60 protein-coding genes (1 of these 60 only partly in view) are annotated in these 54,423 nt (G+C 72.1%); 25 read left to right on the top strand and 35 right to left on the bottom strand.

Annotation, left to right across the window (positions count from 1 at the left end; all coding sequences use genetic code 11):
- The 8 genes in view from hisF to hisD are tightly spaced (at most 30 nt apart) and all read right to left on the bottom strand, a layout consistent with a single transcriptional unit that may run on beyond the window.
- Positions 1–178, bottom strand: partial view of an imidazole glycerol phosphate synthase subunit HisF gene (gene hisF / locus ACWC9T_RS04435; RefSeq protein ID WP_449819547.1) — the beginning only. Its footprint begins 593 nt before the window's first position; the window shows 178 of its 771 coding nt (coding positions 1–178); the start codon lies at positions 176–178; the stop codon falls past the left edge of the window.
- Positions 175–621, bottom strand: a complete 447-nt coding sequence (locus ACWC9T_RS04430; protein ID WP_449819546.1) for a RidA family protein — start codon at positions 619–621, stop codon at positions 175–177. Before ACWC9T_RS04430 ends, hisF begins: the two co-directional genes overlap by 4 nt.
- Positions 618–1,343: a bifunctional 1-(5-phosphoribosyl)-5-((5-phosphoribosylamino)methylideneamino)imidazole-4-carboxamide isomerase/phosphoribosylanthranilate isomerase PriA gene (gene priA, locus ACWC9T_RS04425; protein WP_449819545.1), complete on the bottom strand. Its 726-nt coding sequence runs from the start codon at positions 1,341–1,343 to the stop codon at positions 618–620. The genes ACWC9T_RS04430 and priA overlap by 4 nt, the downstream gene beginning before the upstream one ends.
- A gap of 20 nt (positions 1,344–1,363) precedes the next feature.
- Positions 1,364–1,999, bottom strand: coding sequence for an imidazole glycerol phosphate synthase subunit HisH (gene hisH / locus ACWC9T_RS04420; protein WP_449819544.1), 636 nt, complete (start codon positions 1,997–1,999; stop codon positions 1,364–1,366).
- A 30-nt stretch (positions 2,000–2,029) separates the two neighbouring features.
- On the bottom strand, positions 2,030–2,182 hold the full coding sequence (locus ACWC9T_RS04415) for a hypothetical protein (protein WP_449819543.1): 153 nt from the start codon (positions 2,180–2,182) through the stop codon (positions 2,030–2,032).
- Complete coding sequence (hisB, locus tag ACWC9T_RS04410; protein WP_449819542.1) at positions 2,179–2,772, bottom strand: imidazoleglycerol-phosphate dehydratase HisB; 594 nt, start codon at positions 2,770–2,772, stop codon at positions 2,179–2,181. The genes ACWC9T_RS04415 and hisB overlap by 4 nt, the downstream gene beginning before the upstream one ends.
- 6 nt (positions 2,773–2,778) lie before the next feature.
- Entirely contained in the window at positions 2,779–3,879 is a 1,101-nt protein-coding gene (locus tag ACWC9T_RS04405) for a histidinol-phosphate transaminase (protein ID WP_449819541.1), read from the bottom strand.
- Positions 3,876–5,210, bottom strand: a complete 1,335-nt coding sequence (gene hisD / locus ACWC9T_RS04400) for a histidinol dehydrogenase (RefSeq protein WP_449819540.1) — start codon at positions 5,208–5,210, stop codon at positions 3,876–3,878. The genes ACWC9T_RS04405 and hisD overlap by 4 nt, the downstream gene beginning before the upstream one ends.
- Positions 5,211–5,300: 90 nt before the next feature.
- Between hisD and ACWC9T_RS04395 the strand changes: the two genes are divergently transcribed.
- The 4 genes from ACWC9T_RS04395 to ybaK are packed head-to-tail and all read left to right on the top strand — an operon-like array spanning position 5,301 to position 8,594.
- Entirely contained in the window at positions 5,301–6,878 is a 1,578-nt protein-coding gene (locus tag ACWC9T_RS04395; protein WP_449819539.1) for an oxidoreductase, read from the top strand.
- Positions 6,879–6,923: 45 nt separating this feature from the next.
- Positions 6,924–7,316 (top strand): zinc ribbon domain-containing protein, encoded by a 393-nt coding sequence (locus tag ACWC9T_RS04390; protein ID WP_449819538.1) that lies wholly within the window; start codon positions 6,924–6,926, stop codon positions 7,314–7,316.
- 40 nt (positions 7,317–7,356) lie between these two features.
- Complete coding sequence (locus tag ACWC9T_RS04385; protein ID WP_449819537.1) at positions 7,357–8,085, top strand: LON peptidase substrate-binding domain-containing protein; 729 nt, start codon at positions 7,357–7,359, stop codon at positions 8,083–8,085.
- 14 nt (positions 8,086–8,099) lie between these two features.
- A complete protein-coding gene (gene ybaK, locus ACWC9T_RS04380) occupies positions 8,100–8,594 on the top strand; it encodes a Cys-tRNA(Pro) deacylase (RefSeq protein WP_449819536.1) in 495 nt (164 codons plus the stop codon).
- 94 nt (positions 8,595–8,688) lie between these two features.
- Here the strand turns inward: ybaK and ACWC9T_RS04375 are convergent, their stop codons facing one another.
- The 6 genes from ACWC9T_RS04375 to ACWC9T_RS04350 all read right to left on the bottom strand — a co-directional run bounded on the left by ACWC9T_RS04375 (position 8,689) and on the right by ACWC9T_RS04350 (position 14,922).
- The gene (locus ACWC9T_RS04375) at positions 8,689–9,399 is read right to left on the bottom strand and encodes a DUF2567 domain-containing protein (RefSeq protein ID WP_449819535.1); all 711 of its coding nucleotides are present in this window, start codon (positions 9,397–9,399) and stop codon (positions 8,689–8,691) included.
- 54 nt (positions 9,400–9,453) lie between these two features.
- Complete coding sequence (locus ACWC9T_RS04370) at positions 9,454–10,248, bottom strand: ABC transporter permease (RefSeq protein WP_449819534.1); 795 nt, start codon at positions 10,246–10,248, stop codon at positions 9,454–9,456.
- Between the two features lie 11 nt (positions 10,249–10,259).
- Positions 10,260–11,258, bottom strand: coding sequence for an ABC transporter ATP-binding protein (locus ACWC9T_RS04365; protein WP_449819533.1), 999 nt, complete (start codon positions 11,256–11,258; stop codon positions 10,260–10,262).
- Between the two features lie 85 nt (positions 11,259–11,343).
- On the bottom strand, positions 11,344–12,615 hold the full coding sequence (locus tag ACWC9T_RS04360; protein ID WP_449819532.1) for an NYN domain-containing protein: 1,272 nt from the start codon (positions 12,613–12,615) through the stop codon (positions 11,344–11,346).
- Between the two features lie 276 nt (positions 12,616–12,891).
- On the bottom strand, positions 12,892–13,920 hold the full coding sequence (locus ACWC9T_RS04355) for an aspartate-semialdehyde dehydrogenase (protein ID WP_449819531.1): 1,029 nt from the start codon (positions 13,918–13,920) through the stop codon (positions 12,892–12,894).
- 114 nt (positions 13,921–14,034) lie between these two features.
- On the bottom strand, positions 14,035–14,922 hold the full coding sequence (locus ACWC9T_RS04350; RefSeq protein ID WP_449819530.1) for a dihydrodipicolinate synthase family protein: 888 nt from the start codon (positions 14,920–14,922) through the stop codon (positions 14,035–14,037).
- Positions 14,923–14,994: 72 nt separating this feature from the next.
- Between ACWC9T_RS04350 and ACWC9T_RS04345 the strand changes: the two genes are divergently transcribed.
- A complete protein-coding gene (locus ACWC9T_RS04345) occupies positions 14,995–15,882 on the top strand; it encodes a LysR family transcriptional regulator (RefSeq protein ID WP_449819529.1) in 888 nt (295 codons plus the stop codon).
- Between the two features lie 61 nt (positions 15,883–15,943).
- On the opposite strand, the gene dnaE is transcribed toward ACWC9T_RS04345, so the two are convergent.
- The 4 genes from dnaE to ACWC9T_RS04325 form a co-directional block, all read right to left on the bottom strand.
- Positions 15,944–19,477 carry a DNA polymerase III subunit alpha gene (dnaE, locus tag ACWC9T_RS04340; protein ID WP_449819528.1) on the bottom strand — a complete coding sequence of 1,178 codons (3,534 nt, stop codon included), beginning with the start codon at positions 19,475–19,477 and terminating at the stop codon, positions 15,944–15,946.
- A gap of 136 nt (positions 19,478–19,613) precedes the next feature.
- On the bottom strand, positions 19,614–20,687 hold the full coding sequence (locus ACWC9T_RS04335) for a hypothetical protein (protein WP_449819527.1): 1,074 nt from the start codon (positions 20,685–20,687) through the stop codon (positions 19,614–19,616).
- Positions 20,688–20,841: 154 nt separating this feature from the next.
- Entirely contained in the window at positions 20,842–21,075 is a 234-nt protein-coding gene (locus ACWC9T_RS04330) for a hypothetical protein (protein ID WP_396253557.1), read from the bottom strand.
- Between the two features lie 17 nt (positions 21,076–21,092).
- Entirely contained in the window at positions 21,093–21,455 is a 363-nt protein-coding gene (locus ACWC9T_RS04325) for an ATP-binding protein (protein ID WP_449819526.1), read from the bottom strand.
- A 190-nt stretch (positions 21,456–21,645) separates the two neighbouring features.
- Between ACWC9T_RS04325 and ACWC9T_RS04320 the strand changes: the two genes are divergently transcribed.
- The gene (locus ACWC9T_RS04320; protein ID WP_449819525.1) at positions 21,646–22,494 is read left to right on the top strand and encodes a helix-turn-helix domain-containing protein; all 849 of its coding nucleotides are present in this window, start codon (positions 21,646–21,648) and stop codon (positions 22,492–22,494) included.
- Positions 22,495–22,504: 10 nt separating this feature from the next.
- The gene (locus ACWC9T_RS04315) at positions 22,505–22,696 is read left to right on the top strand and encodes a DUF397 domain-containing protein (protein WP_449819524.1); all 192 of its coding nucleotides are present in this window, start codon (positions 22,505–22,507) and stop codon (positions 22,694–22,696) included.
- Positions 22,697–22,880: 184 nt separating this feature from the next.
- Here the strand turns inward: ACWC9T_RS04315 and ACWC9T_RS04310 are convergent, their stop codons facing one another.
- From ACWC9T_RS04310 to ACWC9T_RS04290, 5 genes are all read right to left on the bottom strand, one after another.
- Positions 22,881–23,108: a hypothetical protein gene (locus tag ACWC9T_RS04310; RefSeq protein ID WP_449819523.1), complete on the bottom strand. Its 228-nt coding sequence runs from the start codon at positions 23,106–23,108 to the stop codon at positions 22,881–22,883.
- A gap of 34 nt (positions 23,109–23,142) precedes the next feature.
- Complete coding sequence (locus ACWC9T_RS04305) at positions 23,143–23,589, bottom strand: glycine-rich domain-containing protein (protein ID WP_449819522.1); 447 nt, start codon at positions 23,587–23,589, stop codon at positions 23,143–23,145.
- Between the two features lie 443 nt (positions 23,590–24,032).
- Positions 24,033–24,539, bottom strand: a complete 507-nt coding sequence (locus ACWC9T_RS04300; protein WP_449819521.1) for a hypothetical protein — start codon at positions 24,537–24,539, stop codon at positions 24,033–24,035.
- Between the two features lie 111 nt (positions 24,540–24,650).
- Complete coding sequence (locus tag ACWC9T_RS04295) at positions 24,651–25,217, bottom strand: lytic polysaccharide monooxygenase auxiliary activity family 9 protein (protein ID WP_449819520.1); 567 nt, start codon at positions 25,215–25,217, stop codon at positions 24,651–24,653.
- Positions 25,218–25,458: 241 nt separating this feature from the next.
- Entirely contained in the window at positions 25,459–25,842 is a 384-nt protein-coding gene (locus tag ACWC9T_RS04290) for a VOC family protein (RefSeq protein WP_449819519.1), read from the bottom strand.
- 90 nt (positions 25,843–25,932) lie between these two features.
- Between ACWC9T_RS04290 and ACWC9T_RS04285 the strand changes: the two genes are divergently transcribed.
- Positions 25,933–26,256, top strand: a complete 324-nt coding sequence (locus ACWC9T_RS04285; RefSeq protein WP_449819518.1) for a DUF6191 domain-containing protein — start codon at positions 25,933–25,935, stop codon at positions 26,254–26,256.
- A 249-nt stretch (positions 26,257–26,505) separates the two neighbouring features.
- On the opposite strand, the gene ACWC9T_RS04280 is transcribed toward ACWC9T_RS04285, so the two are convergent.
- A complete protein-coding gene (locus ACWC9T_RS04280; protein ID WP_449819517.1) occupies positions 26,506–26,997 on the bottom strand; it encodes a hypothetical protein in 492 nt (163 codons plus the stop codon).
- Positions 26,998–27,078: 81 nt separating this feature from the next.
- On the opposite strand from ACWC9T_RS04280, the gene ACWC9T_RS04275 reads away from it, so the two are divergent.
- On the top strand, positions 27,079–27,456 hold the full coding sequence (locus ACWC9T_RS04275) for a hypothetical protein (protein ID WP_449819516.1): 378 nt from the start codon (positions 27,079–27,081) through the stop codon (positions 27,454–27,456).
- 10 nt (positions 27,457–27,466) lie between these two features.
- Here ACWC9T_RS04275 and ACWC9T_RS04270 read toward each other — a convergent pair whose 3' ends face one another.
- Together ACWC9T_RS04270 and ACWC9T_RS04265 are read right to left on the bottom strand one after the other, a co-directional pair.
- Positions 27,467–27,904: a nucleoside deaminase gene (locus tag ACWC9T_RS04270; RefSeq protein ID WP_449819515.1), complete on the bottom strand. Its 438-nt coding sequence runs from the start codon at positions 27,902–27,904 to the stop codon at positions 27,467–27,469.
- Complete coding sequence (locus ACWC9T_RS04265) at positions 27,901–28,716, bottom strand: LLM class flavin-dependent oxidoreductase (RefSeq protein WP_449819514.1); 816 nt, start codon at positions 28,714–28,716, stop codon at positions 27,901–27,903. Before ACWC9T_RS04265 ends, ACWC9T_RS04270 begins: the two co-directional genes overlap by 4 nt.
- A gap of 93 nt (positions 28,717–28,809) precedes the next feature.
- On the opposite strand from ACWC9T_RS04265, the gene ACWC9T_RS04260 reads away from it, so the two are divergent.
- Positions 28,810–29,256, top strand: a complete 447-nt coding sequence (locus tag ACWC9T_RS04260) for an Lrp/AsnC family transcriptional regulator (protein ID WP_449819513.1) — start codon at positions 28,810–28,812, stop codon at positions 29,254–29,256.
- Positions 29,257–29,343: 87 nt separating this feature from the next.
- On the opposite strand, the gene ACWC9T_RS04255 is transcribed toward ACWC9T_RS04260, so the two are convergent.
- Entirely contained in the window at positions 29,344–29,922 is a 579-nt protein-coding gene (locus ACWC9T_RS04255) for a dienelactone hydrolase family protein (RefSeq protein ID WP_449819512.1), read from the bottom strand.
- A 138-nt stretch (positions 29,923–30,060) separates the two neighbouring features.
- Positions 30,061–30,438 (bottom strand): ArsR/SmtB family transcription factor, encoded by a 378-nt coding sequence (locus ACWC9T_RS04250; RefSeq protein ID WP_449819511.1) that lies wholly within the window; start codon positions 30,436–30,438, stop codon positions 30,061–30,063.
- A gap of 122 nt (positions 30,439–30,560) precedes the next feature.
- Between ACWC9T_RS04250 and ACWC9T_RS04245 the strand changes: the two genes are divergently transcribed.
- Positions 30,561–31,862, top strand: a complete 1,302-nt coding sequence (locus ACWC9T_RS04245; protein ID WP_449819510.1) for an MFS transporter — start codon at positions 30,561–30,563, stop codon at positions 31,860–31,862.
- Positions 31,863–32,036: 174 nt separating this feature from the next.
- Here the strand turns inward: ACWC9T_RS04245 and ACWC9T_RS04240 are convergent, their stop codons facing one another.
- A complete protein-coding gene (locus tag ACWC9T_RS04240; protein WP_449819509.1) occupies positions 32,037–32,684 on the bottom strand; it encodes a ScbR family autoregulator-binding transcription factor in 648 nt (215 codons plus the stop codon).
- Positions 32,685–32,891: 207 nt separating this feature from the next.
- On the opposite strand from ACWC9T_RS04240, the gene ACWC9T_RS04235 reads away from it, so the two are divergent.
- The 13 genes from ACWC9T_RS04235 to ACWC9T_RS04175 all read left to right on the top strand — a co-directional run bounded on the left by ACWC9T_RS04235 (position 32,892) and on the right by ACWC9T_RS04175 (position 46,851).
- Entirely contained in the window at positions 32,892–33,878 is a 987-nt protein-coding gene (locus tag ACWC9T_RS04235; protein WP_449819508.1) for a ScbA/BarX family gamma-butyrolactone biosynthesis protein, read from the top strand.
- On the top strand, positions 33,872–35,092 hold the full coding sequence (locus ACWC9T_RS04230; RefSeq protein WP_449819507.1) for an oxidoreductase: 1,221 nt from the start codon (positions 33,872–33,874) through the stop codon (positions 35,090–35,092). The genes ACWC9T_RS04235 and ACWC9T_RS04230 overlap by 7 nt, the downstream gene beginning before the upstream one ends.
- A complete protein-coding gene (locus tag ACWC9T_RS04225) occupies positions 35,089–35,787 on the top strand; it encodes an HAD family hydrolase (protein ID WP_449819506.1) in 699 nt (232 codons plus the stop codon). The genes ACWC9T_RS04230 and ACWC9T_RS04225 overlap by 4 nt, the downstream gene beginning before the upstream one ends.
- 83 nt (positions 35,788–35,870) lie before the next feature.
- Complete coding sequence (locus tag ACWC9T_RS04220; RefSeq protein ID WP_449819505.1) at positions 35,871–36,560, top strand: TetR family transcriptional regulator; 690 nt, start codon at positions 35,871–35,873, stop codon at positions 36,558–36,560.
- A gap of 264 nt (positions 36,561–36,824) precedes the next feature.
- A complete protein-coding gene (locus ACWC9T_RS04215) occupies positions 36,825–37,733 on the top strand; it encodes a LysR family transcriptional regulator (RefSeq protein ID WP_449819504.1) in 909 nt (302 codons plus the stop codon).
- 403 nt (positions 37,734–38,136) lie between these two features.
- Positions 38,137–39,126, top strand: a complete 990-nt coding sequence (locus ACWC9T_RS04210; RefSeq protein ID WP_449819503.1) for an NAD(P)H-dependent flavin oxidoreductase — start codon at positions 38,137–38,139, stop codon at positions 39,124–39,126.
- A gap of 71 nt (positions 39,127–39,197) precedes the next feature.
- Positions 39,198–39,788, top strand: coding sequence for a YciI family protein (locus tag ACWC9T_RS04205; RefSeq protein WP_449819502.1), 591 nt, complete (start codon positions 39,198–39,200; stop codon positions 39,786–39,788).
- A 92-nt stretch (positions 39,789–39,880) separates the two neighbouring features.
- Positions 39,881–41,311, top strand: a complete 1,431-nt coding sequence (locus ACWC9T_RS04200; RefSeq protein ID WP_449819501.1) for an FAD-binding protein — start codon at positions 39,881–39,883, stop codon at positions 41,309–41,311.
- A gap of 33 nt (positions 41,312–41,344) precedes the next feature.
- The gene (locus ACWC9T_RS04195) at positions 41,345–42,280 is read left to right on the top strand and encodes a hypothetical protein (protein ID WP_449819500.1); all 936 of its coding nucleotides are present in this window, start codon (positions 41,345–41,347) and stop codon (positions 42,278–42,280) included.
- The gene (locus ACWC9T_RS04190) at positions 42,277–43,053 is read left to right on the top strand and encodes an alpha/beta fold hydrolase (protein WP_449819499.1); all 777 of its coding nucleotides are present in this window, start codon (positions 42,277–42,279) and stop codon (positions 43,051–43,053) included. Before ACWC9T_RS04195 ends, ACWC9T_RS04190 begins: the two co-directional genes overlap by 4 nt.
- A complete protein-coding gene (locus tag ACWC9T_RS04185) occupies positions 43,050–44,822 on the top strand; it encodes an isocitrate/isopropylmalate family dehydrogenase (RefSeq protein WP_449819498.1) in 1,773 nt (590 codons plus the stop codon). The genes ACWC9T_RS04190 and ACWC9T_RS04185 overlap by 4 nt, the downstream gene beginning before the upstream one ends.
- Positions 44,815–45,675 carry a DUF6282 family protein gene (locus ACWC9T_RS04180; protein ID WP_449819497.1) on the top strand — a complete coding sequence of 287 codons (861 nt, stop codon included), beginning with the start codon at positions 44,815–44,817 and terminating at the stop codon, positions 45,673–45,675. Before ACWC9T_RS04185 ends, ACWC9T_RS04180 begins: the two co-directional genes overlap by 8 nt.
- Before the next feature lie 132 nt (positions 45,676–45,807).
- Positions 45,808–46,851 carry an MBL fold metallo-hydrolase gene (locus ACWC9T_RS04175; RefSeq protein WP_449819496.1) on the top strand — a complete coding sequence of 348 codons (1,044 nt, stop codon included), beginning with the start codon at positions 45,808–45,810 and terminating at the stop codon, positions 46,849–46,851.
- Positions 46,852–46,881: 30 nt separating this feature from the next.
- Here the strand turns inward: ACWC9T_RS04175 and ACWC9T_RS04170 are convergent, their stop codons facing one another.
- The 6 genes from ACWC9T_RS04170 to ACWC9T_RS04145 all read right to left on the bottom strand — a co-directional run bounded on the left by ACWC9T_RS04170 (position 46,882) and on the right by ACWC9T_RS04145 (position 53,635).
- Positions 46,882–47,736 (bottom strand): ABC transporter permease, encoded by an 855-nt coding sequence (locus ACWC9T_RS04170; protein ID WP_449819495.1) that lies wholly within the window; start codon positions 47,734–47,736, stop codon positions 46,882–46,884.
- Positions 47,733–50,510: an alpha/beta fold hydrolase gene (locus ACWC9T_RS04165; protein WP_449819494.1), complete on the bottom strand. Its 2,778-nt coding sequence runs from the start codon at positions 50,508–50,510 to the stop codon at positions 47,733–47,735. The genes ACWC9T_RS04170 and ACWC9T_RS04165 overlap by 4 nt, the downstream gene beginning before the upstream one ends.
- A gap of 259 nt (positions 50,511–50,769) precedes the next feature.
- Positions 50,770–51,231, bottom strand: coding sequence for a GNAT family N-acetyltransferase (locus ACWC9T_RS04160; RefSeq protein ID WP_449819493.1), 462 nt, complete (start codon positions 51,229–51,231; stop codon positions 50,770–50,772).
- Between the two features lies 1 nt (position 51,232).
- Positions 51,233–52,171, bottom strand: coding sequence for an RluA family pseudouridine synthase (locus ACWC9T_RS04155; RefSeq protein WP_449819492.1), 939 nt, complete (start codon positions 52,169–52,171; stop codon positions 51,233–51,235).
- Positions 52,172–52,239: 68 nt separating this feature from the next.
- Entirely contained in the window at positions 52,240–52,908 is a 669-nt protein-coding gene (gene lspA / locus ACWC9T_RS04150; protein WP_449819641.1) for a signal peptidase II, read from the bottom strand.
- Positions 52,909–53,071: 163 nt separating this feature from the next.
- Positions 53,072–53,635 (bottom strand): TraR/DksA family transcriptional regulator, encoded by a 564-nt coding sequence (locus ACWC9T_RS04145; RefSeq protein ID WP_449819491.1) that lies wholly within the window; start codon positions 53,633–53,635, stop codon positions 53,072–53,074.
- A gap of 558 nt (positions 53,636–54,193) precedes the next feature.
- Here ACWC9T_RS04145 and ACWC9T_RS04140 point away from each other — a divergent pair.
- Positions 54,194–54,423, top strand: a 230-nt coding sequence (locus tag ACWC9T_RS04140; RefSeq protein WP_449819490.1) for a class I tRNA ligase family protein, incomplete at its 3' end; no start/stop codon positions are given.

The following is a 54,423-nucleotide window of genomic DNA, read 5'->3' as shown; positions in this document are numbered from 1 at the left end:
GGTCGCCGGAGGAGGCGGTGATGTCGAGGAAGGTCAGCTCGTCGGCGCCCTCGGCGTCGTAGAGCTTGGCCATCTCGACCGGGTCGCCGGCGTCGCGCAGGTTCTGGAAGTTGACGCCCTTGACCACCCGCCCGGCGTCCACGTCCAGGCAGGGGATGACTCGTACTGCGAGGGTCACGGCTGTTTGCCTTCCAGGGTCTTTGCCAGCCCGGCACGGTACGCGTCGATCTCGACCTCGACCAGCATCCGCGAGTCGATCAGTCCCTCGACCACCACCATGGTGGCCACCGGGCGTGCGGCGTCGAAGAGTTCGCGGTGGGCGCGGCCCACCTCCTCGGCGTCGCGGACGTGGGTGATGTACATCCGGGTGCGGACCACGTCGTCCGCGGTCAGACCGTACGCGGCGAGGGCCGTGAGCCCGACGCCGAACGCGGCGAGGGTCTGCCGGTACGGGTCGCCCTCGTGCTCGATCCGGCCGTCCACCCAGGCGGTGGAGCCGGCCACGTGCACGTGGTCACCCGCCGCGACCGCCCGGGAGTAGCCGAACTCCTCCTCCCAGGGGGAGAACCCGCCGACCCGACCACGTGCGACCCCACCGCGTATGATCCGACCATCCGTCATCCTGAAACCGCCTCCAGGGCCTCTTCGAGGGTGAACTTCTGCTCGTAGAGTGCCTTGCCCACGATGGCGCCCTCGACACCCTCGCCGACGAGCGTGGCGATGGCGCGCAGGTCGTCCAGCGAGGAGACGCCGCCGGAGGCGACCACCGGGCGGTCGGTGGCGGCGCAGACATCACGCAGCAGCTGCAGGTTGGGACCGGTCAGGGTGCCGTCCCGGTTGACGTCGGTGACGACGTAGCGGGCGCAGCCCTCCTGGTTGAGGCGCTCCAGCACGTCGAAGAGCTGGCCGCCGTCGCGGGTCCAGCCGCGGCCGCGCAGGGTGGTGCCGACCACGTCCAGGCCGACGGCGATCTTGTCGCCGTGCTCGGTGATGGCCTTGGCGACCCACTCGGGGGCTTCCAGGGCGGCGGTGCCGAGGTTGACCCGGGTGCAGCCGGTGGCGAGGGCGCGGGCGAGCGACTCGTCGTCGCGGATGCCGCCGGACAGCTCGACCTTGATGTCCAGCTGGCCGGTGACCTCGCGCAGCAGCTCGTAGTTGGTGCCGGTGCCGAAGGCGGCGTCGAGGTCGACCAAGTGCAGCCACTCGGCGCCGGCGTTCTGCCAGGCGAGGGCGGCGGCCAGCGGTTCGCCGAAGGAGGTCTCGGTGCCGGAGGCGCCCTTGACCAGGCGGACGGCCTGGCCGTCCCGGACGTCGACGGCGGGAAGCAGTTCGAGGCGGCTCATCAATGACAACTTTCAGCTCGTCAGAGGGTGTTGACCCAGTTGGTCAGCAGGGCGGCGCCGGCGTCACCGGACTTCTCGGGGTGGAACTGGGTGGCCCACAGCGGGCCGTTCTCGACGGCGGCGACGAACGGCTGGCCGTGGGTGGCCCAGGTGACCAGCGGCGGGTTGATCCGCGCGCTGTGGGTCTCCAGCTCCCAGTGCCGCACCCCGTAGGAGTGCACGAAGTAGAAGCGGGTCTGCGGGTCCAGGCCGGCGAACATCCGGCTGCCCTCGGGCACGTCCACGGTGTTCCAGCCCATGTGTGGGACGACGGGGGCGTCCAGCGGCTCGACGGTGCCCGGCCACTCGTCGCAGCCGGCCGTCTCCACGCCGTGCTCGACCCCCTTCTCGAAGAGGATCTGCATGCCGACGCAGATGCCCATGACCGGGCGGCCCCCGGCGAGCCGGCGGCCGATGATCCAGTCCCCGCGGACCGACTTCAGTCCGCGCATGCAGGCCTCGAAGGCGCCCACGCCGGGGACGAGCAGGCCGTCCGCGGCCATCGCGGTGTCGTAGTCGGAGCTGACCGTGACGTTCGCCCCGGTCCGCTCCAGGGCGCGCTGCGCGGAGCGGAGGTTGCCGGAGCCGTAGTCGAGGACGACGACGTTCTTGCCCATGTTCAGGTGTCCAGTCTCTCTACGGCGGGTCTACAGGCGCATGAGGCCGGAGGCCAGGCACATCACGGAACCGATGGCCAGCACCAGGATGACGCTCTTCGACTGCTTCTGCTTCCAGAAGGAGATCACCCCGCCGGCCAGGAAGAGGCCGACGAAGATGAGGATCATCGCGGTGTTGTTCACAGCGCACCCTTGGTCGACGGGAGGATTCCGGCCGCGCGCGGGTCGCGCTCGGCGGCGTAGCGCAGCGCCCGGGCCAGCGCCTTGAACTGGCACTCCACGATGTGGTGCGCGTTGCGCCCGTACGGGACGTGCACGTGCAGCGCGATCTGGGCCTGGGCCGTGAAGGACTCCAGGATGTGCCGGGTCATCGTGGTGTCGTAGCTGCCGATCATCGGCGCCATGCCCTCGGGCTCCGTGTGCACCAGGTAGGGCCGACCGGAGAGGTCCACGGTGACCTGGGCGAGCGACTCGTCCAGTGGAACCGTGCAGTTGCCGAAGCGGTAGATGCCGACCTTGTCGCCGAGCGCCTGCCTGAAGGCGGCGCCGAGCGCGAGGGCGGTGTCCTCGATGGTGTGGTGGGTGTCGATGTGCAGGTCGCCGTCGGTCTTGACGGTGAGGTCGAACAGACCGTGCCGACCGAGCTGGTCGAGCATGTGGTCGTAGAACCCGACGCCCGTCGAGATGTCGGTCTTACCGGTGCCGTCGAGGTCGATCTCGACCACGACGGAGGTCTCCTTGGTGGTGCGCTCGACGCGTCCGATGCGGGACATACGGGATTACAGCTCCTTGATCACGGTGCGGACGGCGTCCAGGAAGGCGTCGTTCTCGGCGGGCGTGCCGGCGGTGACGCGCAGCCACCCGGGAACGCCGTTGTCACGGACCAGGACACCCTGGTCGAGGATGGCCTGCCAGACGGCGTGGGTGTCGGCGAAGCGGCCGAACTGGACGAAGTTGGCGTCCGAGTCGGTCACCTCCAGGCCCGTTCCGCGCAGCGCGTCGACCAGCCGGTCACGCTCCTCCTTGAGCCGGCCGACGTACCCGAGCAGGGTATCGGTGTGCTCCAGGCAGGCCAGCGCGGTGGCCTGGGTGACGGCCGACAGGTGGTACGGCAGACGCACCAGCTGGACGGCGTCCACCACCGCCCGGTCGGCGGCCAGGTAGCCCAGGCGCAGCCCGGCGGCGCCGAAGGCCTTGGACATGGTGCGGCTGACCACCAGGTTGGGGCGGCCCTCGATCAGCGGCAGCAGCGAGGCGCGGTGCGAGAACTCGACGTAGGCCTCGTCCACCACCACCAGGCTGGGCCGGGCGGCCTGCGCGGCCTCGTAGAGCCGCAGCACGGTCTCGGCCTCGACGGCGGTGCCGGTCGGGTTGTTCGGCGAGCAGATGAACACCACGTTCGGCCGGTGCTCGGCGATCGCGGCGAGGGCGGCGTCCACGTCGATGGTGAAGTCGTCGTTGCGTGGGCCGGAGATCCAGGCGGTGCCGGTGCCCCGGGAGATCAGCGCGTGCATCGAGTACGAGGGCTCGAAGCCCAGCGCGCTGCGGCCGGGGCCGCCGAAGGTCTGCAGCAGCTGCTGGAGCACCTCGTTGGAGCCGTTGGCGGCCCAGACCTGCTCACGTACGACCGGGAAGCCGGTGGTGCGGGTCAGGTAGCCGGCCAGGCCCTCGCGCAGCTCGACCGCGTCCCGGTCGGGGTAGCGGTTGAGGTTGCGGGCGGCCTCGGCGACGCGCTCGGCGATCCGGGCCACCAGCTCCTCGGGGAGCGGGTACGGGTTCTCGTTGGTGTTCAGCTGCACGGGAACGTCCAACTGCGGTGCGCCGTACGGGGACTGGCCGCGCAGCTCGTCCCGGATCGGGAGATCGTCGATGTTCGTCACGAGCCCAGTACCGTCCAGTCGCTGTGCCAGTTCTGCTGGTCTCCGACAAAACGTGCCTTGATCGCGTCCCCGTGCCCGGGGAGGTCCTCGGCATTGGCCAGGTTGACCACGTGCGCGGCGACGTCCGCCAGCGCGTCCCGGTCGTACTCGACCACCTGGACGCTGCGCAGGAAGGTCTGCACCGACAGTCCGGAGGAGTGGCAGGCGCAGCCGCCGGTCGGCAGCACGTGGTTGGAGCCTGCCGCGTAGTCGCCCAACGAGACCGGGGTCCAGCGGCCGATGAAGATCGCGCCGGCGTTGACCACCCGGGCGGCGACCGCGTGCGGGTCGCGGGTCTGGATCTCCAGGTGCTCGGCCGCGTACGCGTTGACCACGGCGAGGCCCTGGGTCAGGTCGTCGACCAGGATGATGCCGGACTGCCGGCCGCCCAGCGCCTCGGCGACCCGCTCGCTGTGCTTGGTCTTCGCGACCTGCACGGCCAGCTCGGCCTCGACCGCGTCGGCCAGCGCCGGGGAGTCGGTGACCAGCACCGAGCCGGAGGTCGGGCCGTGCTCGGCCTGGCTGATCAGGTCGGCGGCCACGTCGCCGGGCAGCGCGCTGTCGTCGGCGAGGACGGCGATCTCGGTCGGGCCGGCCTCGGAGTCGATGCCGATCCGGCCGGCGAACAGCCGCTTGGCGGCGGCCACGTAGATGTTGCCGGGGCCGGTCACCATGGTGACCGGCGCGCACTCCTCGGTACCGAGGGCGAACATCGCCACCGCCTGGGCGCCGCCGACCGAGTAGACCTCGTCCACGCCGAGCAGCGCGCAGGCCGCCAGGATGGTCGGGTGGACGCGCCCCCCGAACTCCTTCTGCGGCGGGGAGGTGACCGCGATGCCCCGGACGCCCGCCTCCTGGGCCGGCACCACGTTCATCACCACGGAGGACGGGTAGACCGCCAGCCCGCCCGGAACGTACAGGCCGACCCGCTCGACCGGCACCCAGCGCTGGGTGACCGTGCCGCCCGGCACCACCTGGGTGGTGTGCCCGGTGCGGCGCTGGTCCGCGTGCACGGCGCGGGCCCGGCGGATGGACTCCTCCAGCGCGGCCCGCACCTTCGGGTCCAGCGTCTCCAGGGCCTCGGTCAGCTGCTCGGCCGGGACACGGGTCGACTCCAGCCGGACGCCGTCGAAGCGCTCGGTGATCTCGATCAGCGCCGCGACCCCGCGATGGCGTACGTCCTCGGCGATCGGCCGCACCTTCTCCAGCGCGGCCGCCACGTCGAACTCGGCACGGGGCAGCAGGTCACGCGGGTCGTCGAGCGAGCCGCGGAGGTCGATTCGAGAGATCACGCCACCCAGTGTAAGGAGTGGCCGGAACCACTGGTCCCACATTTCAGTCCGTGATACGAAAGGCGAGACGACCGGGGGACGGGGGAAACCATGGCGGAATGCGCTCCGGAGAGCTGGACCGACACGGAGCGGGAACTCTGGAGGGCCTTCCGTCTGGGGGACGTCTTCGACCGTCGGAGTGGCCAAACCGACATCGACGACCCCTACGGGGACGCCGCGTGGGGGCCCGGGCGGACGGTCCGCGCCGAGGTGCTCGCCCACCTGCTGCTGGCCGGCCCGGAGGCGGCGACCGGCCGGGTCGCCTCGCTGCGGATGAACGGGGTGGCCGTCACCGGCGCGCTCAACCTGGCCGGCGGCCGGATCCAGCAGTACGTCGAGTTGTACGGCTGCCGCTTCGAGCACAAGATCCTCGTCTCGGAGGCCGAGGCCAGCACCATCCGCATGGTCGACTGCCTGATCCCCCGGTTCGAGGCCTCCCGGCTCTCCACCACCGGCGACCTCCACCTGGCCCGCTGCCGCATCCCCGAGGGCGTCCGGCTCACCGACGCCAGGATCGGCACCGACCTGCTGCTCAACATGGCCGCCATCGGCTGCGACCGCCACGGCCGTGCGGTGTCCGCCGACGGGATGACCGTCCACCAGGACTTCGAGGCCGAACGCATCGACGTCCGGGGCGAGCTGAGCATCCGTACGGCCCGAATAGGCGGCCGGCTCTCGCTGCGCGGCGCCCAGCTGCACGCCGACCCGCAGAACCGCGTCTGCCTCAACGCCGTCCGGATCGTCGTCGGCCACACCCTCTACCTGACCAGCTCCGCCGACGCCGGCTGGGCCGGCTCGCGCAGCTACTACGGCTCCGGCTACGGCCAGAACCCGCCCCCGGGCGCCCCCAGCACCCCCTTCCGGGCCCACGGCCAGGTCCGGCTCTCCGACGCCCGCTTCGAGGCGGCCTGCCTGATCTCCGGCGAATTCCACCTTGAGGGTGACGACGAGCTCTCGCTGCGCCGCATCCACACCCCCGAGCTGCGCTTCACCTGCCGGATCCGCCCCACCGGCACCGTCTCGCTCTCCCGCGCCCGGGTCGGCAACCTGGTCGACGTCCCGGAGGCCTGGCCGCGCGGCAAGCACCTGGGCCTGACCGGCTTCGTCTACGAGAACCTGCGCCCGGTCCGGCCCTTCAACGTCCGGCAGCGGATCGCCTGGCTGGAGGGCTCCTCGGTGGACTTCCAGCCGGAGTCCTACGAGCAGCTCGCCGCCGCCATGCGCCGCGACGGCGCCGACGACGACGCCCGCGAGGTGCTGTACGCCAAGCAGCGCCGCCGCCGCCAGACCCTGCCGCTGCCCGCCCGGATCTGGGGCCGGGTCCAGGACGTCACCGTCGGTTACGGCTACCGCCCCGGCCGGGCGGGCCTGTGGCTGCTGCTCGCCTGGGCGCTCGGCAGCGTCTGGTTCGCCACCCACCGGCTGGAGCCGCTCAAGCCCGACGAGCACCCGCACTGGGACCCGGTGCTGTACACCCTCGACCAGCTGCTGCCGATCGTCGACCTCAACCAGGGCGCCTGGAACCCGGGCGGGATCACCCAGTGGATCTCCGCCGGTCTGGTGGTGATCGGCTGGCTGCTCGCCTCCACCGTCGTGGCGGGCGCAACCCGGCTGCTCCAGCGCGGCTGAACCCCTCGCCCCCGACGCCGTCGACCCCGTCGACCCGCCCGGGTCGTGTCCGATGCCGGATTCGGCGAGATCCGCCGCCAACTCGCCTACAAGACCGCCTGGAACGGCGGCCGGCTCGAAGTCGCCGGCCGCTGGTTACCCAGCTCCAAGACGTGCTCCCACTGCCAGGCAGTGAAACCCAAGCTGCCCCTGCGGGTACGGACCTTCATCTGTGGACACTGCGAGCTGGTCATCGACCGCGATGAGAACGCCGCGATCGACCTCGCTTCCCTCGGGAAGCGCCACGTCGCCGGGAGTGGCCGGGAGACGGTAAACGGACGTGGAGCCGACCGTAAGACGGGACCTGGTCCCGCCGGTGGCTGCGAAGCGTCGACCTCGCACCGGCCCTCCACGCCGGATCAGACGAGGACCTTTGCCCAGCAATGGGCAAATCCCTGAGATTCACTATCTCTCAAGGAACGGAACTACGCTGTCCGCCGTGACAGAACGGCTGCCGCTCTTCCCGCTGAACACCGTGCTCTACCCGGGCCTCGTGCTGCCCCTGAACGTCTTCGAGGAGCGCTACCGCCGTCTCGTCGCCGACCTGCTCGAACAGCCCGAGGACGCGCCGCGCCGCTTCGGCGTGCTCGCCATCAAGGACGGCCGGGAGGTCGCCCCGGTCAGGCCCGAGGAGGGCCCGGCCGGCCCGCTCGACGGCCTGGGCACCGTCACCGGCGACCCGCTGGAGGCGCTGTTCCACGTCGGCTGCGTCGCCGACGTCTCCTCCGTCCAGGAGCAGCCCGACGGGCGCTACGAGCTCCTGGTCACCGGGACCACCCGGTTCTGGCTGCGCTCGGTGGACGTCACCGGTCCGTACCTGACTGGCGAGATCGAGCCGATCGAGGAGCAGTCCGGCGAGGGCTCCGGCGCCCTCGCCTCCGAGGTCGAGCGGGCGTTCCGGGTCTACCAGAAGCGCCTGGCCGGTGCCAAGGAGGCCAGCACCATGGGCCGCCCGCAGCTGCCCGACGACCCCCAGGTGCTCTCCTACCTGGTCGCCGCCGCCTCGGTGTTCGAGACCCCGGTCAAGCAGCAGCTGCTCGCCTGCCCGGACACCGCCCAGCGGCTGCGCGCCGAACTCGACCTGCTGCGCCGCGAGAGCGCCGTCCTCAGCTGGCTGCCCTCGCTCCCCGCGGTCGACCTCACCCGCCAGCCCTTCAGCCCCAACTGACCCAGGACCCCCGCATGGCCAAGAAGCCCAAGAAGGGCGGCCAGGGCACCCCGGCCACCGTCGCCCTGGAGACCGCCGCCGTCCCGTTCACCGTCCACTCCTACGAGCACGACCCGGCCGCCGCGTCCTACGGCGGCGAGGCCGCCGAGGCCCTAGGCATCGGCCCCGAACGGGTCTACAAGACGCTGGTCGCCGACGTGGACGGCACCCTGACCGTCGGGGTGGTCCCGGTCGCCGGGCAGCTCGACCTCAAGGCCCTCGCCGCCGCCGTCGGCGGCAAGCGCGCCGCGATGGCCGACCCGGCCGCCGCCGAGCGCAGCAGCGGCTACGTCCGCGGCGGCATCTCCCCGCTCGGCCAGCGCCGCCCGCTGCGCACCGTGATCGACGCCAGCGCCCTCGGCCACCCCACCGTCTACGTCTCGGCGGGCCGCCGGGGCCTGGAGGTCGAACTGGCCCCCGCCGACCTGATCGCCCTCACCAAGGCCGACACCGCCCCCATCGCCCGGTAGAGCCCCGGGAAAGCCCGGAAAAGCCCCGGGAACGGCGCGAGGCGGAAGGCCCCGGCCGTACCTGACCGCACACCTTCCGCCTCGCCCGAGTAACTCAGCCCTGCGCCCGGTCCTCCGGAGCCGCGTCCACCGGAGCCTCCCCTGCCCCGTACGACCCCGCCGGAGTCCCCCAGTACGGCGGCGGGTCCTCCTCGCGCTTCCCGAACGCCGCCGACAGCGCCAGCAGCACCACCATCGCGGCCATCGGCCACACCAGCAGCGCGCCCAGCGCCCCCAGATCGATGCTCGCGTCGAAGTGCCCGCCGTTGCCGACCCGCCGGGCCTCCCCGATCAGGTTGTCGCTCGGCCCGAGCCAGCGACCGAGCCGCCAGGCGCCGATCGACCCGAGCAGCCCGCCGACGGCCAGCCCCAGCGCGACCGCGATCCCGCCGCCGCGCTTGTGGGTCACCAGGAAGGCCCCGAGCGCGGTCAGGATCCCGGCGCCCAGCGCGATCAGCACGAACACGCCGTCGGCGCCCGCCCGCTGCTCGCCCTCCGGGTCCGCGTAGAGGATCCGGTCGCCGTCCACCAGCAGCGGCACCTTCGGCGCCAGCCAGGCCCACAGCCCGGCCATCACCAGCCCGACCAGCAGACAGGCGACCACGACGCCCGCGCCGATCCGCAGCTCCGCCAGCGGACCCGAGGGCGGCTCCGTCGGCGGTTCCTCGTCGGAGACCGGCGGCGGCGCGAACGGGTCGGGTACAGCACCCGGCTCTGCCTCCACGTCGGCGTGGGCGGGATCCGGAGGCGTGTTCGGTACGGTCACAGGCCCCATCGTTTCACGACGGCCACCCGAACGGCCCCACCCCCCGGGTTCCCGCTACCGCGCGACCGCCCGCCGGTACGCCCAGGTCGCCAGGGCCAGCGACACCACGCCGACCGCCGCGCAGACCCCCAGGTCGGCCGCGACCACCGCCCAGTCCGGGTCCGGCGCGAAGGTGCGGGCGAAGGCCTCCACCCCGTACGTCGAGGGCAGCAGGTCCCGCAGCCACAGCACCGGCTGTGGCAGGTGGTCCACCGGCAGCACGCCCAGCAGCAGGGCCGCCGACATGCCGAGCTGCCCCAGCATCGTCGCGATCTCCTGCCGCGGCGCCAGCAGCCCGCAGGCCGCGCCCAGCCCGGACAGCGCGGCCCCGGCCAGCGGCACGACCGCCAGCAGCACCCACAGCTGCCCCAGCGGCAGTCCGAACATCACCGCGCCGATGCCCGCCGTGACCAGCGTCCCCGGCAGGGTGAACGAGGCGTACGCGCCGGCCGCGCCGAGCACCACCGAGGCGGCCGGCACCGGCAGCGTGCCGTAGTGGTCCAGGCCCCCGGTGGCCCGCAGCTTCCCGAAGTACTGGGCGAGCAGGTTGAGCGCGACGAAGGCCACCACCAGCACGCTCGACCCGGCGACGACCGACCGCGCCGCCGAAGTCTGCCCGGCGTCCACGACGCCCCGCATCATCACCAGGATGCCGACGGACTGGAAGGTCGCCACGAACAGCAGCGGGATCCGCGCCACCTTGGCCCGGGCGAGCTGCGCCCGGTACACCGCGGCGAGCGAGGGCAGCAGCCGGGCGGCGGGGGCCAGCGGGGCGGCCCCGGCAGTCGGCCGGTCGGTTCGCGGGGGCACCGAGAGCAGCGTCACTTGGCCAGACCTCCGTGGCGGCCGCCCAGCTTGAGGTAGGCGTCCTCAAGGCTCGGGGTGGCGAGGGTGAAGTCGTCGAGGGCGGCGAAGGCCGGGCCGGTGGTGACGGCGGCGACCAGTTCGCGGGCCTGCTCGGGGGTGGTGCGGACGGTCCAGCGGCGCCCGGTGCGCTCGGCCCGTTCGGCCAGCGCGGCGACGGCGGGCACGCCGACCGGCGCCTCGTCCCGCCAGACCAGGTCCAGCCGGACGTCGCCGTCCACCAGTGCCTTGAGCCCGCCGGGCGTGTCGCAGGCGATCACCCGACCCTCGTCCACCACGGCGACCCGGTCGAGCACGGTCTCCGCCTCGATCACGTTGTGGGTGACCAGCAGCACCGTCGTCCCGCGCTCGGCCCGCCGCCGGTCCACGGCCGACCAGACGGCCCGCCGGGCGACCGGGTCCATGCCCGTCGTCGGCTCGTCCAGGACGAGCAGCGGCCGCTCCCCCACCAGGGTGGCCGCGAAGCACGCGAGCCGCCGCTGCCCGCCGGAGAGCTTGGCCAGCGGCCGCGCGGCGATCGGCTCCAGCCCGAGTTCGGTGAGCACCTCCGCCGCCTCGGCCCGGGCCTGCGCCCGGGTGAGGCCGCGCAGCCGCCCGGTGGTCTCGGCGGCCAGCACCACGGTCAGCTCGTCCAGCGCGGTGGACTCCTGCCCGAGGTAGCCGAGCAGCCGGGCGGCCCGCTCCGGGTGCCGCACGATGTCGTGCCCGAGCAGTTCGACCGAGCCGGAGTCCGGCCGCAGCAGCCCGGTGAGCTGGCGCACCAGCGTGGACTTCCCGGCCCCGTTGGGTCCGAGCAGCCCGAAGATCTCACCCTGCCGGACGGTCAGGCTGATCCCGTCGTTGGCCCGGACCTCGGTGGCGGCGGCGCCGCGCCCGGTGCGGTAGGTGCGGACCAGGTCGCGCACGGCGACGCACGGCGGGGTGTTCTGGGGTGCTCGCCCGGCCGTCTCGTTCACGACCGGAGACTCTACGCGCTCACACGGGCGAACCGGACAAGGGGGCCTGATCGCCGGAAACCACCGGGACGCGCTACGGGACGGGCTAGTCGTCGACCACCATGGAACCGCCCGGCACCCGGGCCGCCAACTCCTTCCAGAAGCCCGCCCGGATGGCGTAGCGGTCGTGCTCGTCGATCTGGTCGTCCTTGTGCGCGAGCAGCCCGAAGCGGGCCGCGTAGCGCAGCAGCTCGCCGTCGACCCGGTGCGGGATGCGCGGGTAGTCGGGCCAGAGCAGGGTGAGCCGTTCGAGGTCGCCGAGCCGGTCGCTCCAGCGCCGGGCGAAGACCTGCCCGACCTCGTGGGCGTCACCGCCGATCGAGGTGATGTCCTCCTCGCGGTCGGCCCAGCGCTGCTCGGCGGTGGTCAGCTGGGCCAGGGTGGGCAGGCCGTCCCCGGCGGTGACGGACGGCTCCGGCGCGGGCCGGTCCACCCAGCCCCGGTCGGAGGACCACCGCAGCACCGGCCCGCCCGCCGCATGCCCGGCGGCGGAGCCGTTGACGTGCCCGTTCGCCGCCGAGGTGACCGGCGCGACGGCGGCGACCCGCCCGGCCAGGTCCTTCGGCGTGGGCACCACCCGCAGCGCCGCGGCCGGCTGCGGCCGACCGTTCGCGGCGGGCGCCTCGGGCACCTCGGGCGCCGGAGCACCGGCGGCCGGGCGGACCACCGGCGACACCACGGTCGGCAGCGGGGCGGGCGGGGCGGCGAGGATCTTGGCGATCTCCTGCCGGGCGCCGCCCGCCCCGGGCGCCGGGAACACGGTGGAGCTGTCCCGCAGCGAGAAGGACCCCTCGATCCACTCGCGGTCCAGCACCCGCCGTTCGTCGGCCTCGCCGACCAGGTCCTCGGACTGGTTGAAGTCCCCGTCGGCGGCCTGCAGCGCCCACAGGTGCACGGCCACCCCGTGCTCCTTGGCGGTCATCATCCCGGGCAGCAGGTCCCCGTCCCCGGTGATCAGTACGACGTCCGCACAGGCCCGGTTGCGGGCCAGCTCGGAGAGTTCGGCGTGCATCGCGGCGTCCACACCCTTCTGCACCCAGCGCCCCTCGGCCCGGGTGAGGGCGCCCAGCCGTACGGTGACCCGGGGCAGCACGCGCAGCCGCCGGTGCTCGGGCATCGGGCGGCGGTCGGGGGCCGCGTCGAACCAGTAGATCCGCAGCAGCGGCAGCCCGGTCTCGGCCTCGGCGCGCTCCCGCAGGGCGCTGATCAGCGCGGTGTGGTTCACGGTGACCTTGGAGCGGGAGGGGTCACCGGCGAGCAGGCTGGCAGCGGCGCCCAGCAGGTATCCGGCGTCCACCAGGACGACACAGCGGTCCATCTGCGCACCTCTTTTCGCTCGCCCTCGAAGGTCAGTCAGGGTGGGCAGTCCGCCCGTCGTCCGGGCCGCGGTGGGGTGAGGGGCCCCCGTGGCCGCCCGATCGTTGGGTCACCTTTTCCCCCAGGTTCGCGCCCCGAACCTCGGCAGATGTCCCGGTCCCGCAACAGCCGCCCCAACGAGTCGCAAAGAAACGCGAACGCGGGCCCTGTCCAACGACAGGGCCCGCCAAACGTCACGGCCGGTTGCTCCGGGTCAGCCCCCGGGCTCGGCCGGGCGTCAGCCCCTGAGCTCGGCGGCGACCAGCTCGGCCAGCTGGACGGCGTTGAGCGCGGCACCCTTGCGCAGGTTGTCGTTGGAGACGAACAGCGACAGGCCGTTCTCCACCGTCTCGTCCACCCGGATGCGGCCGACGTAGCTCGGGTCCCGGCCGGCCGCCTGCAGCGGGGTCGGGATCTCGGACAGCTCGACGCCGGGGGCGCCGGTGAGCAGCTCGACGGCACGCTCGGGGCTGATCGGGCGCTCGAAGCGGGCGTTGATCTGCAGCGAGTGGCCGGAGAAGACCGGCACGCGCACGCAGGTGCCGGAGACCTTCAGAGCGGGAATGCCGAGGATCTTGCGGCTCTCGTGACGGAGCTTCTGCTCCTCGTCGGTCTCGTTGGAGCCGTCCTCCACGATGGCGCCGGCCAGCGGCACCACGTTGAAGGCGATCGGCCGCTTGTAGACCCTGGGCTCGGGGAACTCGACGGCGCCGCCGTCGTGGGCCAGCGCTGCGGCGCCGTCCACGACCTTGGCGGCCTGGTCCTGCAGCTCGGCGACGCCGGCCACGCCGCTGCCGGAGACTGCCTGGTAGGTGGAGACGACGAGCGCGGCCAGGCCGGCTTCCTCGTGCAGCGGGCGCAGCACGGGCATGGCGGCCATGGTGGTGCAGTTCGGGTTGGCGATGATGCCCTTGGGGCGGTCCGCGATGGCCTCGGGGTTGACCTCGGAGACCACCAGCGGGACCTCGGGGTCACGGCGCCAGGCGGAGGAGTTGTCGATGACGACGGCACCGGCCGCGGCCACCTCGGGGGCCAGGGCCTTGGAGGTGGAGCCGCCGGCCGAGAAGATCACGATGTCCAGGCCGGTGTAGTCGGCCGTGGCCGCGTCCTCGACGGTGACCTCGGTACCCTGCCAGGGCAGCGTGCGCCCGGCCGAGCGGGCCGAGGCGAACAGCCGCAGCTGCTCCACCGGAAAGTTGCGCTCCGCCAGGATCTCGCGGACCACGCCGCCGACCTGGCCGGTGGCCCCGACAATGCCGATCTTCATTCCGACTACTCCTCTGAATGGTGCTGTCCACAGCCGCACTCTGCCCATCATGCCTTGTCACGCGGGTGGGGCGACCTGCTGTTCCACGGTGTGAGAGGGGGCCCGGGCGGGCCGCTACTGGTCCAGGCCATTCACCAGCTCAAGTGCGGCCGCGACCTCCGCCTCCCCGGCCGGCAGCAGCGGCAGCCGCACGTCCGGGGTCGGGATCCGGCCCTGGGCGTGCAGTACGCCCTTGGTCACCGTCGGGTTCGGCGCGGTGAACGCGGACAGCGCCAGAGCGGTCAGCCGGTGCCCGAGCACCCGCGCCCGCTCGACGTCCCCGGCCCGCCAGGCCTCGTACAGCTCGACGAAGCGGCCGGTCGCCAGGTGTGCGGAGGCGAGGATGCCGCCGGCCGCGCCGATCGCCAGCATCGGCGCCAGGAAGGCGTCCTCGCCGGTCAGCACCGCGAACCCCGCGGGGGTGTCGGCGAGCAGCTCGGCGGCCGTCTGGTCCAGCCCGCCGGTCGCGTACTTGACGCCCACCACGCCGTCGATCGCGGCCAGTTCGCGCAGCGCGGCGGTGGAGAGCTGCTGCCCGGTGCGGTACGGGATGTGGTAGACGACCAGCGGCAGCGGGCTGCTCGCGGCCAGCGCCCGGAAGTGCGCCACCGTGCCGGCCTCGCCCGCCCGGACGAAGGACGGCGTGGTGACCAGCGCCGCCGCCTGCGGCACCCGCGCCCCGAGCGCGGCCAGCGCCTCGCCGACGGCCCGGGTGTCGCCGCCGGAGGCGCCGACGACCAGCTGCGCCCCGCGCGCGGCACAGGCGGCCGCGGCGACGTCCACCACCGCGTCCCGCTCCTCGACGGTCAGCGCGGCGGGCTCGCCGGTGGTGCCGAGCGCGACCAGCCCGGCCGCCCCGGCGTCCAGGACCTCGTACGCGAGCTTCTCCAGCGCGTCGAGGGCGACCGCGCCGTCGGCGGCGAAGGGGGTGATCAGGGGGACGTGAATGCCCTTGAGTTCCATGTCCACGATCCTGCGGCCGACGGACAGCGCAGGTCCAGTTCACATTTCTGACGCTTCTCGTAAGCTGATCCGATGCTCGACGTCCGACGCCTGCGCCTGCTGCGCGAACTCGCCCACCTCGGCACCATCGCGGCCGTCGCCGAGGCGCTGTCCTTCAGCCCTTCGGCGGTGTCCCAGCAGCTGTCCGTCCTGGAGAAGGAGGCGGGCGTCCCGCTGCTGGAGCGCACCGGGCGGCGGGTCACCCTCACCCCGGCCGGGCTGGGCCTGGTCCGCCACGCCGAGTCCGTGCTCGCCCTGCTGGAGCAGGCGGGCGCCGAACTCGCCCATGCCAAGCGGGGGTTGGCCGGACCGCTGCGGATCGGCACCTATCCGTCGGCGGCCCGGGCGATCATCCCGGCGGCGCTCGCCGAGCTGTCCTCCTGGCACCCTGGGCTGGAGCCGATGGTCACCGAGGTCGACCCGGCGGCCGTCGGCGCGGCGCTGCGCGCGGGCGAGCTGGACGTCGCGCTGGTCCACGAGTACGACCTCGTCCCGGCCGACCCGGAACCCGGCCTCGCGGTCACCCGTCCGGTCTTCACCGAGCCGATGTACCTGGCCGCCCGCGCCCCGGCCACGGTCGCCGAGCAGCGCGGCGCGCCCTGGATCATGTCCCCGCCCGGCACCCTCTGCCACACCATGGCCGTCCGCGCCTGCGAGGCGGCGGGCTTCGCACCCCGGATCCGGCACCAGATCGACGACTTCACCACGGTGCTGGCGCTCGTGGGCGCCGGCCAGGGCGTCGCCCTGGTCCCCCACCTCGGCACGGCCCAGCCGCCGCCGGGCGTCGTGCTCACCCGGCTGCCGATGTACCGGCGCACCCGGGCGGCGTTCCGGGCGGGCGCGGGCTCCCACCCGGCCATCTCGGCCTTCGTCTCGGCGCTGCACACGGCGGTGCCGCCGGGGCTGGGCAGCGGGTCCTGAGGATTCCCGAGGAACGCCGAAGGCCCGGGGCGCTGTGAGCACCCCGGGCCCGGTTCCCGCGCTAGACCGCCAGACAGCTCGGTCCGAGCAGCTGCTTCAGGTCCCCGAACAGCGCCGGGTCCGACTTCACCCGGTGCCGGTCCAGCCGCAGCACCGTGGTCTTGTTCCGGCTCTCCAGCCGCACCCGCACCTCGGTGGTGCCCCGGTGGCTGCCCAGCACCTCGCCGAGTCGGGCCACCAGCGGCGGGGTGACCTTCCCGCTCGGGATGTTGATGGTGATCGGCGCCTCGGCGTGGGCGTTCGACAGGTCCGGGACCGCGAGCTCCATGCCCATCAGCCGCGGCACGTCCTCCCGCTTGTCCAGCTTGCCGCGGACGAACACCACGGCGTCCTCGACCAGTTGGGAGGAGACCAGCTGGTAGCTCGCCGGGAAGAACATGCAGTCGATCGAGCCCGCCAGGTCCTCGACGGTGGCGATCGCCCAGGCGTTGCCCTGCTTGGTCATCTTCCGCTGGAGGCCCGAGATGATGCCGCCGATGGTGACGATCGTCCCGTCCGGCCGCTCCGCGAGGTCCGCCACGGCGCAGTCCGCCTTGTCGGCGAGCACGTGCTCGATGCCGTGCAGCGGGTGCGAGGACACGTACAGGCCGAGCATCTCCCGCTCCTGGGTGAGCAGGAAGGACTTCTCCCACTCCTCCTCGGAGAACACGACGTCCAGCCCGAAACTCGGCTCGTCCGAGGCCGTGTCGCCGCCGAACAGGTCGAACTGCCCCTCGGCCTCCTTGCGCTTCACGCCGACGACGTTGTCGATCATCGGCTCGAACTGCGCACTCAGGCCCTTGCGGGTGTGCCCGAGCGAGTCGAAGGCGCCCGCCTTGATCAGCGATTCGACGGTCCGCTTGTTGCAGACCACCGACTCCACCTTGTCCAGGAAGTCCGGGAAGGACGAGAACTTCCCCTTGGTCTTCCTCGTCCGGATCATCGACTCGACCACCGGCCCGCCGACGTTGCGGATGGCGGTGAGGCCGAAGCGGACGGTGTCGTCACCGTGCGGGGTGAAGTCCGAGTCCGACTCGTTGACGTCCGGCGGAAGGACGTTGATGCCCATCTTGCGGCACTCGTTGAGGTAGACCGCCGACTTGTCCTTGTCGTCCTTGACGGAGGTGAGCAGACCGGACATGTACTCGGCCGGGTAGTTGGCCTTGAGGTAGGCCGTCCAGTACGAGACCAGCCCGTACCCGGCGGTGTGCGCCTTGTTGAACGCGTAGCCGGAGAAGGGGACCAGGACGTCCCACACCGCCTGGATGGCCGCGTCGGAGTAGCCGCGCTCACGGCAGCCCTTCTGGAAGGGGACGAACTCCGCCTCCAGGATCTCCTTCTTCTTCTTGCCCATGGCCCGGCGCAGCAGGTCCGCCTGGCCGAGCGAGTACCCGGCGAGGATCTGCGCGGCCTTCTGCACCTGCTCCTGGTAGACGATCAGGCCGTACGTCGGCCGGAGCACCTCCTCCAGGGGCTTCTCCAGCTCCGGGTGGATCGGGGTGATCTCCTGCTGGCCGTTCTTGCGCAGCGCGTAGTTGGTGTGGGAGTTGACGCCCATCGGGCCGGGGCGGTACAGCGCCAGAACGGCCGAGATGTCTTCGAAGTTGTCGGGCTTCATCAGCCGCAGCAGCGAGCGCATCGGCCCGCCGTCGAGCTGGAAGACGCCGAGCGTGTCACCGCGGGCGAGGAGTTCGTAGGTCGGCTTGTCGTCCAGGGGCAGATCAAGCAGGTTGATCTTGATGCCCTTGTTCTTCTCGATCGCCTTGACGGCGTCGTCCATGATCGTCAGGTTGCGCAGGCCGAGGAAGTCCATCTTGAGAAGGCCGAGGCCCTCACAGGTCGGGTAGTCGAACTGCGTGATGGTGACGCCGTCGGTGTGCCGGGTCCAGACCGGGATGTGGTCGGTCAGCGGCTCGGCGGACATGATGACGCCGGCCGCGTGTACGCCGGGCTGGCGGATCAGGCCCTCGATACCGCGCGCGGTGTCGATGACCTTCTTCACGTCCGGGTCGGTCTCGTACAGCCCGCGGATCTCGCCCGCCTCGCCGTAGCGCGGGTGGCTGCTGTCCGTGATGCCGGAGAGCGGGATGCCCTTGCCCATGACGTCCGGCGGCATCGCCTTGGTGATGCGGTCGCCCATCGCGTACGGGTAGCCGAGGACTCGGGAGGAGTCCTTGATGGCGGCCTTCGCCTTGATGGTGCCGTACGTGACGATCATGGCGACCTTGTCGGACCCCCACTTCTCCGTCACGTAGCGGATCACGTCACCGCGTCGGCGCTCGTCGAAGTCGATGTCGACATCGGGCATGGAGATGCGCTCGGGGTTGAGGAAGCGCTCGAAGATCAGGCCGTGCGGGATGGGGTCGAGGTCGGTGATGCCCATCGCGTACGCGACCAGCGAACCGGCCGCCGAACCACGGCCGGGGCCCACCGCGATGCCCTGGCTCTTGGCCCACATGATGAAGTCCGCGACCACGAGGAAGTACGCCGGGAACCCCATCTGGATGATGGTGTCCATCTCGTACTCGGCGAGCTTCCTGTGCTCCTCGTCGTACCCGCCCGGGAAGCGCCAGTCCATGCCCTCCCAGACCTTGGACCTGAAGAAGTCCGCCTCGGACTCGAAGCCCTCCGGGATCGGGAAGCGGGGCATCAGGTTCTTGAACTTGAACATGCCCTCGGTGTCGACCCGGGAGGCGACCAGCAGCTGGCTGTTGCGGCAGCCCTCCTGCCAGGCGTCCGAGGAGTCCAGCGCGTACATCTCGGCGGCGGACTTGATGTAGTAGCCGGTGCCGTCGAAGCGGAAGCGGTCCGGGTCGGAGAGGTTCTTGCCGGTCTGGACGCAGAGGAGGAGGTCGTGGGCGCCGGCGTCGGCCTCGGTGGTGTAGTGCGAGTCGTTGGTGACCACCGGGGGGATGTTCAGCTTCTTGCTGATCTCCAGCAGCCCGTCGCGGACCCGCTTCTCGATGTCGAGGCCGTGGTCCATCAGCTCCAGGAAGTAGTTGTCCTTGCCGAAGATGTCCTGGTAGTCGGCGGCGGCCTTCACGGCCTCGTCGAACTGGCCGAGCCGGAGGCGGGTCTGCACCTCGCCGGAGGGGCAGCCGGTGGTGGCCATCAGGCCGCCGGACAGTTCGGAGATCAGCTCCTTGTCCATCCGGGGCCACTTCACCAGCCAGCCCTCGGCGTAGGAGCGCGAGGTCAGCTTGAAGAGGTTGTGCAGGCCCTCCTTGTTCCGGGCCCAGATGGTCTTGTGGGTGTACGCGCCGGACGCGGAGACGTCGTCCTTCTTCTGGTGCGGCTGACCCCACAGGATGCGCTTGGTGTTCGAGCGGGACTCCGGGGCGACGTACGCCTCGATGCCGATGACGGGGGTGATCCCCGCGTCGGTGGCCTGCCGGTGGAACTCGGCGGCGCCGTACATGTTGCCGTGGTCGGTCATCGCGACATGGGTCTGGCCCAGGCGCTCGACCTCCTTGAACATCTGCTTCAGCCGGGCGGCACCGTCCAGCATCGAGTACTCGGTGTGGACGTGCAGATGCGCGAACGGCTGGTCGCTCAAGGCGGGGCCTCCGGAGGCTTGTGCTGGTCTGGTGGGCCGGCGAACGTGCGGGTCACAGGGGTTACCCCTGGAAATGGATGTGGCCCGGAACACCTCTCGGGGTCCGGACCATCACTCACACGTTCACGCGTCTACTCTAGCCCGCCTCGCCCCGAGCCAGTCGCACCGCGGCGGCCTCCCGGACCGCCGGTTCCTCCATCGGATCGTCGCGCAGGCAGACCAGGCGGGCGCTCACCTCGGGCCGTTCCGGAGCGTGCTCGATCCCCAACAGCCGGGCATCGGATTCACAGTCCCAGAGCGACTCGGTGTACGCCTCGGCCATGCCTGCCGAACCGATCGCCGCCAGGGCCTCCAGGTACGCCGGGCGCTCGTACGAGTGCGGCGTCCACAGCCAGAAGCGGCGCAGCAGCGAGACCGCGTCCGCCCCTCTGGGGCCGAACCGGGCCAACCCACGGGCGATCGTGTCCGGTCCGCACCAGGCCTGGTCCACCCACTGCTGTTCCAGCGCGGCCATCAAGGTGGGCACGTCACTCTCGTCGCCGTGGGCGGCCAGCACCGCGAATCCCGCCCAGGCGAGCCACTCCCGGCCCGAGGCCGCCCACTCCCGGGCGGCCGGTACGGCCTGCTCGGCCAGCCGCTCGACCGCCCGGCCCAGCTGGGGCAGCGGCCGGGTGCCTTCGGTGGCGCCGAGCTCGGGCACCAGCGGGATCAGCGCGGGCTCCGGCGGCCGGAGCGACAGCGCCCGGAGAGCGGTCACCTTGGCACCCTCGGACGCCTCCGGATCACGCAGCAGGTCGAGCAGGCTCGCACTGTCCCGCTCCGGGCACGGGTCCCCTCGCTTCATGCGACGTCGGGACAGCCCGTCCTCTTCCGGATCCGGCACGTATCCCGGCAACGCCCCCCGGGCTTCCTCCGACCCACCCAGCGCCAGCAGCTCCAGCACGCCGGTGGCCCGGTCCCGGGTGTCCTCGTCCACGGCGAGCATGTCGATCACCGGGCCGAGCGGCAGCTCCAGGTCCCGGATCAGCCGGGCCAGGTAGAGGTGCCGGTCGTCGACCTGTGAGTCCCAGCGCCACTCCCAGCGGATGCAGCCGTAGATCAGATGGGCGGCCGAAGCCGGGCCCTCGGCGGCTATCAGCGCGCCCTGCCCCCGGCCACGCTGCAGGAGGCCGAGGAGAGTGTTCGCCGGTGCGTAGTGGTCGGTGCGCATGGCATCCATCGTGCCGCAGCCCCCGGCGCACGGGCGGCGGGGGCTGGCGGAGGTCAGGAATCCTCGTCCGGAGGGGTCGCGCGGAGGACGGTGATCACGCCCAGGGCGACGGTTGCGAACGCGAGGGCGAGGAGGACGGCGAACGCCGCCCCGATCAGGAATCGCACGGGCGGTCTCGCTCGGCGTCGAGGAGCAGGGTGAGGAGGTTGAGCAGGGTCGAGACCGGCGCCGTGTTGAACCGGACGAGGACCCGCCCGTCGAGCGTGCGGTCCGTCGAGGCCGACGGCCAGACGAGCCCGAACTTCTTGCCCCGCTCGTGGAGTTCACCGAGGAGAGCGAGGACGTGCTCGTCCCGGTAGCCCCGGATGCGCGGATCCGTCGGCGTCATCGGCCGACGCTGGCGCTTCACGCGACGGAGTCCAGCTCGAACCAGACGAGTTTGCCCCTCTCCTGGAGGTCCACGCCCCAGCGGTGGGTCAGGCCCTCCACGAGCTGGAGCCCCCGCCCCGACTCCGCGAGGAAGCCCGGCATGCACCGCTCCGGCATGGTCGGGCTCTCGTCCGCGACGGCCACCCGGAGCGTGCGGTGGATCGCGAGGATCTGGACGACCGGCGCCGGGGTGGCGCCGTGCCGCCAGGCGTTCACGAGGAGTTCGACGAGCGCGAGCTCCCCGTCGGCGATCACGGAGGGCGGGTACCCGACCCGACCCATGGCATCCCGGAGGGACTGCCGGGAGATGGCGAGCGAGGGCGTGTTGATGTGACGCATGGGAGTACTCCCGAGATGCGATGAAGTGGCTTGATGACAGCCGGAGTTGACGATCAACCGGATCGATGTGACATCGACCATACAACACCCGACATCACATGTGATTCCGGTTTCGAATAACTTCACCCTCAAGTGGACCCCGCGCCAAGGAGCGCGGCAGACTTGGGCCACCTCGGCAAGGAAGGAACCAATGCCGCCACGACTCAGCCCGACGCTCCGTCAACGCCGTATCGGAACCGAACTTCGGAAGATGCGCGAAGCCGCCGGGCTATCGACCTCCACCCTCAGCAGAGATCTCGGCATCGACAGGACTCAGGTCAGTCAGATAGAGGCGGCCAAGGTCGGTGTGAGCCCGGAGCGGCTCCGCTCCTTCGCCGCCGCCTGCAAGTGCATGAACGAGCCCCTGATCGACGCCCTGGAGTCCATGGTTCAGGACCGCTCCAAGGGCTGGTGGGAGGAGTATCGCGGCACCATCCCGGACGGCTTCCTTGAGGTCGCCGAGCTTGAGAAGAGCGCAGACAGCCTCATGCTGTGGGTACTCACCCACATGCCTGGCCCCTGCCAGACGATCAGTTATGCGTCGTCAACGTTCGGACGTTTGGTCCCTCCGCTTCCTCGACACGAGTTGGAGGCGCGGACCACGTTCAGAATGCATCGCAAGACCGATCTGCGCCGCGATCAGAAGCCGATGACCTTCTTCATCTACGAATCCGCGCTGTGGACCCGCTTCGGCGGCACTGAGATCCTCCGGGAGCAGCTCGCATGTCTGCTCGAAGACTCCGAGCAGACATGGATGACCATCCGAGTCGTGCCATTCGACATCGACACCTTCCCTGGAGCTGTTGAGAACCTCACCTACGCGTTCGGCAAGGTGCCGGAACTCGACACCGTGGAGATCGAGTCCTCCCGCGGCCCCGTCTACATGGATGCCGTCAACGAGCTCACCAGCTATCGATCCATCTTCGCCCGCACCGAATCGATGGCGCTGAGCGAGAGCAAGTCTCGTAGCCTGATTCGCAAGATCGCACAGAGCCTATGAAAGGCCGAACATGACCTACACCGAGTGGCAGAAGTCATCCTTCAGCGGGTCCGGCAATGACTGCGTGGAGGTCCGTAAGGCCGACAGCCTGGTCGAACTCCGCGAGTCCGACGAAGGCGAAACCATCCTCCGCACCACCCCCACCGCCCTCGCCGCCCTCCTCCAAGGCATCAAGGTCGGCGAGTTCGACCACCACGCCTGACCACACCCCGGCGGCCCCTCGCGCCCAATCGCGCGAGGGGCCGCCGGACAAAGCCGACTCCCGCCGCACACCGAGCGGTACGCCATCGGCCGCCGCGCGCCCATCCAGAAGGTCACGGCATCGCTGCGCACGGAGGCGAACCCCGCCCAGACGAACCCGGACGGGGCCATCTTCGGAGTGTTGCTCAGCCAGAGCTGGGGACGACGAATCCTCGCGCCGGACCGGTTCCACGGGACATGCCCTTGATGATCGCCAGTGCTTCGTCGGTGATGTCCCGCCGGGTGACGAGGTCGGTACTGTCGTACACCCGCCATTGCCCGTTCGGCTTGTCCGGGTCTTCGGGGGAGACGATTCCCCGGACGCCCAGACGGCGGAGCCTGTCGGCCACCCGCTGGGCTTCGTTCTCGTCCATGGATCCCGCCCTTCCGTGTTCGGTGGGGCCCAGGTTAGCTACCTTCGCCGCCCCCGCCCCCGCCGTTGCAATGTGAAGCGCACCCTCCGGGGTTGATGGGTCCGCATCCGCCGGGGACGGGAGTGTGGGAGCACTGTGCGGCCACGGCCACCAGGGCGCGGGTCGGACCGACCCACAATTGGTGGTCGGGGGTGTACCCGGCCTGTTCGATGAGGGCGACGGTCCGCGCGAGAGCGTCGGGGTCGTGGCGCGCCAGGTCAGGACGCTCGGGGTAGTGGTGGACGAACCCGCCCAGCCGTTCGCACAGTCCGGCGTAGGAGCGGGTGTGGAGGATGAGGGCGTGCCATCCTTCGTCGACGACGTTGGACGGCGTGACGCGCACGGTGGGGAACGTGCCGACGGTGACGACGAACTTCAGCGCTTCGGTGACGATGCGTTCGGCGGTGTCGGCGAGCATTCCGGGGTGGTTGTCGATGCTCACCGTCCGCACAGCCTGCGAAGTCCCCGTCGACGGTCTGCTGGTCCGGCGCAACCATGGCCAGTAGATCCAGCGTGCCGATGGGGGCGTAAGTGCAGGCCTCCTCGATGCGGGCGGACGTAGGGTGCGAAGGGGCCTCATCGATCCGAGCCCGCCACTTGAGATCCAGCCCGAAGCTCCCCAGGCGTACCAAGAGTTCGGCCAGCGTGACGTAGCGTCGACCGGAAGCGCGGTCGTGCCAGGCCGCAAAGGTGACTGGCTGCACAGCGGCAGGACGTCTTGCATCCGGACCGGCTCCGTTCACTCGTGATGCATCAGCGGCTCCGTCACAGCTTGACCTCCGCTTGCCCTGTCCGCAGATCATTGTGAAGCGATCAGCCGGGCTCCGGAAGTCGGCCCGTCCGACTTCCTGCGCAACCACCGCCCGGCAACCCGCCGGCTGCGCCTCAGCGAAGCGAGTGACGCCAGTACCTCGGGTCAGGCGGACCGAAGTCCAGCCCGTTCTCATCGAGGGCGTTGAAAACGGTCAGTCGAGCCTCGGAGAAGACGAAGCTCACGGCAACGGTCCCCCGGGCAAGGTCGCTCCCCGTCCATTCGAGAAGCTCAAGGTCCCGCAACACCTGCCCTTGGAGGGACCACAGTTCGGGGTACGCCTCGTGCCGCCACCGCACGTCGAAGCCAGGCCAGCGAGCCGGCTCGTGGGGATCAATGGTGTTCCAGGTGATCGCCAGGTCGTCCAACTTGTAGTGGTTGACCTCGACCTGTTCCCCGTCGAAATCGAGCAGAACGGGGCCATCGGCGAACCATTCATCGTCTCGGACGTCCCAGGCCAACCAGGCCCGCGTCAGCGACCGCCCGATGAGCGTTCGCAGCCGTTGGCCCTGGGATGCCGCGACGGCGGAAAGCCCGTTGAGCCATTGGGGCCGGTAGTCCTCGATCCTGAACGCATCCACGCCAGGATCCTGCCATTCCTGCTTCCTCCGCCGCCGCCCCTGTCTGCGATCGCGGCTCAGGCAGGCCTCGGGGAGGCCGCCCGCCGGCTGCGGACGGCCTCCCCACCGGTACTACCGGATGAAGTTCACGTCGATCACCTGGTAGAAGGCGTGACCGGTGTCGGCCACCTCCCACACGCCGAGGATCACGTGATAGCCGGAACGCTCCGGCAGCTTGACCGAGTGCGGCTTGCTGAGGTGCGGGTCGTTGGAAGCGTCCGGCATGTCCTCGAACTTGATGTCGCCGTACGGCTTGTACGTCGCGAACGGCTCAGGCTCGAACTGGGCGCGGCTCAGCGGGACGCTCGGGTCCCAACCCTCCCGGGTCACGAAGTAGTTGTAGCGACGCGTCCGGTGCTTCTGCGAGAAGTTCCACTGGAAGGGAACCTCCGTGCCGGACGGCAGATCCACCTTCGGCCAGTCCCGCACCTCGTCGAGCACCGCGCCGGCCGGCTCACTCCCGCCGCTGGCGATCTTGCCGTCCGGCGGCACCGGCTTGGGTCCGCTCCTGACATCCCCCGGGGCGTCCGGGTCCTGCAACCCGACCTGGGTCGCCGGGAAGAACTTGCCCGCTTCCAGCCCGTTGGACGGCCAGCCGCCGTTGAAGTGGATGTCGGCGCGAGAGCGGGGATTCGTCATCCATCCGTGCCTGGGGGCCGCCTCGCCGTGATTCTTCGCAGCCATTTCCATCTCCTCTCCGAGTCGATGCGCAGGGCAAGGTCACGGCTGCTCAGCGGGCCGAAGCAGGCCCGACACATGAGCAGCCTCCGTTTGCCCGGCTGAGATTGATGCTTCGCAGGCTACTCACCGTGCACGGCTAAATCGCGCACGTCACCCATATGAGGCCGTCGTGTTGTAACCACCGTCCGGTCCTGCGTCATCAGTCGACCTCGCCCGGCGGGGCGAACACGCAGAACTCGTTCCCCTCGGGGTCCGCCAGCACATGCCACCGGATCTCGTCGTCGGGCGCCCGGAGCACCGTCGCCCCCAGGGCCGCCAGCCGGCCCGCGTCGCCCCACACATCAAGGTGCATCCGGTTCTTGACCGTCTTCGGCTCCGGCACCGGATTGATCCAGATCAACGGACCGTTCCCGACCGGATCGACGATCGGAACTCCCCACCCGTCCGGCAGCTCCACTCCATCGATCGACTGCCTGCGCACATATCCGATCGCCGCACACCACCAGTCGGCCAACCGCTGGTGATCGGTCGCATCCAGTGCCAGGTCCTTGAACCGCGCGGGCGCCGCACTCTCATCGCTCATGCGCACCACCAAAGCATCGATAACCCTTTCACCACACTGAATTGACGCTCAGCCAGGAACAGACCAGCGACCCGCGCACGTTGGGTCGGCATGGTGCCGATGGCAGGCCTGCTCTTCATGGCGATCCTGGTGATCGTGCCCTTCACACTGGCCTCGATCCGCCACCTCGTGGTGCGATCAGGCCACCCCGGCTGGCTGTCCCGCCGCCTCGCCGCCCGAACCCGCCCCGGCGGCACGGGCCTCGGCGCCACCGCGACCGAGGAGTTGCACGCCTTCTTCAACGCCAACAAGCGCGTCCAGATCGAACAGCGTCAGGCCCGACTCACGCTGCGCGACGACGAGCACGACGGTGCCCCGCCCCGTGCGGGCATCGACCTGGCCGCCGGCACCGCCGTCATCCCAGCGCGGCGCTAGCCCAGCCGAGACCTGCCTCTCCTCGTGGGAGCTCCGCCGCATTCACGACATCCCCGAGTGAGCGGGCCCCTGTCACCTCCTGCGCGGGAAGTCGGCCCACCCGACTTCCCGCGCCGCTCCGTGATCAGCCACCCGTGCGAGGGGCCGCCGTGTACCGCGATCCGCTGTCTCAGTCCTCGTCGTGCGCGACGACGGGCGGAACCGGGTGGAGGAGCGAGCCGGATGAGCGAACTCGCGCCCCGCCGACCGCTATCCGGTGCGGCGCTTGCGCGTGAAGTCCCGCTCGCCGAGCCGCCTGATCCGCCAGGCGGGCAGGGGTTTGCGCTCCTCCCGGGTGAGGAAGTGCGCCAGGTCGATCAGCATCCGCCGGACCTGCGCGATGGGGACGTCCGCCTGCTCCCACTGACTGAAGGTGGCGTGCAGCCGGACCCGATCGGCCGAGACGCGCTCCAGGAGGCAGCTCTCCACCCCCAGCCTCGTCGCCTCGCCGGCCTCGATCCTGAGCCACTCCAGCAGCACGGCCGACACCGTCCAGTCCGGCCCGCACTGGGCGACGAACTCGTCCGCCGCCCAGAAGAGCGACTCGTGCGTCCCCTCGGGCGCCCTGATCACGGTCCGGCTCATCGCCGGGGCGACCGCCCGTACCTCCCCGTCCTCGTCCTCGTCCCAGGCCGGGATCTCCTCCAGCCCGAACACCCACCGGTCCTCCGCCGGGCTCCCCTGCTCGTCCGCACGACTCATCCGCCCGACGATGCCAGACCCGGCGCCGGTCCGCCGGGAAACGGTTGGACCGGCGAATCGATCACATGCTCGACTTCCGGCATGAGTCTGTCTGTCGATGTCTTCACCACGGACGAGAGCGGCAAGTACCACGTCCTCGACGTCCCCGAGGGTTCCTCGGACCTCGCCGGCTTCGAGAGCTGGCGCACCACCGTCTGGGGTTCGGAGGCCGCCCGCGCCCTGGGCGCGCGGTTCTTCCCGCAACTGGCCGAGACCGATCTGCGCGTCGCCCCGGGCGACGTCCCGGAGTTCATCGAGGAGGTGCAACTGCTGCGGAACGACGCCGGGACGATCGCCGCCCGCTCAAGCTCGACCGTCGCGAACGGCGGCCTCGCCGAGACCATCGCCCGCCGCCTCGACCACATCCTCGACGCCGCCCAGCGCGCCCTGTCGGTCGGCGGCGGGGTGCTGATCTGGTAGTCGCGCCGGATCAACTCCGCCGGTAGTACGCCTCGATCGGCCCGCGCGCCGTCTCGAAGAGCGCCGGACCGTCCTGCGGCACCACCGGCCACGCGCCCGACTCCGGGTTGAGCTCGACGAGTTGCTCGGTCGCCAGCGCGAACACCACCCGCCCGAGGCCGGAGCGGACGATCGCGCCCGCGCACATGCCGCAGGGCTGGCAGCTGGTGTACATGGTCGTGCGGGCGGCCACTTCCGGGTCCAGCTCCCGGGCGGCCCAGCGGGCGAGCTTCAGCTCGGGGTGCGCGGTGATGTCGTCGTCCCGCCGGACGGTGTTGTGGGCCTCGGCCAGGACCGTCCCGTCCGGTCCGGCCAGCAGCGAGCCGTAGGGAGCGTCGCCCAGCTCGACCGCCCGGGCCGCGACCCCGATCGCGCGCCGCAGCAGCGCCTCGTCAGCAGTCGTGATCACGAGGCCTTCCTCCATTCCCCGGCCACCGCCCCGAGCGCCCGCCACGCGGCCTCGGGCCGGCGGGTCTCCTCCGGGTCCCCGTGGTAGGGATCCAACACCACCGCCTCCGCGCCGAGCTCGCGCAGCTCGCGGAGGTCCCCCACCACCTGCTCCAGGTCACCGACCCCGGCGGGCCGTTCCGGGTCGCCCACCGGGTGCTCCGTCAGCCGCAGCGCGATCCGCGGCGCGAACCCCGGCAGCGCGTGGCTCGCCAGCACCGACCGCATCCGCTCCACGGGCAGCCGCAACGGATGCCAGGCGTCACCGAACTCGACCGCCCGCCGGATCGCCGCCTCGCTGTGCCCGCCGACCCAGACCGGAGCAGCGGCACCGTCCCCCTGCTCCCGCCAGGCCTCCCGCACCGTACCCAGGTACTCGTCCGTCAGCCGCCCCCGCCTCCCGAACGGCACCCCGAGCGCGTCGAACTCCTGCCGCGCCCAGCCGACCCCGACCCCCAGCACGAACCGCCCGCCGCTGAGCCGGTGCAGGCTGCTCGCCATCCGGGCCACCAGCAGCGGGTTCCGGTACGGCAGCACCAGCACCGTCGTCCCCAGCCGCAGCCGCCGGTCGGTCACCCCGGCCAGCCACGACAGCGTCGCGAACGGGTCGAAGAACGGCTCCGGGTACCGCTCGGACACGTCCGCGGTCACGGCGACGTGGTCCGACACCATCAGCAGGTCGAACCCGGTCCCCTCCACCACCCCCGCCCATTCGCGCAGCACGCCGGGGTCGGTGCCCGGTCCGAAGTTCGGTACGTTGACGCCAAGTTGCATGCCCAGAGGCTATTCCCGGGCAGACCCCGCACGGAACCGAATCCTCCCGGCGGAAGCCAGCGCCCACCGCGAATCTCCCGGTAATATCGCCCGATGACCACGAATCTCGACGACACCGACTGGGCGATCATCGACCAGCTCCAGCAGGAGGCCCGGATCTCCCTCAGCGAGCTGGGCCGGCGGGTCAACCTGAGCCCCTCCGCCACCACCGAACGGGTGCGGAACCTGGAGTCGCTGGGCGTCATCACCGGCTACCGCGCCACCGTCGACCTGGCCAAGGTCGGCTACCCGGTGCTCGCCGTCGTCCGCCTGAAGTACCCGGGCAACCGCCACCAGCCGCTGCACCGCCTGCTCGCCGACCGCCGCGAGATCCTGGAGTGCCTGCGCACCACCGGCGACGACTGCTACACCCTCAAGGTGGCCGCGACCTCCATGGAGCACCTGGAGACCCTCGTCGACGAACTCGCCGGCTTCGGCAGCACCACCACGAGCGTCGTCTACAGCCAGCCCCTCCCCCGCCGCGGCCCGGCGCGACCCTGAGGCCCGTACGGCCGGGGCGGCGAACCGCTCCCGCAGCGCAGGACGTCGGCCGGTCCGGCTTCCTGCGCCGACGGTCACGACGGCGGGTCAGTCCTCCAGCTCGGCGAGGAAGTCCAGCGCCGCCGCCCAGGCGCGCTCCGCAGCCTCCTCGTCGTAGTCGGGCAGGTCCGCGCCGGTGAACAGGTGTCCGGCGCCCTGATAGCGGTGCACCTCGACCTCGGCGCCGGCCCGCCGCATCCGCAGGTACCAGGCGTTCAGCCAGTCCTCCGGCTCGTACGGGTCCGGGTCGGCCATGTGCAGCTGGACCGGGATCGAGGTCTCCGCGTCCTCCCGCAGGTCCGAGGTGCCGTGCAGGAGCAGCAGTCCGCGCGCCTTCTCGTCCGCGAGCGCCAGGTTCTGCGCGACCGCGCCGCCGAGCGAGAATCCGGCGTACACCAGCCCGCCCTCGGAGAACGGGGCGACCGCGGTCACCGCCCGCTTCAGCAGTTCGTCGCTGCCGCCGATCTCCTCCTGGTAGGCCTGTGCGGCCTCGGAGTCGTCGAAGGTCCGCCCTTCGAACAGGTCCGGGGTGTGCACGGTGTGCCCGGCGGCGCGCAGCCGGTCCGCGGCGGCGTGCACGGCCGGGCGCAGCCCGTGGGCGGAGTGGAAGAGGACGATCTGGGCCACGGTTCGAGGTCCTTCGGCGAATGAGATCAGGGGTACCCACCCATGATCCCGCATCCCCGCCCGACCGCCCGGCCGCCACAGTGCGACCAACGCGGAGAGGCCCCCGGCGGCCCTACCCGCCGGGGGCCGAGGCCCTGGTCAGGCCTGCGGGGTCCAGGCCGCGACCAGGTCGAGCAGCCCGGGGAAGCGGGCGTTGAGGTCGTCCACCCGGACGTGGCTGCGGCGCTCCAGCCCGTACTGGCGCTGGCGCGTCACCCCCGCCTCGCGCAGCGCCTTGAAGTGGTGCGTGAGCGAGGACTTGGGCCGGTCGAGACCGAACCAGCCGCAGGAGTGGTCGAAGTCCTCGGACTCCAGCAGGAGTTTGCGGACGATGGTGAGCCGCAGCGGGTCGCTGAGCGCACCCATGACGTGTTCCAGGCGCAGCTCCTCGACGGTCGGCTCGGCCAGCGGTTCGGGCAGGTCGGACGGCTCTGGGAGCACCTTGAAGGCGGGTGCGTGGGCCGTGGTCGTAGGCATAGGCAGCTCCTCAACTCCTCATAACTCGGTTCCTATGTAGTACGACTTGAATCGTACTGCATGCTAAGTTCGACTCGACTCGTACTGCTGGAGAGCCAACAGTCAGATCGGGAGGAACCGCCATGTCCGAGACCAGGACCGCACCCGTCCGGGCCGTCGAGGAGGTGCAGCGCACCACGACCGCCAAGGCCACCGCGACCGCCAAGGCCACCGCCGCCACCACCCCCGTCGCCGCCAAGCCCGCCACCCCGCTGTGGTGGGTATGGCTGGCCGCCTGGCCGGTCACCGCCGTCTTCGTCCTGTCGAACGCGGCCACGCCGCTGTACGTGCTGTGGCAGCACGACATCGGTTTCTCCAAGGGCACCCTGACCGTGGTGTTCGCGTTCTACATCGTCGGCCTGATCGGCTCGCTGCTGGTCTCCGGTGTGGTCTCCGACCGGGTCGGCCGCAAGCCCGTCCTGCTCCCGGCACTGGCACTCGGCCTCGCCGCCTGCCTGATCTTCGGAACGGCCACCAGCGTGGCCGCGCTGATCGTGGCGCGACTGTTCACCGGCATCGCGGTCGGCGCGGTCGTCTCGGCCGGTATGGCCGCGGTCACCGACGTGGCCGGACCCGAGCGCAAGCGGATCGCCGCCCTGCTCGCCTCCTGCGCGATGGTCTTCGGCGCCGGCCTCGGCCCGCTGCTCGCCGGTGTGCTCTCCGAGCTGGCCCCCGGGCCGACGGTCACCGTGTTCATCGTCGAGGCCGTGGTCCTGGCCAGCGCCGTGCTGGTCGTGCTGCGGATGCCGGTGCGTCGCCCCGAGAACCGCGGCAAGGGCGCCTGGATCCGGGTGCCCGGCGTCCCGAGCGGCAACGGCCGTCAGCTCGCCCTCGGCATCGCGGTCTTCGCCCCCGGCATCACCGCCACCTCGTTCGTGCTCTCGCTCGGCCCCTCGCTGCTGTCCGGTCTGCTCGGCACCACCAACCGGATCGTCGCCGGCGCCATGGCCTTCGTGATGTTCCTGACCGCCACCGGCGTGCAGTTCGCCGTCCAGAAGCTGCGCCGCCGCACCATCCTGACGGCCGGCGCGGTGAGCACCACGCTGAGCATGGTCGCGCTGATCATCGCGGTGCACTCCGAGGCGGTCGCGGTCCTGATCACCGCCGCGCTGCTGGCCGGCGCCGGCCAGGGCATGGGCCAGCTCGGCGGCCTGTCGCTGCTCAACTCCACCATCGCGCCGCAGCGGCTCGCCGAGGCCAACGCCGCCCTCAACGTGGGCGGTTACATCCCGGCCGGCATCCTGCCGGTCTCGGCCGGCTACCTCAGCGACGCGGTGGGCCTGACCAACGGCGCCACGATCTTCGGCGCCGTCCTGACCGCCCTCGCGGTGATCGGCGGCCTGGTGGTCCTCTCCACCAAGCGCCAGGTGACGGACCCGGCCTGACCGGCCGTACGAGACAGCGCGCCCTCCCGGGGGGCGGAGCACCGGCTGCCCAGCGGTGCTCCGCCCCCGGGCGTCTGCCGTTCACGGCGGCTGAACGTCCACCGTTCACGCCCGACGAACGGCCGCCGAACCGCCGCCGTTCACGACAGGCGGGCGCGACGCGGACGGAGCGGCTCACTCCGTCCGCATCGCCCGGAACAGCAGATCGCTCAGATCCCGCCAACGGGCCACCACGTCGGCCCGTCCGCTGAGAACGTCGGAGACGTGCTGCGAACCGAAGAACGCCGACACCAGGGAGCGCGCCGCGCGCCCCGGCACCACGTCGGCGCGCAGTTCGCCCGCCTCCTGCGCGGAGGTCAGCAGCGACTCCAGCAGAGAGACCCAGTCGACGTACGGGGTGGGCAACTCGACGTCGATCTGCGGCCGTTCGATCTGCAGCCGGGCACCGGCCTGCACGATCACGTCGTCCTGGAACGCGACGGCCGCCCGGTCCAGCATCCGGGCGGCGGTCTCCAGGGGGCCGAGCTCCTCCCGGGCGACCTCATCGAGCAGTTTCGGCCAACGTGCGTAGTGCTCCTCCACGATCGCCACGGCCAGTGCTTCCTTGGTCGGGTAGTGGAAGTACACGGCGCCCTTGGTCATCTCGACCCGGTCGGCGACGTCCTTGACCGACGTCTGGCGGAAACCCCGCTCGGTGAAGAGCTCGGCGGCCCCGATCAGGACCCGCTGCCGGGTCCTGACGGAGCGCTCCTGCTTGGGGTCGGAACCCCGCCGAACTGGGGTTTTGAGCGGGGAGAAGACAATGGCTTGCGGCTCCGGCATGCGGGGAACTCTCCGTCGTCGGTCGGCATGGCGCCGTGATGGGTGGGCAGTGTGGTGCGGGTGGGTCGTGTTCGGTCGTGTTCGATGACAAAAAACTTACCCCTCAAGATTCCTTCCTGAAGGTATATTTCCCGACGTCGCCACGTGCCGCGTCGGGACGATACCGGCGCATGGGCTGGCACGGCGAGCCAGGAGGGGGATCTGCTCATGCACGTCGTACCTGGACTTGAACTGATGACCGGCCGTCCGGGGCCGGAGCACCACTGGAAGACCATGGAGTTCGAGCGCCGCGTCCCGCGGGCGTCCGTCCACAAGGCGGCCGACGCGGAGGTGCTGCTCACGGACGCGCAGCGGCTCGGCGCCGACCGGTTCGCGGTCGCGGCCCGCTGGGACCGGGACCACTACATGGCCGACCACGGCGGCCCCGCAGCCGACCCCGTGATGCTGGTGGAGACCACCCGCCAGACCGCCATCCACCTGTCCCACCGCTTCCTCGACATCCCGTACGGCATGCCGTTCGTGCTGAGCGAGGCCTCCGTCGACCTCACCGAGGCGCTCCCCCCGGTGGGCCCGGAGCACCTCACCGTCGGGCTCGACGTCATCTGCCGCCGCCCCGCCGAGGGCGCCCGGCGTCTGCGCCTGGAGCTGGAGGCCGACGTCCTGGTCCGGCACCGAGCGGTCGGTAGAACCCGGCTGCGCTGGGAGCCGATGGAGCCCAGCCGCTACACCATGCTGCGCCACCGCGGCCGCGAGCCCCACGCCTCGGCGCTACCCGAGCCGCCCCGGATCGCGCTGTCGCCGGCCACCGTCGGCCAGCGCACCGAGCGGGACGTCCTGATCGCCGCCGACCCGGTGCGGGCGAACGCCTGGTGGCTGCGGCTCGACCTGGACCACCCGGTGCTGTTCGACCACGAGTCCGACCACGTGCCGGGCATGGCGCTGGTCGAGGCGTTCCGGCAGGTCGGCCGGGTCGCCGCAGCGGACCACCGGCCGGGCGCCAGCGGCGTCACGCTGCTCACGGTGGAGTTCACCGCCTTCGGCGAGCTGGACGCGCCGGTGGCGATCACCGCCGAGCCCGCCGGCCTCGGCGTCTTCACCCTGCGCGCCCACCAGGGCGAGCGGGAACTCGCCCGCGCCACGGTCCGCTGCGGCGCGGTCGAGCCGGTCCGGACCCTGCTGGGGGCGGCGTGCTGAACGCCCCCGCGGCCCCCCACCGGGCCACCGCCCGCGCCACCGCCTGGACCACCGACCTGACCACCCCGCTGACCACCGACCTGACGGCCGCCGACCAACCGCAGGATGGCCGGAACACAGCCGGCCCCCAGGAGGCGTTGAACCTGCTCGCCAAGCTCGCACGTCATGACGCCCACACCGCCGAGGAGCAGCGCAGGCTCACCCCGCAGGTCGCCGATGCCCTGGTCGACGCGGGCTTCCCGCGCCACTTCGTCCCGGCCCGCTGGGGCGGTGCGGCCGGGAGCTTCGCCGGCCTGCTCGCCGACGCCTCGGCCGCCGCCGAGGCCTGCGCCGCCACCGGCTGGTGCGCCGCCCTGTTCGCGGCGCACGGCCGACTGGCCGCCTACCTGCCCGAACAGGGGCAGCGGGACCTCTGGGCGGACGGCCCGGACGTCCGGATCGCCGCCTCGATCGTCCCGCCGCAGGGCCGTGCCACCGAGGTGGCCGACGGCTGGCGGCTGGACGGCGAGTGGCGCACCGCCAGCGGTGTCGACCACGCCGAGTGGGTGCTGCTGGCCTCCTGGACCCTGGGGCCGGACGGCATCCGGGAGCACCGGATCTTCGCCGTGCCGCGCGCCGAGCTGACCGTCCGGGACACCTGGGACCCGGTCGGCCTGCGGGGCAGCGGCAGCAACAGCGTGGTCGGCGACGGGGTGGTCGTCCCGGCGCACCGCTCGTTCACCCTGAGCGCGCTGCTGAGCCCGCTGCCCGACGCGGCCCGCTGCCACCGCGTCCCGTACCCGATGGTCGCCGGCCTGATCTTCGCGGCACCGGCGCTGGGTGCGGCCAGGGCGGCGCTGCAGGCCTGGACGGACGAGTGCGGGCCGACCGCGCCGGGCAAGCCCGGCCGGAGCCTGCTGCTCGCCCGCACCTCCGCGCAGATCCACGCGGCGGGCCTGCTGCTGGAGCACGCCGCCGACCGCGCGGACCGGGGCGCGGTCACGCCGCTCTCGGTGGCCGAGAACCGCCGGGACGCGGCCGCCGCGGCCGCCATGTGCCGGGAGGCGGTGGACGAGCTCTTCCACGCCTCCGGCATGCGCGGCCAGTCCTCGGACAGCCGGGTGCAGCGCGCCTGGCGGGACGTCACGACCGCCGCCGGGCACGGCGCCCTGGACCTCGAAACGGCGGCCGGGGCGTACGCGGACGCGGCCCTGGCGAACCGGGGTGCCCGTTGACCGGAGCGGCCCTGCGGGTGCGCCCGGCCCTCGCCTTCTTCGATGTCGACGAGACCGTGATCGCCGAGAAGAGCCCGGTCGCGTTCTGGCGGTACTGGCAGGACCGGCACCCCGGCCGGGTCGCCGCCGACCTCCCGGACCTGTCGTCCGAGGTCGCGGCGGCCCCCGACCGCGAGGCGCTGAACCGCCGCTACTACCGGCGCTACGCCGGCGTGCCGCTGGCCGAGCTGGAGGCGGCCGGCCGGCGCTGGTACGGGGAGTACCGCCTCGGCGGTACGGCCTTCGTGCTGCCCGCGCTCGCCGCCGTCGCCGAGCACCGGGCGGCGGGCCGCGGGGTCGTGCTGGTCTCGGGCTCGATGCGCCCTCTCCTGGCCGCGCTGGCCGAGGAGTTGGGCGCGACCCTGGTCTGCACCGAACTGCTGGTGGACGCCGACGGGGTGTTGACCGGCGAGGTGCGGCGTCCGATGATCGGGCAGGCCAAGGCCGAGGCCGCGGTCCGGCTGATGCGCGAGCACGGCGCGGACCCGGCCGACTGCTTCGCGTACGGGGACCACGAGAGCGACCTCGCCCTGCTGCGCGCGGTGGGGCGGCCGGTGGTGGTGGGGGACTCCCCGCTGCTGAACGAGGAGGCGGGACGCTTCGGCTGGCCGGTGACCCCGGCCCGCCGGGGGCCGTTGGAGGCGGGACACGCGTGATCAGCTCGGCGGACCGGAAGACTGCGATAACATTCCGTCCCGATGGTATGTATGTGCTCTCGTTAACTACGGAGGGCACACACATGGCCAAACAGGAACGGGCGCGACGCACACGGGAGAAGATCCTGACGGCCGCGGCGGAGGTGTTCGCCTCACAGGGCTACAGCAGCACCACGCTCAACGCGGTGGCCGAGCGCATCGGCATGACCAAGGGCGCGCTGTACGGGCACTTCCCCTCGAAGAGGTCGTTGGCCGGGGTTCTGATCAACGAGTCCCGGCACACCTGGACGAGTCTGCGGGCCGAGTACGACGCCCCGGGCGCCGACCCGGGGGGCGTCCTGGAACGCGTCGTAGCGGGTTTCGCCGGCCGGCTGCAGTCTGACGTGCGGCTGCGGGCCGCGCTCCGGCTCGCGGCCGACTGCCCGAACCTGGCGCAGTCGCTCTCCGGTGTCCTCGTCGAGATGCACAACGCCCTGACGGAACTGGTCCGCCGGGCCCAGCGCGGCAGCGGCTTCCCCGGGCACTCGCCGCAGCTGGTCGCCGCCTTGCTGATGATCGTGATGTACGGCCTGCTGAACGCGCCCGCCGGGTGCGCCGAGATCGCGGGCGCGCCCGGCGGGGAGCCGCTGTGGCGGCTGTTGTTCACGGCGCTGACGGGGAACGGAGGACCGAACTCCGCATGCCCCCAGGGCGGTCCCGCTCCAGGGCCCGCCGCAGGCCCCGCCCCGGGCTCTGCGGCAGGCCCTGCCCCGGGCCCTGTTTCAGGGCCGTAAAAAATACCTTCTAGAACGAATTCTTGTGTCATGCTGCACCAGCGGCCCCGACGCGCGCGGGGCCCGCTCGAAGCACAACCCCTGCGCGGGGCAGGGACGACACCGCTCGGGACGACCCTTTGGAGGAAGCGGATGAGCGTGCTGGACGAGTGGACGGGCCAACGTGCCTCGACACGCGCGGACCTCGACGCACCCGGACCGGATCCGGCCGATGACGTCCTGCTCCGCGCGATGACCGACGCAAGGGAAGTCGACGATTTCGACATGCGACACCTCCGGTATTTCCTGACCGTGGTCCGCGCCGGAACCGTCTCGGCCGCCGCCCAGGAACTCCGGATCTCCCAGCCGAGCCTCAGCCAGCAAATTCGACGACTGGAACAGAGAATCGGCGCCGCACTGTTCATCCGAAGTTCCCGCGGCGTTGAACTCACGACCGGCGGCCGGGCATTCCTCCGGGAAATCCAGGGAATTCCCGGCCAGCTCCGCTCGGCCATCGCCGCCGTCGCCCCCGCGCCGCAGGTGTGGCCCGTCGGGGTGTGCGGCGGGGTGCCGGCCGAGGTCCTGATCGAGGTGCAGCACGGCCTGTCCGGACGCCGCACCCACAACGGCCACCAGACCGCCCACCAGCCCGGCGCGAAGCTGCGGATGCGCTCGGTGGACGCGGCCGACCAGGGCGAGCTGCTGCGGCACGGCGAGATCGCCTTCGGCATCGTGCGCCTGCCGATCCCGGTGCCGCACGTGGTCTGCGCCGTGGTCCGGGACGAGCCGCTCGGCGTCGTGATGGCGCGCGAGCACCCGCTCGCCGCCCGGCCGGAACTGACCCTGCGGGACCTCAACCGGCAGCGTCTGCTCTGGTACGACGAGGGCTGCGCGCCCGGGTTCGCCGAGTCCGTACCCGCGCACCTGGCCCGACTCGGCTGGAACACCGTGCTGCACCCGGCCGACCAGGACCAGCCGGCCCTGTTCCTGCACGCGCTGCGGACCACCCCGGACCTGGTGGCCCTGCGTCCGCGGCGCGCCGTGGAGCGGGAGCCCCACCTGGTATGGCGGCCGCTGCCGGCCCCCAGACCGCCGCGCGAGCGCCTCGCCGTCACCGCGGTGCGGGGCAGCCACACCGCCCACGTCCTGCAGGAGGTGGCCGCCGAGCGCGGCTGGCTGTTCCTCGCCGAGTAATCCCCCTGCCGGTTCGGGCGCGCACACCGTGTTCGAACCGGCCCCTGGCCGGCGTGTGATCCGGGTCTCCCCCGCCCGGATCACACGCCTTTCGCGTTTCCGTGCCCCCCGGTGTCCAGCCGATATAGCACTGGCTTATGGCGGTCACACGGTTTACGTCTTGGACGCCGTTCGAATCCCACGGCTAATGTCTTCACCAGAGCGCAGCACCGGGCAACACGGCTCGACCAGCCCAGCTCAGCACAAAGCAGCTCAGCGCAACGCGGGCCCCCTTCCGAAACGGTTCCGATCCGTGGAATACCCCGCCCCGCCGCGCGGAATTCAACGTCGAATTCGCCGCGCCACCCGTCCTCCTCGGCCCGCCGGGCCGTGCCATGCCATCGAACCGGACCAAGGGAGCATCGTGATCTCGACCAAGCTGACGGAACTGCTCGGCATCGACCACCCGGTCGTCTGCGCCCCGATGGGCGGCGTGACCGGCGGACGACTCGCCGGCGCCGTGACGGCGGCGGGCGGTCTCGGCCTCGTCGGCGTCAGCTACGGCGACGCGGCGTTCATCGACGAGCACCTGCCGCAGGCCGCCGAGACCGGCGGCGTCTGGGGCGTCGGGTGCGTCATGTTCACCTTCGACGAGCGGCCCGGCCTGTGGGACAAGGTGCTCGGCTACGCCCCGCCGGTCGTGGAGCTCTCCTTCGGCAGCGCCACCCAGGTACAGAAGTACGTGGCCTCCGCGACCGAGGCCGGCTCCAAGGTCGTCGTCCAGGTGCACGACCCCGCCCAGGCCGCCGTCGCCCTGCGGGCCGGCGCCCATGTGATCGTCGCCCAGGGCGCCGAGGCCGGCGGCCACCACGCGTCCCGCGCCACCCTGCCCCTGATCCCGGCCGTCCTGGACGTCACCCAGGGTCTGGTGCCGGTGGTCGCGGCCGGCGGCTTCGCGGACGGCCGCGGCCTCGCGGCGGCCCTCGCGCTCGGCGCCGACGGCGTGATGATGGGCACCCGCTTCGCCGCGACCGAGGAGTCGATGGCCTCCCCCGGCTTCAGGTCCCACCTGGTCTCCGCCGGCACCGCCGACACCGTCAACACCCGCTCCTTCGACGTCGTGCGCGGCATCCCGTGGGACCAGGTCTACACCGCCCGCGCCGTCGTCAACGACTTCACCCGCACCTGGACCGGCCGGGACACCGAACTGGCCTCCCGCCGGGGCGAGATCGAGCCCGCGTGGAACGCCGCCGTCGCCCGCGACGACACCACCCAGCGCGCCATGCTCGTCGGCGAGAACCTCGACCAGATCCAGGACATCCAGCCCGCCGCCCAGGTCGTCCACAACGTCGTGGCCGACGCGGAGCGGATCCTCTCCGGGCTCTCCCGGCACCTCGGCGTCCCCACCTCCTGAGCCTGCCGCCCCTCCCCCGTACCCCCACACGCCCCAACCACCTGATCCATCCACACGACCCGGAGAATCCGTTGATCCACGTCCTGACCCTCACCTACCTGACCCCGCGTGAGACCGTCCTCGCCCACATGGCCGAGCACAAGGCCTGGCTGCGCGAGCACGGCGACCAGGGCCGCATCCTGCTCAGCGGCCCCCGGCCGGACGGCGGCGCGGTCGTCATCACCGCCGACCTCGACGACATCCAGGTGCGCGAGCTCATCGAGAGCGACCCCTGGCACAAGCTGGGCATCGCCTCGTACGCCCAGCTCTCCTTCGAGGGCCGCAACGCGAGCCCCGGCGTGATCACCTCCCCGGTCCAGGACGACGGCGTCCTGCTGATCAACGTGGCCACCACCGACGACGCGCCCGCCAGCGTGGACGCGCTCGCCCTGGCCGTCGACCACGTCGCCGCCACTGCCGACGGCTTCCGCGGCTCCCGCCTGCTGACCAGCGTCGACGGCGACGCCATGGTCAACTTCGCGGCCTGGTCGAGCCAGGCGGAGTTCGACGCGATCTTCCAGGACCCGGAGTTCATGCGCCGCTACCAGGCCTTCGCCGAGACCACCACCGGCGCCAAGTTCCGGCTCTACCGCACCAGCCGGGTGATCACGCCCAACCGCTGAGCCGCGCGCTGTCCCACGAGAGCCCCGTGAGCACCCCTCAGGCAACCCCTCGGGAAACCCCGAGCCTTCCACCCCACTTGGAGGAGAAGCACATGTCCGACGCGAACACCCGGGCCCAGTACGACCTCATCGTCATCGGCTTCGGCGCCGCCGGCCTGTCCGCCGCGCTGTCCTACGCCGAGGCCACCGAGGGCCGTGAGACCCCGGCGAAGATCGCGATCCTGGAGCGCTCCAGCGAGCAGGAGCGCGGCGGCGCCACCCGCTGGACCGGCGCGTTCCTGCGGATCGACGAGGACAAGCAGCTGGACACCGACTGGGCCGAGCACGTCAGCCGGGTCTCCGGCGGCCTCGCCGACATCGAGTACTGCCGCACCGTCGAGCGCGAGACCAAGCGGACCCTGGAGTTCGTCGAGAAGCACGGCGTCGAGATCGCCTTCGAGCACTTCCCGCTGCCGCACACCTTCGCCGCCGGCCAGCCGTCCATGGCCAAGCCGGCCAGCCCCCGCGGCGGCGGCGCCTCGATCGTCGAGCACCTGGGCGCCGCCCTGGAGAACGACCCGCGCGTCGACATCCGCTACCGGACCGAGGCGCTGCGCCTGACCACCACCGAGGACGGCACCGTCGACGGCGTCCTGGTCCGCGGCGCCGACGGCCGCACCCAGCGGCTCACCGGCCGCGCCGTCGTGCTGGCCTGCGGCGGCTTCCAGGGCAACCCGGAGATGCTCACCCGCTACGTCGGCGAGAAGGCCTGCGACCTCCCGCTGATCGCCCCCGGCATCACCAACAACCGCGGCGACGCGCTGCGGATGGCCCTGGAGCTGGGCGCCGACACCGCCGGCCAGTTCGACGGCATCCACGCCGAGCCCGTCGACACCCGCACCGACAAGGCCGACTCGGTCCTGTACGGCTTCGCCACCGGCATCTTCGTCAACCGCAGGATGGAGCGCTTCTTCGACGAGGGCCGCGACACCTGGGACAACACCTTCGAGCACGTCGGCTACGAGATCTGGAAGAACCAGGACCAGGAGGCGTACTGGATCGCCGACGCCAAGACGCTGGCCATCCCCGGCATCATGACCTCGCTGCTCAGCGACGTGCCGCCGGAGCAGGCCGACAGCCTGGAGGAGCTGGCCGGCAAGCTCGGCATCGACGCCGAGGCACTGGAGAAGACCGTCGCCGAGTTCAACGCGGCCGTCGGCCCCGGCGAGTTCGACCCGACCCGGCTGGACGGCAAGGCCACGGTCGGCATCGAGCCGAAGAAGTCCAACTGGGCCACCCCGCTGGACACCGCGCCGTTCATCGGCGTCCCGGTGACCTCCGCGATCTGCTTCACCTACGGCGGCGTCCGCACCGACCTCGACGGCCGGGTCGTCACCCCCTCCGGCACCGCCATCCCCGGTCTGTACGCGGCGGGCGAGGCCACCGGCCTCTTCTACCACGCCTACCCGCCGGCGACCTCGGTCCTGCGCTCGCTGATCTTCGGCCGGCTCGCCGCGCACCACGCCGCCGCCCAGCAGGCCTGATCCACCCCCCAACCCACTGCACCTGGAGGAACCGTGAGCATCGTCAACATCGACGTCACCCTCCGTGACGGCGGCTACCGCAACGGCTTCAACTTCCCCCTGGACTACGCGCTGAAGCATGCCAAGCTCAGCGTCGAGGCGGGCTTCGACTGGGTCGAGATCGCCTACCGCAAGGGCTCGCTGGTGCCGATCCCGAACCTCGGGCTCACCGGCCGCGGCGACGACGAGTTCATCGCCGCCGTCGCCCAGGAAATCGGCCCGGACCGGGTCGCGATGATCCTGCACCCGAAGAACATCACCGAGCAGGACCTGCCCGCGATGTACGCCGCCGGCGCGCGCCTGGTCCGCATCATCCTGCCGTCCAAGGGCTACCAGCGCGGCCTGGAGTACATCCGTCAGGCCAAGGAGATCGGGTACACCGTCGGCGTCAACTTCGCCCGAATAAGCCAGTGGTCGGGGCGCGGCATCGTCGAGGTGTCCACCGCCGCCACCGACGCCGGCGCGGAGGTCGTCTACCTGGCCGACTCCAACGGCAGCCTCTCCCCGGTGGACACCACCGACCTCACCACCCTGACCAAGTCGGTCACCGGCGGCCCGGTCGGCCTGCACGCCCACAACAACCTGGGCCTCGCCCTGTCCAACGCGATCAGCGCGGTCGCCGCCGGCGCGACCTGGATGGACTCCTCGATCCAGGGCATGGGCAAGGGCCCGGGCAACCTGATCGCCGAGCAGTGGCTGGCGCACCTCGACCGCACCGACGCCGAGGCCTCGGCCCGCCTCCACCTGGGCCACGCCCTGGAGTTGGCCGAACTGCTGCTCGCCACCGTCCCGGAGGGCACCCCCTCCCTCCCGCTGCCGGACCTGGTCCTGGGCCGCTACGACCTGCCGGTCGAGCACCGCAAGGACCTGGTGGGCGGCAGCCACCACGAGGGCATCGCCACCGCGCGCACCCTCGCCACCGTCCGGTGACGACCACCGGACGGCCTGTGCCGGCGGCGGTCTTCGGACCGGATACCGCCGCCGGCGCGGCACACGCCCTCGTCCTCGCCCCGGTCACCCCCCGCTGGGACGGCGGAGCCTTCTTCACCCCCGTCACCCGGGCCCTGACCGAGGCCGGCCTGCGGGTGACCGTGGTGGACACCCTCTCCGCCTGGGACGAGCAGATCGACTCGCTGGCCGCCCTCGCCGCCCGCTGGCGCCAACTCCTCGCCCAGTACGGCCCGGTGGACCTGCTCTGCGGGAACGCCCTGGGCGGGGCGGTGGCCCAGGCCCTGCTCCCCGAGCTCGCCCCGGACACCGCGGCGCTGCTCGTCTCGGGCCCCGCCCGCAGCGACGCCGTCCTTGAGGCCAGGCTCACCGAGATCGCCGAACTGGCCGCCGCCGGCCGCTCCGGCGAGGCCCTGGCCCTGCTCAACCGGCGCGTCCAGCCGCACGACCGCCGCTTCGAACCGGGGGGCGACACCCCCGAACCACACGACCCGGAGGCCGGGCGCCGCCTCGCCGCCGGGATGCGGATGCTGTGCGGCATCGACCTGACCGACGCGGTGCGGGCCCACCCCGGCCCGCTGCTGCAGATCGTCGGCGGTCACTCCCAGTTGGTCGGCCACCGCCACACCGCGGCGGCCCCGCACCACCGGGTGCACGTCATCCCGGGGGCCGGCATGCGCCCCCACTTCGAACGCATCGCAGAGGTGTCCGCCCTGGTCGGCTCCTTCCTGCGGGAGAAGGGACCCAGCACATGAAGAGCGTCGCGGTACTCCCCGGCGACGGCATCGGCCCCGAAGTCACCTCCGCGGCCCTCGACGTCGTGGACAAGCTCGGCCTCCCACTCGACCTGCGCTTCGGCGAAATCGGCTGGGAGTGCTGGCGCCAGGAGGGAAACCCGGTCCCCCAGCGGACCTGGAAGCTCCTGGAGGAGACCGACACCTGCCTGCTCGGCGCCATCACCAGCAAGCCGCTGCGCGAGGCCGAGGCCGAGCTGCCCGCCGAACTGCGCGGCACCGGGCTCACCTTCGTCTCCCCGGTCATCCAGCTGCGCCAGCGGCTGAGCCTGTACGCCAACATCCGCCCGGTCGTCGACCTGGTCGACGGCCGCTTCGACTTCACGGTGATCCGCGAGAACACCGAGGGCCTGTACGCCGGTTACGACTTCCACGGCCTGGACGACGCGCTCTGGAACGTGGTCCGCGACCACCCCAACGCCCAGGCCTCCGGCCCGGATTCGAGCAGCGTCACACTGCGCCTGCAGACCCGGTTCGGCATGGACCGGCTGCTGCGCCACGGCTTCGAGTACGCCCGCTCGCACGGCTACGACCGGCTCACCCTGGTCGACAAGCCCAACGTGCTGCGCCACAGCAGCAACCACCTGCGCGAGCGCCTGGAGCTGATCGCCGGCGAGTACCCCGAGATCGAGACCGAGATCCTCAACGTCGACGCGATCGCCCTGTGGCTGGTGCGCCGGCCCGAGCGGTTCGGCGTGCTGGTCGCCGAGAACATGTTCGGCGACATCCTCTCCGACCTCGGCGCGGGCGTCATGGGCGGCCTCGGCCTCGCCCCCAGCGGCAACATCGGCGACCACGGCAGCTACTTCGAGCCGGTGCACGGCAGCGCCCCCGGCATGGCCGGGCAGAACCGCGCCAACCCGATGGCGATGGTGCTCACCGTTGCCCAGATGCTCGACCACCTGGGCCTGCCCGTCCCCGGCGGCGAACTCCGGGCTGCGGTCCGGGCGGTCGCCAAGCAGCGCACCACCCTCACGTACGACATGGGCGGCACCAGCGGCACCAGCGAGGTCGCCCGGGCGGTGGCCGAGGAGCTCACCGCCGACCACGGCCCCGAGGACGTGGTGGACCGGCTCGCCCGCCTGGACACCGCCTCCGTCTCCGACGCCCTCGACAGCCTCGGCGTCGGCGGCGTACTGGCCGGCATCGCCCCCCGGGTGCCCGGCGCCCGCGCCGCCGGCCGCGCCTTCACCGTCAGCTACCAGCCCGTCGACAGCGCCGCCGAGGGCTTCCACAATGCCGCCAACTACCTGGACGACGTGCCCGAAGGCTCCTTCGTGGTGGTCGACAACGCCGGCAGCACCAGCTGCACCAACTGGGGCTCGCTGCTGACCAAGCTCGCCCAGCGCCGCGGCGTGCGCGGCACCGCCCTGCACGGCTCGGCCCGCGACATCGCCGAGATCCGCGCCGCCGGCTACCCGCTGTTCAGCACCGGCGCCACCATGGTCAGCGGCAAGAACCGGGTGGAGCTCGCCGCCACCGGCCGGGACGTCGTCATCGGCGAGGTCACCGTACGGCCCGGCGACATCGTGGTCGCCGACGACAACGGAGCCCTGGTGGTCCCCGCCGAGCGCGCCGCCGAGGTCGCCGACCGGGCCGAGCGGGTGGAGCGGACCGAGAGCGCCATCGCCGAGGCCGTCGACGCCGGCCTGCGGCTCGACGAGGCCCGCCGCCGGTACGGCTACGCCAAGCCCTGGGACGACGTCGGCGCCCAGCAGTCCCATGCGTGACCCGGCGGGGAGCGTGGTGGTGGACCTCCACTACCACGCCGGCCCCGACCTCTACCGCCGCCGCCTCACCTCCCTCGGCGCGGGCCGGGCCTACCAGGACGTCGGCGGCTGGGTGGTGCTCAAGAGCCACCTCAGCTCCACCGCGGCCCGCGCCTGGGAGGCCCGCCAGGAGGGGCTACCGGTCTCCGGCACCCTCGTCCTCAACGAACTGGCTGGCGGCGTCCGGCCCCGGGCCGTGGAGCAGGCGGTCTACGCCCACGGCCCGGACAGCCCGGCCCGCCTGGTCGTCCACCTGCCCACCCTGGTCGGCCACACCCACTGCTCGCCGCTGCGCCGCACCCCGTTCCACCCCCTGCTCGACCCCGAACGATGGCGGACCCACCCGGTCCTCGACGACGACGGCCGGCTGCGCCGGGACGTGCGCGAGGTGCTCCGGGCGGCCCGCGACCTGCCGGTCGCGATGGCCACCGGGCACAGCGACCGGGAGGCGGCGCTGCGCATCGTGGACGAGGCGGTCCGGCTCGACCTGCCGCGCCTGCTCCTCACCCACGCCACCCACCCCATGTCGGGCTTCACCCCCGACAACCTGACCGACCTGTCCCAAGTGCCCGGCCTGTACGTCGAGATCACCGCGCTGACCCTGCTGCTGGGCCACCGTGACGCCGGACACCTGAGCGAGCTGGTGCATGCCCACCCCCGGGTGCTGTTCAGCTCCGACCTCGGACAGCCCGACCAGCCGGACGTGAAGGAATGGCTGGACCTGAGCGCGCAGTGGTTCCGGGCCGCCGGCCTGACGAACCGGGAGATCAGGGCCATCACCTGGGCCAACCCGGTGAACCTGCTGACGCCTTGACATCCTCCCGTGGGTCGCAGGTCGCCGAGGCGGGTTCCCCGTTCAACGGGCGCAACACCGGCTGACGCCCACCCCCACGAAGCCCCCGCGAAGCCACCCCACGAAGCCCCTCCCACACAAGAAGGCCCAGCCATGACAGAGCCACCCGAACACCAGGGCGCCCCCTCCCGGCGCCGCGTGCTGCGCACCGCCGTCGTCGCCGGCGCCGCCCTGGCCGTCCCGCTCGCCGGCGGACTCCCCCCGGCCGAGGCCCGGGAGGGAGCCCAGCCCGCGCGCCCCCGGATCGGCTCGCTCGGCGACCAGTCCGCCGTCCGCACCTTCACCCTGGGCGACGTCCGGCTCACCTATGTCGTCGACGCCGCCATGGAGTTGGACCGCACCGGATTCCTGCCCGCCGTCCCCTCCTCCTACTGGGCGGAGCACCCCGAGGAGGTCGCGCCCTCCGGCCGGATCGCCGCCTCGGCGGGCGGCGTCCTGGTCGAGCGGGGCCACCGCCGGCTGCTGATCGACGTGGGCCTCGGTGCCAACGTGCTCCCGCCCTCGCTCGGCGTCTCCCGCGGCGGAGCGTTGCTGCGCACCCTCCGGGGGCTGCGGGTAGCACCGGAGACCATCGACACCGTGGCCTTCACCCACCTGCACACCGACCACACCGGCATGGGCTTCCTCACCGCGCCGGGGCGGGCGCCGCGCAAGGCGTTCCCGCGCGCCGGCTACCTGGTGGCCGGGGCCGAGTGGGAGCCGTTCTGGGAGCACCAGGTCAAGGTCGGGGCGCCGTCCTGGGACGGCTTCATGCTCCCGATGTCGAAGGTGCTGCGCCGCTTCGACGACGGCGCGCAGGCGTGGCCCGGCGTCAGAGCCCTGATCACCCCCGGCCACAGCCCGGGCCACACCACCTTCGTCATCTCGGCCGGCGACGGGCGGCGGATCCTGGTGTTCGGCGACGCCTTCCACACCCCGGCCCAGGTGGCCCACCCCGAGTGGCCGTCCGGACCGGACACCAACGTCGACAAGGTGCTGAAGGCCCGCCGGACCCTGCTGGCCGAGCTGCGCAAGCCGCGCACCTACGGCTTCGGGTTTCACTTCGGCGACCAGGCCTTCGGTCGGGTCGGCGAGGACGGCCGCTGGCACCCGGTGCCCGCCCGCGCCCTGCTGCCCGCCCCGATCCAGCTGCCCTGATCCACACTGCCCTGATTCACAAGAAGGGGGCTACGACACCACGTCCTTGCGCGCGAACCCCCGGAAGGCCAGCGCCAACAGCACCACCGCGTACGAGAGCGACAGCGAGACGCCCTGCAGCATGCCGCCCCACTCCAGCTGCGGCTGCAGGGCGTCCGCCCACGCGTACTGCCAGTGCGCCGGCAGCCACTCCCGCAGATCGCCCAGCGCGGTGACCGCGTCCAGCACCCCGGTGATGATCGAGACGAACACCGCCCCGCCGACCGCCCCCAGCGGCGCGTCCGTCGCCGTCGACAGCCAGAAGGCCAGCGCGGCGATCACCAGCTCGCTCAGGAACACGAAGGCCACCGCGAGCGCGAGCCGGGGCAGCGCCTGCCCGGCCGGCAGGCTGGCCCCGGCGGGCAGCTTCAGGTCCCCCCAGCCGTACGCGGCGGTGCCGACCACCAGCCCGATCGCGGGCAGCATCACCACCGCCACCGCCGAGAACGCCAGCCCGACCGCGAACTTGCGGGCCAGCAGCCGGGCCCTCGGCACCGGCGCGGCCAGCAGGTAGCGCAGCGAGGACCAGCTGGCCTCCGAGGCCACCGTGTCCCCGCAGAACAGCGCGACCGGGATCACCAGCATGAAGCCGGTGCCCACGAACAGCATGGTGACGGCGAAGTTGGCGCCGGAGGCGGTGGCCAGCTCGATGAAGGTGGTCCGGTCCGGACGCCCCGGGGTGCCGCCGATCTGGAACGCGGCCAGGATGACGAACGGCATCGCCGCCAGCACCCCACCGATCACCAGCGTGCGGCGCCGGCGCAGCTGCCGCATCGCCTCCACCCGCAGCGGCAGGGTCCGGCCCGCCCGGTACCCCTCGGCATGGTCCGTCGAGACGGCGCTCACGCCGCACCTCCGATCAACGACAGGAACGCGTCCTCCAACCGCCGCTGCGGCCCGGCGCTCTCCACCGGTACCCCCAGCCGCACCAGCTCCGCCAGCAGCTCGCTCGCCGCGAGCCCGTCCAGCCGGACCAGTAGCCCGTCGTCGACGGCCTCCGCCGAGCCGACCCCGGCCAGCGCGCCGACCTTGGCGACCACCGACTCCGGGTCGCAGGAGTCGGCGACCCCGATCATCAGCAGCTCGCCGGCGCCGACGATCTCCCCGACCGGCCCGGCCGTCACCAGCCGCCCGCGGTCCATGACCACCAGGTCGCTACAGCTCTGCTCGACCTCGGCCAGCAGGTGGCTGGAGACGATGACGGTCCGCCCGCCGGCCGCGTACCGGATCATCACCTCGCGCATCTCGCGGATCTGCGGCGGGTCCAGCCCGTTGGTCGGCTCGTCCAGGATCAGCAGGTCCGGCATCCCGAGCATCGCCTGCGCGATGGCCAGGCGCTGCCGCATGCCCTGCGAGTAGGTGCGCACCGCCCGGTCCAGCGCCTCGCCGAGCCCGGCGATCGCCAGCGCCTCGTCGAAGCGCGCGTCCTCCTCCGGCCGCCCGGTGGCCTGCCAGTACAGCCGCAGGTTGGCCCGTCCGGTCAGGTGCGGCAGGAAGCCCGCGCCCTCGACGAAGGCCCCGACCCGCGAGAGCACCGGTGCCCCCGGCCGCACCAGGTGTCCGAAGATCCGGATCTCCCCGGCGTCCGGCCGGATCAGGCCCATCAGCATCCGCAGCGTGGTGGTCTTGCCCGCGCCGTTCGGCCCGAGCAGGCCGAGCACCTGGCCCTGCTCCACCCGGAAGCCCAGGTCCCGCACGGCGTACCGGTCCTGCGCGCCCTTGTAGCGCTTGCTCAGTCCGCTGATCTGCAGCGGCACCCCGGCCAGCTCCGGGTCGAAGCCCGGCCCGGCGGCCGCCGAGCGCCGCCGCCGCACCACCGGCACCAGCACCAGGGCGGCGGCCACCACCACGGCCGCCAGCGGCAGCAGCCAGGTCCGCGCGGGCAGCGGCGCCGCCTCGGTGACCAGCTCCTCGTCGGTCGGCACGGTGAGCGCCCCGGCCGGCGCGACCCGGTAGGTGGCCGGCTCGGCCGGAGAGGCGTACGCCAGGTCGGTGGACGCCAGCACCAGCCGCACCCGGTGCCCGGTCGGGAAGGTGTGGTCCACGGTCGGCAGCTGGACGGTCACGGTCCGGCCCGCGTCGGCGCCGGTCACCCGCAGCGGGGCCGCGAGCTGCTGCGGCAGCACCGACTTGCCGTCCGGCCCGACGTCGTACAGCTTCGCGAACAGCACCGCGTCCGGCCGGTCCGCCGTCACCTTCACCGGCACGGTCGGCTGCCCGGTCAGGTGCAGCGGCGTGTCCAGCGGCGCCGAGTCGAAGGCGGCGTTCTGACCCGGGAAGTCCAGCGACAGCCCTGCCCCGAGCGAGGCCGCCTGGCTCAGCGCGCCGATCCCCGGCAGCGTCGAGATCCCCGGCGGTGCCCCGCCGGGCGGGTTGGCGACCGGCTTCTCCCCGCTCGCCAGCTCGATCGAGCGGGTGCCCGTCCCGGCCAGCCCCGGGTAGCGGTCCGCGGAGGCGCCGCGCAGCACGGCCTGGAAGCCGGTGGAGTCCACGCCGCCGGTCCGGGTCACCCGGAAGGCCGGCCCGGTGTCGTTGCCGTGCCCCCGCAGGTAGTGGTCGAACCAGGCGGTCACCCGGTCGTCCACCCGCGCGCTGGTGTCCGTCCCGCCGTCGTGCCCGCCCGCGAACCAGTCCACCGCGACCGGCGCGCCGTTGGCCGCCACCGCCCGGGCGATCTGGTCGCCCTGGTCCAGCGGGAACAGCGAGTCCTGCTGCCCCTGCACCACCAGGGTGGGCGCCTTGAGCCGCGCCGCCACCGAGGACGGGCTGGACTCCTCCAGCAGCGCGACGGCCTCCGGATCGGCGTGCCCTGCGGTGGCGACCCGGTCGTACATCTGGCAGAGCGAATCCAGGAACCGGCCGCAGCCCACCTGCCCGTCCGCCTCCGGTTTGGGCCCGGCCCCGCCGCGCGGCGCCCCGCCCGAGGGCCCGAGGTCCCCCGCCGAGCCGGTGGTGAAGAAGATCCCGGCCCACAGCTTCTTGAACACGCCGTCCGCCGCGCCCGAGCCCTGCACGCCCTGCGGGAACAGCGCGTCGGCCAGGTTCCACCAGGTGATCTGGGTGGCCACCGCGTCGATCCGGTGGTCGTACCCGGAGGCCAGCAGCGAGATCGCCCCGCCGTACGAGGCGCCGGTGATGCCAACCCGGGGGTCGCCGGGCCCGTCGAGCTGCACCTCGGGCCGCTGGGCCAGCCAGTCCACCAGGTGCTTGACGTCCTCGACCTCGCGGTCCGGCGCGTTCAGGCCGATCTTCCCGCCCGAGTGCCCGAAGCCGCGCGCCGACCAGGTCAGCACCGCGTAGCCCTGCCGGGCCAGCTGCTGGGCGCGCTCCCGCTCGCCGTCCTTTGAGCCGCCGAAGCCGTGCGCGAGCAGGACCGCCGGCCGCGGGGTGGTGCCGGTGGTGAAGAACGAGGTGTCCAGTCGGACCTGCTGGGCGCTGCCGGGCGTCTCCGGCATGCTGAGGAAACGATCCTCCTGGTGGACCACCTGCCCGCCGCCGGACGCCACCGCCGCCGTACCGACCCCGGTGACCGCCACCAGGGCCACCGCCCCGGCCAGCACCTTGCGCCGCACCGACATGTCGCGTCCGCGCCAGCGACGCCACGCCCCACCGAACTCCATGGGGGCTGATCGTATCCGCCGCCCGGGTAGGCGTCCGATAAAGCCACCACCCCTTTTCGTCCGGTTCACCCCGCTAATCGCCGGTACCGCACGGCTCACCCGGCTCTCCCCACGCCGAGAAGGTCCCCCGTGTTCTGCCCCCGGCCCCCGGCCTCTCCCCGGAACAGAGGTTCCCCGCGCCCCGGAAGGGGCGCGGGGAACTGCGCGAAGCGGAAGGCCACGGCCTTGAAGGCCACGGCCTTCAGATGCCTCCCGGCCGCTACAGAGCCCGAGCCATCGTCCGGTGCGGTATCCCGGCATCGTCGTACACCGGCCCCTCCGCCACGTACCCCAGCCGCTCGTAGAACCCGAGCGCCTGCACCTGTGCGTGCAGCTCGACCTCGACGGCTCCGCGTTCAAGCCCCGCCGCCTCGATCGCCCGGACCAGCTCGGCCCCGAGTCCGGTCCCCCGGGCAGCGGCGACGACCGCGAGCCGCCCGAGCAGCACCCGACCCCCGACACCCCCGGTCAGCTCCAGCGCCTGCTTCCCGAAGATCAGCCGCCCGGTCCCGAGCGCGGCCCCGTCGGCCGCGACGGCCAGCAGGTGCACCGAGGTCCGGTCGTACTCGTCGTACTCCAGCTCCTCCGGCACGTTCTGCTCGACGACGAACACCTCACGCCGGACGTCCCGGACCAGCGTGAGGTCCGCCTCGCCCTCGGCGACCCGGATCGAGACCGGCATGTCAGCTCTCCGCCGCGATGATGTCCAGGGCCTTCTTCAGGTCCGCCGGGTACTCGCTACTGAACTCGACCCACTGCCCGTCCGCCGGGTGCTCGAAGCCGAGCGAGACCGCGTGCAGCCACTGCCGGGTCAGCCCGAGCCGCTTGGCCAGCGTCGGGTCGGCGCCGTACGTCAGGTCGCCGACGCAGGGGTGGCGCAGCGCGGACATGTGGACGCGGATCTGGTGGGTGCGGCCGGTCTCCAGCTTGATGGCCAGCAGCGAGGCCGCCCGGTACGCCTCGATCAGGTCGTAGTGGGTGATCGACGCCTTGCCGTCACGGGTGACCGCCCACTTCCAGTCCGAGCTGGGGTGCCGCCCGATCGGCGCGTCCACGGTGCCGCTCATCGGGTCCGGGTGTCCCTGGACCAGCGTGTGGTACCGCTTCTCGGTGATCCGGTCGTGGAACTGCCGCTTGAGGTCGGTGTACGCCCGCTCGGACTTGGCGACGACCATCAGCCCCGAGGTGCCGACGTCCAGCCGGTGCACGATGCCCTGCCGCTCGGCGGCACCGGACGTCGAGATCCGGTAGCCGGCGGCGGCGAGCCCGCCGATCACGGTGGGGCCGGTCCAGCCGGGGCTCGGGTGCGCGGCGACGCCGACCGGCTTGTCGACCAGCACGATGTCCTCGTCGTCGTGGACGATCCGCATGCCGTCGACCGGCTCCGCCACGATCTGCACCGGGGCGGCGGGGGCGGGAATCTCGACCTCCAGCCAGGAACCGGCGGTCACCCGGTCCGACTTGCCGGCCACGGTGCCGTCGAGCGTCACCTTGCCCTCGGCGGCCAACTCGGCGGCCTTGGTCCGGGAGAAGCCGAACATCCGGGCGAGGGCGGCGTCGAGGCGCTCACCCTCCAGGCCGTCGGGTACGGGGAGGCTTCGGATCTGCGCTGCGGTACTCACCCGTACGAGTATGCCGGAAAGGCGGCCCCGCCCCTCCCGCCGGCGGTCCCGCCCGGTGGCGCAGTGCCCTACTTGTCGCCCTTCTCCGTCTGCTGGTGCACGGTCCCGTCCGGGTTGCTGCCCCGGAAGGAGAGGAGCACCACCAGGACCCCGCCGCAGACGATCGCCGAATCGGCGAGGTTGAACACCGCGAAGTGCTGGACCGAGACGAAGTCCACGACGTGCCCGCGGAAGACGCCCGGCGCGCGGAACAGCCGGTCGGTGAGGTTGCCGAGCGCCCCACCGAGCAGCAGTCCGAGCGCGATCGCCCACGGCAGGCTGTACAGCCTGCGGGCGATCCGCCAGATGACCACGATGACGGCCGAGGCGATCATCGTGAAGACGACGGTCAGCGCCTGCCCCATGCCGAAGGCGGCACCGGAGTTGCGGATCACCTGGAAGGTGACGACCTCGCCGATCACCTTGATCGCCGCGTGGTTCTCCAGCTTGGCGACGACCAGCAGCTTGCTGCCCAGATCGATCAGGAAGGCGAGCACCGCGACGACCAGCAGCACGCCGACCCGCCGCGGCCCCTTGGGCTTCTCCACCCCCGTGGCCCCGCCCCCGGAAGTCGCGTCGCCGTCGGTCGAAGCCGCCTCCGCGGGCTCGGTGGGATCGGCCACGGCCACCTCCACGGCATCGGCGGGGTTCGGGACGGCGTCGTCCCGGGTCTGGGGGGAACCTTGCGTACTGATGATCCGCTCCGCTGCCGATGGAGCTCCCCCGGGCAGGAGGCGGGGGAGGGTGTTGGGCCGATGCCGCCCTGGAATCCGTCGAGGAACCGCTACGGACGTGTCAGGCGACGTTACGGGGTCGAGCGTACGGCAAGCCCGACCCCCGACGTCGCTCTGGTGGCCCGGTTCAGCGGCGTTCCTGCTTGGCCTTGCACTGGACGCAGAGCGTGGCCCGGGGGAAGGCCTGCATCCGGGCCTTGCCGATGGCCTGTCCGCAGGACTCGCAGATGCCGAAGCCGACACCCTCCAGTCGCTCCAGGGCGCGCTCCGTCTGGGCGAGGCTGTCCCGCGCGTTGTTGGCGAGCGCCAGCTCGCTCTCCCGCGAGATGTTCTTCGTGCCGGCGTCCACCTGGTCGTCGCCGGCTCCGTCGTTGGAGTCGCGCATCAGGCCGGCGATGGCGGCGTCGGCGGCGTCGATCTCGCCGCGCAGCCGCTCCAGGTCGCTGATCAGCTCGTCGTGCAGCTCGTGGACCTCCTCCGAGGTCCACGGGTCCTCACCGGGCCGGACCGGCAGCGTGGCCGGATCGACGGACTCGGCCCCGCGCGGCGCGGTGACGGTGTCGGTGTCGGTGTCGGTGTCGGTGCTGCTCTGAGGTGCGGTAGTGGTCACGGTCCCCTCCCCTGGATCGGCCGCCACGGCCTTGCGTGCCCGCTTGGTGGCGGTGCCCACGCCGGTTGCCTTCTCAGCCATGGCTTCGACCCCATCTACGAACGAATCGAGCCGCCGGTTCCCGGCGGCTTCCAGTGCCGGAACGATAATCCCGATCAAAACCGGTCACAACATGACATACCGGCGCCTCGCGCTGATCCCACCCAGGCAGCCGCCCCAGCTGCCACGCCCGCGCGCTGACAGACTTGTGCCCACCTCACCCCCGCCTAACCACCCCTGCCGACCAGCCCTTCCGCGCCCCGCGACCACCCCAGCGGAAACGATTTGGACAAACCGACTTGCCCGGCCGATACACTGGCCCTGCAAGGCGCAGATGGGACGAGTACCGACGTACGCAGCCACCAGCGACCCGGGGACGGTGCGAGCCCGGGGGTGTGCACGACGGGAAGATCACCCCGGAGCCGCCGGAAGAACGGCCACCGCGCGACCCGCGGCGGCCCACTAGACCCGGCAGCAAGCCCAAACAAGAGGGCCGCAACGCAGTACCGCGGCCAAGGAGGGTGGTACCGCGGGGCGGCCGGGCCGTCTCGTCCCTCCGGAGGATTCAGTCCCAGCATCCGCCGGAGGTAGACGCCCGCGATGAGCAGCACCTACAACCCCGTCCCCGCGCAGGTGGACCTGCCTGCGCTGGAGCACCAGATCCTGTCCTTCTGGCAGGACAACAAGATCTTCCAGCGCAGCCTGGAGCAGTCCGAGGGCCGCCCCGAGTGGGTCTTCTACGAGGGCCCGCCGACCGCCAACGGCATGCCCGGTGCCCACCACATCGAGGCCCGCGTCTTCAAGGACGTCTTCCCGCGCTACCGGACGAT

It is taken from the genome of Kitasatospora sp. NPDC001159 (assembly GCF_053598235.1).
The sequence above is the reverse complement of the archived record's forward strand: the minus strand, read 5'-3'. Positions and strand labels throughout refer to the sequence as shown.

What these genes read in the sequence shown, in the direction of transcription:
- ACWC9T_RS04430 (WP_449819546.1), bottom strand. Translation starts at nt 621, where the DNA reads ATGACGGATGGTCGGATCATACGCGGTGGGGTCGCACGTGGTCGGGTC.
- priA (WP_449819545.1), bottom strand. Translation starts at nt 1,343, where the DNA reads ATGAGCCGCCTCGAACTGCTTCCCGCCGTCGACGTCCGGGACGGCCAG.
- hisH (WP_449819544.1), bottom strand. Translation starts at nt 1,999, where the DNA reads ATGGGCAAGAACGTCGTCGTCCTCGACTACGGCTCCGGCAACCTCCGC.
- hisB (WP_449819542.1), bottom strand. Translation starts at nt 2,772, where the DNA reads ATGTCCCGCATCGGACGCGTCGAGCGCACCACCAAGGAGACCTCCGTC.
- ACWC9T_RS04395 (WP_449819539.1), top strand. Translation starts at nt 5,301, where the DNA reads ATGGCGGAATGCGCTCCGGAGAGCTGGACCGACACGGAGCGGGAACTC.
- ybaK (WP_449819536.1), top strand. Translation starts at nt 8,100, where the DNA reads ATGGCCAAGAAGCCCAAGAAGGGCGGCCAGGGCACCCCGGCCACCGTC.
- ACWC9T_RS04360 (WP_449819532.1), bottom strand. Translation starts at nt 12,615, where the DNA reads ATGGACCGCTGTGTCGTCCTGGTGGACGCCGGATACCTGCTGGGCGCC.
- ACWC9T_RS04355 (WP_449819531.1), bottom strand. Translation starts at nt 13,920, where the DNA reads ATGAAGATCGGCATTGTCGGGGCCACCGGCCAGGTCGGCGGCGTGGTC.
- ACWC9T_RS04350 (WP_449819530.1), bottom strand. Translation starts at nt 14,922, where the DNA reads ATGGAACTCAAGGGCATTCACGTCCCCCTGATCACCCCCTTCGCCGCC.
- ACWC9T_RS04345 (WP_449819529.1), top strand. Translation starts at nt 14,995, where the DNA reads ATGCTCGACGTCCGACGCCTGCGCCTGCTGCGCGAACTCGCCCACCTC.
- ACWC9T_RS04335 (WP_449819527.1), bottom strand. Translation starts at nt 20,687, where the DNA reads ATGCGCACCGACCACTACGCACCGGCGAACACTCTCCTCGGCCTCCTG.
- ACWC9T_RS04330 (WP_396253557.1), bottom strand. Translation starts at nt 21,075, where the DNA reads ATGACGCCGACGGATCCGCGCATCCGGGGCTACCGGGACGAGCACGTC.
- ACWC9T_RS04325 (WP_449819526.1), bottom strand. Translation starts at nt 21,455, where the DNA reads ATGCGTCACATCAACACGCCCTCGCTCGCCATCTCCCGGCAGTCCCTC.
- ACWC9T_RS04320 (WP_449819525.1), top strand. Translation starts at nt 21,646, where the DNA reads ATGCCGCCACGACTCAGCCCGACGCTCCGTCAACGCCGTATCGGAACC.
- ACWC9T_RS04315 (WP_449819524.1), top strand. Translation starts at nt 22,505, where the DNA reads ATGACCTACACCGAGTGGCAGAAGTCATCCTTCAGCGGGTCCGGCAAT.
- ACWC9T_RS04310 (WP_449819523.1), bottom strand. Translation starts at nt 23,108, where the DNA reads ATGGACGAGAACGAAGCCCAGCGGGTGGCCGACAGGCTCCGCCGTCTG.
- ACWC9T_RS04295 (WP_449819520.1), bottom strand. Translation starts at nt 25,217, where the DNA reads ATGACGAATCCCCGCTCTCGCGCCGACATCCACTTCAACGGCGGCTGG.
- ACWC9T_RS04290 (WP_449819519.1), bottom strand. Translation starts at nt 25,842, where the DNA reads ATGAGCGATGAGAGTGCGGCGCCCGCGCGGTTCAAGGACCTGGCACTG.
- ACWC9T_RS04285 (WP_449819518.1), top strand. Translation starts at nt 25,933, where the DNA reads ATGGTGCCGATGGCAGGCCTGCTCTTCATGGCGATCCTGGTGATCGTG.
- ACWC9T_RS04280 (WP_449819517.1), bottom strand. Translation starts at nt 26,997, where the DNA reads ATGAGTCGTGCGGACGAGCAGGGGAGCCCGGCGGAGGACCGGTGGGTG.
- ACWC9T_RS04275 (WP_449819516.1), top strand. Translation starts at nt 27,079, where the DNA reads ATGAGTCTGTCTGTCGATGTCTTCACCACGGACGAGAGCGGCAAGTAC.
- ACWC9T_RS04265 (WP_449819514.1), bottom strand. Translation starts at nt 28,716, where the DNA reads ATGCAACTTGGCGTCAACGTACCGAACTTCGGACCGGGCACCGACCCC.
- ACWC9T_RS04260 (WP_449819513.1), top strand. Translation starts at nt 28,810, where the DNA reads ATGACCACGAATCTCGACGACACCGACTGGGCGATCATCGACCAGCTC.
- ACWC9T_RS04250 (WP_449819511.1), bottom strand. Translation starts at nt 30,438, where the DNA reads ATGCCTACGACCACGGCCCACGCACCCGCCTTCAAGGTGCTCCCAGAG.
- ACWC9T_RS04245 (WP_449819510.1), top strand. Translation starts at nt 30,561, where the DNA reads ATGTCCGAGACCAGGACCGCACCCGTCCGGGCCGTCGAGGAGGTGCAG.
- ACWC9T_RS04240 (WP_449819509.1), bottom strand. Translation starts at nt 32,684, where the DNA reads ATGCCGGAGCCGCAAGCCATTGTCTTCTCCCCGCTCAAAACCCCAGTT.
- ACWC9T_RS04235 (WP_449819508.1), top strand. Translation starts at nt 32,892, where the DNA reads ATGCACGTCGTACCTGGACTTGAACTGATGACCGGCCGTCCGGGGCCG.
- ACWC9T_RS04220 (WP_449819505.1), top strand. Translation starts at nt 35,871, where the DNA reads ATGGCCAAACAGGAACGGGCGCGACGCACACGGGAGAAGATCCTGACG.
- ACWC9T_RS04215 (WP_449819504.1), top strand. Translation starts at nt 36,825, where the DNA reads ATGCGACACCTCCGGTATTTCCTGACCGTGGTCCGCGCCGGAACCGTC.
- ACWC9T_RS04200 (WP_449819501.1), top strand. Translation starts at nt 39,881, where the DNA reads ATGTCCGACGCGAACACCCGGGCCCAGTACGACCTCATCGTCATCGGC.
- ACWC9T_RS04185 (WP_449819498.1), top strand. Translation starts at nt 43,050, where the DNA reads ATGAAGAGCGTCGCGGTACTCCCCGGCGACGGCATCGGCCCCGAAGTC.
- ACWC9T_RS04180 (WP_449819497.1), top strand. Translation starts at nt 44,815, where the DNA reads ATGCGTGACCCGGCGGGGAGCGTGGTGGTGGACCTCCACTACCACGCC.
- ACWC9T_RS04175 (WP_449819496.1), top strand. Translation starts at nt 45,808, where the DNA reads ATGACAGAGCCACCCGAACACCAGGGCGCCCCCTCCCGGCGCCGCGTG.
- ACWC9T_RS04165 (WP_449819494.1), bottom strand. Translation starts at nt 50,510, where the DNA reads ATGGAGTTCGGTGGGGCGTGGCGTCGCTGGCGCGGACGCGACATGTCG.
- ACWC9T_RS04160 (WP_449819493.1), bottom strand. Translation starts at nt 51,231, where the DNA reads ATGCCGGTCTCGATCCGGGTCGCCGAGGGCGAGGCGGACCTCACGCTG.
- ACWC9T_RS04145 (WP_449819491.1), bottom strand. Translation starts at nt 53,635, where the DNA reads ATGGCTGAGAAGGCAACCGGCGTGGGCACCGCCACCAAGCGGGCACGC.